This is a genomic window from Amycolatopsis sp. NPDC051373, from assembly GCF_040689465.1.
Taxonomy (GTDB): Bacteria; Actinomycetota; Actinomycetes; order Mycobacteriales; family Pseudonocardiaceae; genus Amycolatopsis.
The window spans coordinates 273,616-331,097 of record NZ_JBFBAE010000005.1; the positions used below are offsets into that span (position 1 = coordinate 273,616).

Annotated in this window: 50 protein-coding genes and 2 pseudogenes (1 of these 52 running past the window's edge); 30 read left to right on the forward strand and 22 right to left on the reverse strand. The window is 70.4% G+C overall.

The genetic code is table 11. The annotated features are described in order from the left end of the window. Positions 1-78 precede the first annotated feature (78 nt). Positions 79-753: a Crp/Fnr family transcriptional regulator gene (locus AB0383_RS11720; protein WP_204092840.1), complete on the reverse strand. Its 675-nt coding sequence runs from the start codon at positions 751-753 to the stop codon at positions 79-81. 159 nt (positions 754-912) lie between these two features. Next, the gene (locus AB0383_RS11725; protein WP_204092841.1) at positions 913-1,164 is read right to left on the reverse strand and encodes a hypothetical protein; all 252 of its coding nucleotides are present in this window, start codon (positions 1,162-1,164) and stop codon (positions 913-915) included. 226 nt (positions 1,165-1,390) lie between these two features. Between AB0383_RS11725 and nth the strand changes: the two genes are divergently transcribed. From nth to AB0383_RS11745, 4 genes are read left to right on the forward strand one after another with little or no spacing between them, the layout of a single operon-like run. Further along, a complete protein-coding gene (gene nth / locus AB0383_RS11730) occupies positions 1,391-2,074 on the forward strand; it encodes an endonuclease III (protein ID WP_285971857.1) in 684 nt (227 codons plus the stop codon). After that, a complete protein-coding gene (locus tag AB0383_RS11735) occupies positions 2,071-2,673 on the forward strand; it encodes a TlpA disulfide reductase family protein (RefSeq protein WP_366186809.1) in 603 nt (200 codons plus the stop codon). The genes nth and AB0383_RS11735 overlap by 4 nt, the downstream gene beginning before the upstream one ends. After that, positions 2,670-3,374, forward strand: a complete 705-nt coding sequence (locus AB0383_RS11740; protein ID WP_364170423.1) for a CoA pyrophosphatase — start codon at positions 2,670-2,672, stop codon at positions 3,372-3,374. The genes AB0383_RS11735 and AB0383_RS11740 overlap by 4 nt, the downstream gene beginning before the upstream one ends. Positions 3,375-3,378: 4 nt before the next feature. After that, a complete protein-coding gene (locus AB0383_RS11745) occupies positions 3,379-4,563 on the forward strand; it encodes a MarP family serine protease (RefSeq protein ID WP_364170426.1) in 1,185 nt (394 codons plus the stop codon). A 1-nt stretch (position 4,564) separates the two neighbouring features. On the opposite strand, the gene AB0383_RS11750 is transcribed toward AB0383_RS11745, so the two are convergent. The 3 genes from AB0383_RS11750 to nhaA form a co-directional block, all read right to left on the reverse strand. Continuing rightward, positions 4,565-5,485, reverse strand: a complete 921-nt coding sequence (locus AB0383_RS11750) for an alpha/beta hydrolase (protein ID WP_364170429.1) — start codon at positions 5,483-5,485, stop codon at positions 4,565-4,567. A 137-nt stretch (positions 5,486-5,622) separates the two neighbouring features. Then, complete coding sequence (locus AB0383_RS11755) at positions 5,623-6,120, reverse strand: phage holin family protein (RefSeq protein WP_364170432.1); 498 nt, start codon at positions 6,118-6,120, stop codon at positions 5,623-5,625. A gap of 60 nt (positions 6,121-6,180) precedes the next feature. Further along, positions 6,181-7,374, reverse strand: coding sequence for a Na+/H+ antiporter NhaA (gene nhaA, locus AB0383_RS11760; RefSeq protein WP_366186813.1), 1,194 nt, complete (start codon positions 7,372-7,374; stop codon positions 6,181-6,183). 208 nt (positions 7,375-7,582) lie between these two features. Between nhaA and AB0383_RS11765 the strand changes: the two genes are divergently transcribed. Beyond that, positions 7,583-9,040 carry a peptide MFS transporter gene (locus tag AB0383_RS11765; protein ID WP_366186815.1) on the forward strand — a complete coding sequence of 486 codons (1,458 nt, stop codon included), beginning with the start codon at positions 7,583-7,585 and terminating at the stop codon, positions 9,038-9,040. A 3-nt stretch (positions 9,041-9,043) separates the two neighbouring features. Here the strand turns inward: AB0383_RS11765 and AB0383_RS11770 are convergent, their stop codons facing one another. The 3 genes and pseudogenes from AB0383_RS11770 to AB0383_RS11780 form a co-directional block, all read right to left on the reverse strand. Further along, a complete protein-coding gene (locus AB0383_RS11770) occupies positions 9,044-9,769 on the reverse strand; it encodes a VIT family protein (protein ID WP_364170441.1) in 726 nt (241 codons plus the stop codon). A 96-nt stretch (positions 9,770-9,865) separates the two neighbouring features. Further along, positions 9,866-9,985, reverse strand: a complete 120-nt coding sequence (locus AB0383_RS11775; RefSeq protein WP_366186933.1) for a hypothetical protein — start codon at positions 9,983-9,985, stop codon at positions 9,866-9,868. A gap of 70 nt (positions 9,986-10,055) precedes the next feature. Then, positions 10,056-10,526 (reverse strand): annotated as a pseudogene (locus tag AB0383_RS11780) (DUF2848 family protein); the annotation flags it as partial. 92 nt (positions 10,527-10,618) lie between these two features. On the opposite strand from AB0383_RS11780, the gene AB0383_RS11785 reads away from it, so the two are divergent. Next, positions 10,619-10,954: a cupin domain-containing protein gene (locus tag AB0383_RS11785; RefSeq protein WP_364170444.1), complete on the forward strand. Its 336-nt coding sequence runs from the start codon at positions 10,619-10,621 to the stop codon at positions 10,952-10,954. A 45-nt stretch (positions 10,955-10,999) separates the two neighbouring features. Here the strand turns inward: AB0383_RS11785 and AB0383_RS11790 are convergent, their stop codons facing one another. The 3 genes from AB0383_RS11790 to AB0383_RS11800 all read right to left on the reverse strand — a co-directional run bounded on the left by AB0383_RS11790 (position 11,000) and on the right by AB0383_RS11800 (position 14,308). Beyond that, positions 11,000-11,503, reverse strand: a complete 504-nt coding sequence (locus AB0383_RS11790; protein ID WP_354885695.1) for a DUF6319 family protein — start codon at positions 11,501-11,503, stop codon at positions 11,000-11,002. Between the two features lie 149 nt (positions 11,504-11,652). After that, the gene (acs, locus tag AB0383_RS11795) at positions 11,653-13,632 is read right to left on the reverse strand and encodes an acetate--CoA ligase (RefSeq protein ID WP_364170450.1); all 1,980 of its coding nucleotides are present in this window, start codon (positions 13,630-13,632) and stop codon (positions 11,653-11,655) included. A 94-nt stretch (positions 13,633-13,726) separates the two neighbouring features. Next, the gene (locus AB0383_RS11800; RefSeq protein ID WP_364170453.1) at positions 13,727-14,308 is read right to left on the reverse strand and encodes a GNAT family protein; all 582 of its coding nucleotides are present in this window, start codon (positions 14,306-14,308) and stop codon (positions 13,727-13,729) included. 114 nt (positions 14,309-14,422) lie between these two features. Between AB0383_RS11800 and AB0383_RS11805 the strand changes: the two genes are divergently transcribed. From AB0383_RS11805 to AB0383_RS11825, 5 genes are all read left to right on the forward strand, one after another. Beyond that, entirely contained in the window at positions 14,423-14,929 is a 507-nt protein-coding gene (locus tag AB0383_RS11805) for a phosphoribosyltransferase (protein WP_364170456.1), read from the forward strand. Then, entirely contained in the window at positions 14,926-15,648 is a 723-nt protein-coding gene (locus AB0383_RS11810) for an oxidoreductase (protein ID WP_364170459.1), read from the forward strand. Before AB0383_RS11805 ends, AB0383_RS11810 begins: the two co-directional genes overlap by 4 nt. Positions 15,649-15,736: 88 nt before the next feature. Continuing rightward, positions 15,737-16,510 carry a 3-hydroxybutyrate dehydrogenase gene (locus tag AB0383_RS11815; RefSeq protein WP_364170461.1) on the forward strand — a complete coding sequence of 258 codons (774 nt, stop codon included), beginning with the start codon at positions 15,737-15,739 and terminating at the stop codon, positions 16,508-16,510. 32 nt (positions 16,511-16,542) lie between these two features. Then, entirely contained in the window at positions 16,543-17,859 is a 1,317-nt protein-coding gene (locus AB0383_RS11820) for an MFS transporter (protein ID WP_364170464.1), read from the forward strand. Next, on the forward strand, positions 17,856-19,643 hold the full coding sequence (locus tag AB0383_RS11825) for a GAF domain-containing protein (protein ID WP_366186820.1): 1,788 nt from the start codon (positions 17,856-17,858) through the stop codon (positions 19,641-19,643). Before AB0383_RS11820 ends, AB0383_RS11825 begins: the two co-directional genes overlap by 4 nt. Here the strand turns inward: AB0383_RS11825 and AB0383_RS11830 are convergent. The 7 genes from AB0383_RS11830 to AB0383_RS11860 form a co-directional block, all read right to left on the reverse strand. Continuing rightward, the gene (locus tag AB0383_RS11830) at positions 19,630-20,724 is read right to left on the reverse strand and encodes a HoxN/HupN/NixA family nickel/cobalt transporter (RefSeq protein ID WP_364170470.1); all 1,095 of its coding nucleotides are present in this window, start codon (positions 20,722-20,724) and stop codon (positions 19,630-19,632) included. The two genes, AB0383_RS11825 and AB0383_RS11830, sit on opposite strands and share 14 nt — an antisense overlap. Before the next feature lie 192 nt (positions 20,725-20,916). Further along, positions 20,917-21,846, reverse strand: coding sequence for an N-acetylmuramic acid 6-phosphate etherase (gene murQ / locus AB0383_RS11835; protein ID WP_364170473.1), 930 nt, complete (start codon positions 21,844-21,846; stop codon positions 20,917-20,919). A 17-nt stretch (positions 21,847-21,863) separates the two neighbouring features. Then, the gene (locus tag AB0383_RS11840; RefSeq protein ID WP_364170476.1) at positions 21,864-22,865 is read right to left on the reverse strand and encodes a MurR/RpiR family transcriptional regulator; all 1,002 of its coding nucleotides are present in this window, start codon (positions 22,863-22,865) and stop codon (positions 21,864-21,866) included. Between the two features lie 211 nt (positions 22,866-23,076). Further along, entirely contained in the window at positions 23,077-24,852 is a 1,776-nt protein-coding gene (locus tag AB0383_RS11845; RefSeq protein ID WP_366186823.1) for a serine hydrolase, read from the reverse strand. A gap of 11 nt (positions 24,853-24,863) precedes the next feature. Further along, positions 24,864-26,132: a DUF1343 domain-containing protein gene (locus AB0383_RS11850; protein ID WP_366186825.1), complete on the reverse strand. Its 1,269-nt coding sequence runs from the start codon at positions 26,130-26,132 to the stop codon at positions 24,864-24,866. Next, positions 26,129-27,952 carry a glycoside hydrolase family 3 N-terminal domain-containing protein gene (locus AB0383_RS11855; RefSeq protein ID WP_364170484.1) on the reverse strand — a complete coding sequence of 608 codons (1,824 nt, stop codon included), beginning with the start codon at positions 27,950-27,952 and terminating at the stop codon, positions 26,129-26,131. Before AB0383_RS11855 ends, AB0383_RS11850 begins: the two co-directional genes overlap by 4 nt. A 578-nt stretch (positions 27,953-28,530) precedes the next feature. Further along, positions 28,531-29,376: an HAD family hydrolase gene (locus AB0383_RS11860; protein ID WP_366186827.1), complete on the reverse strand. Its 846-nt coding sequence runs from the start codon at positions 29,374-29,376 to the stop codon at positions 28,531-28,533. Positions 29,377-29,930: 554 nt separating this feature from the next. On the opposite strand from AB0383_RS11860, the gene ssd reads away from it, so the two are divergent. From ssd to AB0383_RS11900, 8 genes are all read left to right on the forward strand, one after another. Beyond that, positions 29,931-30,992: a septum site-determining protein Ssd gene (gene ssd / locus AB0383_RS11865; protein ID WP_366186829.1), complete on the forward strand. Its 1,062-nt coding sequence runs from the start codon at positions 29,931-29,933 to the stop codon at positions 30,990-30,992. Positions 30,993-31,333: 341 nt separating this feature from the next. Next, a complete protein-coding gene (locus AB0383_RS11870) occupies positions 31,334-32,470 on the forward strand; it encodes a TadA family conjugal transfer-associated ATPase (protein ID WP_354867560.1) in 1,137 nt (378 codons plus the stop codon). A gap of 354 nt (positions 32,471-32,824) precedes the next feature. Beyond that, positions 32,825-33,577, forward strand: coding sequence for a type II secretion system F family protein (locus AB0383_RS11875; protein WP_364170493.1), 753 nt, complete (start codon positions 32,825-32,827; stop codon positions 33,575-33,577). 131 nt (positions 33,578-33,708) lie between these two features. Beyond that, positions 33,709-34,266, forward strand: coding sequence for a type II secretion system F family protein (locus tag AB0383_RS11880; protein ID WP_364170496.1), 558 nt, complete (start codon positions 33,709-33,711; stop codon positions 34,264-34,266). 31 nt (positions 34,267-34,297) lie between these two features. Next, complete coding sequence (locus tag AB0383_RS11885) at positions 34,298-34,462, forward strand: DUF4244 domain-containing protein (protein ID WP_220244842.1); 165 nt, start codon at positions 34,298-34,300, stop codon at positions 34,460-34,462. After that, positions 34,462-34,800 (forward strand): TadE family type IV pilus minor pilin, encoded by a 339-nt coding sequence (locus AB0383_RS11890; RefSeq protein ID WP_364170499.1) that lies wholly within the window; start codon positions 34,462-34,464, stop codon positions 34,798-34,800. The genes AB0383_RS11885 and AB0383_RS11890 overlap by 1 nt, the downstream gene beginning before the upstream one ends. Beyond that, positions 34,797-35,150, forward strand: a complete 354-nt coding sequence (locus AB0383_RS11895) for an Rv3654c family TadE-like protein (protein ID WP_364170502.1) — start codon at positions 34,797-34,799, stop codon at positions 35,148-35,150. The genes AB0383_RS11890 and AB0383_RS11895 overlap by 4 nt, the downstream gene beginning before the upstream one ends. Positions 35,151-35,571: 421 nt before the next feature. Further along, complete coding sequence (locus AB0383_RS11900) at positions 35,572-36,192, forward strand: bifunctional DNA primase/polymerase (RefSeq protein ID WP_364170504.1); 621 nt, start codon at positions 35,572-35,574, stop codon at positions 36,190-36,192. A gap of 42 nt (positions 36,193-36,234) precedes the next feature. Here the strand turns inward: AB0383_RS11900 and AB0383_RS11905 are convergent, their stop codons facing one another. Then, positions 36,235-39,039 (reverse strand): DEAD/DEAH box helicase, encoded by a 2,805-nt coding sequence (locus AB0383_RS11905; RefSeq protein WP_366186935.1) that lies wholly within the window; start codon positions 39,037-39,039, stop codon positions 36,235-36,237. Positions 39,040-39,365: 326 nt separating this feature from the next. On the opposite strand from AB0383_RS11905, the gene AB0383_RS11910 reads away from it, so the two are divergent. Both AB0383_RS11910 and AB0383_RS11915 read left to right on the forward strand, forming a co-directional pair. Beyond that, on the forward strand, positions 39,366-41,627 hold the full coding sequence (locus AB0383_RS11910; RefSeq protein WP_364170507.1) for a sodium-translocating pyrophosphatase: 2,262 nt from the start codon (positions 39,366-39,368) through the stop codon (positions 41,625-41,627). A 158-nt stretch (positions 41,628-41,785) separates the two neighbouring features. Next, positions 41,786-42,370 (forward strand): hypothetical protein, encoded by a 585-nt coding sequence (locus tag AB0383_RS11915; RefSeq protein WP_364170510.1) that lies wholly within the window; start codon positions 41,786-41,788, stop codon positions 42,368-42,370. A gap of 389 nt (positions 42,371-42,759) precedes the next feature. On the opposite strand, the gene AB0383_RS11920 is transcribed toward AB0383_RS11915, so the two are convergent. Further along, positions 42,760-43,215 carry a MarR family winged helix-turn-helix transcriptional regulator gene (locus tag AB0383_RS11920; RefSeq protein ID WP_364170516.1) on the reverse strand — a complete coding sequence of 152 codons (456 nt, stop codon included), beginning with the start codon at positions 43,213-43,215 and terminating at the stop codon, positions 42,760-42,762. A gap of 52 nt (positions 43,216-43,267) precedes the next feature. On the opposite strand from AB0383_RS11920, the gene AB0383_RS11925 reads away from it, so the two are divergent. After that, positions 43,268-44,587 carry an MFS transporter gene (locus tag AB0383_RS11925; protein WP_364170519.1) on the forward strand — a complete coding sequence of 440 codons (1,320 nt, stop codon included), beginning with the start codon at positions 43,268-43,270 and terminating at the stop codon, positions 44,585-44,587. A gap of 70 nt (positions 44,588-44,657) precedes the next feature. Next, positions 44,658-45,377, forward strand: coding sequence for a hypothetical protein (locus tag AB0383_RS11930; protein WP_364170522.1), 720 nt, complete (start codon positions 44,658-44,660; stop codon positions 45,375-45,377). On the opposite strand, the gene AB0383_RS11935 is transcribed toward AB0383_RS11930, so the two are convergent. Further along, positions 45,374-46,189, reverse strand: a complete 816-nt coding sequence (locus tag AB0383_RS11935; protein ID WP_364170525.1) for a serine protease — start codon at positions 46,187-46,189, stop codon at positions 45,374-45,376. The two genes, AB0383_RS11930 and AB0383_RS11935, sit on opposite strands and share 4 nt — an antisense overlap. Positions 46,190-46,505: 316 nt before the next feature. Here AB0383_RS11935 and topA point away from each other — a divergent pair, with 316 nt between their 5' ends. The 7 genes and pseudogenes from topA to AB0383_RS11970 all read left to right on the forward strand — a co-directional run bounded on the left by topA (position 46,506) and on the right by AB0383_RS11970 (position 56,949). Beyond that, positions 46,506-49,418: a type I DNA topoisomerase gene (topA, locus tag AB0383_RS11940; RefSeq protein WP_364170528.1), complete on the forward strand. Its 2,913-nt coding sequence runs from the start codon at positions 46,506-46,508 to the stop codon at positions 49,416-49,418. Positions 49,419-49,490: 72 nt separating this feature from the next. After that, a complete protein-coding gene (locus AB0383_RS11945) occupies positions 49,491-50,630 on the forward strand; it encodes an MFS transporter (protein ID WP_366186835.1) in 1,140 nt (379 codons plus the stop codon). A 78-nt stretch (positions 50,631-50,708) separates the two neighbouring features. After that, positions 50,709-50,834, forward strand: a pseudogene (locus tag AB0383_RS11950) (ESX secretion-associated protein EspG); the annotation flags it as partial. A 552-nt stretch (positions 50,835-51,386) separates the two neighbouring features. Further along, positions 51,387-52,040 (forward strand): ESX secretion-associated protein EspG, encoded by a 654-nt coding sequence (locus AB0383_RS11955; RefSeq protein WP_364170745.1) that lies wholly within the window; start codon positions 51,387-51,389, stop codon positions 52,038-52,040. 791 nt (positions 52,041-52,831) lie between these two features. After that, entirely contained in the window at positions 52,832-53,446 is a 615-nt protein-coding gene (locus tag AB0383_RS11960) for a hypothetical protein (RefSeq protein ID WP_366186837.1), read from the forward strand. Between the two features lie 141 nt (positions 53,447-53,587). Then, the gene (locus AB0383_RS11965) at positions 53,588-55,753 is read left to right on the forward strand and encodes a dTMP kinase (RefSeq protein WP_364170536.1); all 2,166 of its coding nucleotides are present in this window, start codon (positions 53,588-53,590) and stop codon (positions 55,751-55,753) included. After that, on the forward strand, positions 55,750-56,949 hold the full coding sequence (locus AB0383_RS11970; protein WP_364170539.1) for a DNA polymerase III subunit delta': 1,200 nt from the start codon (positions 55,750-55,752) through the stop codon (positions 56,947-56,949). The genes AB0383_RS11965 and AB0383_RS11970 overlap by 4 nt, the downstream gene beginning before the upstream one ends. Before the next feature lie 226 nt (positions 56,950-57,175). Here the strand turns inward: AB0383_RS11970 and AB0383_RS11975 are convergent, their stop codons facing one another. After that, positions 57,176-57,482 carry the final stretch of a hypothetical protein gene (locus AB0383_RS11975; protein WP_366186840.1) on the reverse strand. Its footprint extends 1,373 nt past the window's final position, so the window shows 307 of its 1,680 coding nt (coding positions 1,374-1,680); the start codon falls outside the window, past its right edge — the gene reads right to left on this strand; its stop codon occupies positions 57,176-57,178.

Genomic DNA, 57,482 nt, shown 5'->3' on the forward strand with positions numbered 1-57,482 from the left:
CCTGGGCCGCGCGAAAACCGGGAGGGAAGAAGTCGGCTTGAAGCGATCCCGCACGCCTCGGCGGAGCCGAGGCCGAAGTTACCGCGCGCGGCGGGCGAGGCGCTCCGGGTCCAGGATGAGGACGCTCTTGCCTTCCAGTCGCAGCCAGCCGCGGTGGGCGAAGTCGGCGAGGGCCTTGTTGACGGTCTCGCGGGAGGCGCCGACGTACTGGGCGATCTCCTCCTGCGTGAGGTCGTGGGTCACGCGCAGGAGACCGGCCTCCTGGCTGCCGAAGCGCTGCGCGAGCTGAAGGAGCGCGCGGGCCACGCGGCCGGGCACGTCGGTGAAGATCAGCTCGGCGACCATGTTGTTGGTCCGGCGCAGCCTGCGGGCCACGACGCGCAGCAGCTGCTCCGCGATCTCCGGCCGCGTCGAGATCCACTGGCGCAGGGCCGGGCGGTCCATGGTGACGGCGCGGACCTCGGTGACCGTGGTCGCACTCGACGTGCGCGGGCCCGGGTCGAAGATGGACAGCTCGCCGAACATGTCCGACGGGCCGAAGATGCCCAGCAGGTTCTCGCGGCCGTCCGGCGACTTGCGGCCGATCTTCACCTTGCCGGACTGGATGATGTACAGCTTGTCGCCCGGCTCACCCTCGCTGAAGATGACGTGGCCGCGGGGGAACTCCACGGATTCCAAGGTCTGGGCCAGAGCCTCAGCGGCTGCAGGCTCAACACCCTGGAAAATGCCCGCACGGGCCAGGGTTTCGTCCACCTCGGGTGCCTCCTCGTCGAGAAACGATCACTTCCTTCGCAGGTCGAAGGCCGTGTCGCCGATCACTTTCGCGTCAGTCTAGGGCGTGTCGGCGAGATCGCCCGTCGGCTCGCCGCGCGGGGCGCGGCAGCCGGAGACGATCTCGCACGAACAGGGAGCCTAACTCCGCACGCGTCGCGCGCGAAGCCTGGCTGCCCGTCCGCCCAGCCTGCGGAGCCGAAACAGCTCCAGAGCACGGCCGATCCCGTGGCCGTAAAGGGCCCTGACCTCGTTGGGTTGAGCCTGCTCCAGGAACTCCTCGACCTCGTTCTCCTGCACCGCGACGTGCTTGAGACGGCTTTCCACCCGCTCCATGAAGAGAGCGAAGAACATGATCACCAGTGGGACCAGAATCACGAACCACGCGGTCATGACACACATCCACTACGGAAAGTAAGCATCGACTCCAGATCCTCGCTCCTCGCGGCACACGGTGCGCCGAGGTGGTGCTCTGGCGTGTCGGCCGTCCACCGGCGGGTGCTCCCGCCCGGCTCGTCCGACGCGCCCGTAGGCTATCGGGGTGCCACCTGCCGTCACGAACGCCCCCCGCGAGGGCGCCGGTGAAAGCCGGCTCGCCTTGGTGAGACGCGCCCGGCGTATGAAGCGTTGCCTCGACGAGGTGTATCCCGACGCGAAAGCCGAGCTGGACTTCACGAATCCGCTTGAACTCCTGGTCGCGGTGGTGCTTTCCGCGCAGACCACCGACGTGCGGGTGAACCTGGTCACGCCCGCGTTGTTCAAGCGCTATCCCACGGCGGCCGCGTATGCGGGTGCCGATCGCACCGAACTCGAGGAGTTCCTGAGGCCCACTGGGTTTTTCAGGGCCAAGGCCAACTCGGTGATGGGGCTGGGCGCGGCGCTCGTGGAGCGCTTCGACGGCGAGGTGCCCAAGAAGCTCGACGACCTCGTGACGCTGCCCGGGGTCGGGCGCAAAACGGCCAACGTCGTTCTCGGCAACGCGTTCGACGTGCCGGGAATCACGGTCGACACCCACTTCGGCCGCCTCGTGCGCCGCTGGGGCTGGACGGCCGAGGAAGACCCGGTGAAGGTCGAGCACGCCGTGGGAGAGCTGATCCCGCGCAAGGAGTGGACGATGCTGTCCCACCTCGTGATCTTCCACGGCCGCCGCGTGTGCCACTCGCGCAAGCCCGCGTGCGGCGCGTGCCCGCTGAAGAAGGACTGCCCGTCCTACGGACTGGGACCCACGGAGTTCGAGGTCGCCGCGAAGCTCGTCAAGGGCGAGGAGCGTGAGCACATCCTCGAGCTGGCGGCGCGCGGGTGACCACGGTCACCAAATGGGCTCTCGGCGTCGCGGTCCTGGTGGTCGCGGTGCTGGTCGCCGTGCTCACGACGCGCGGCGGCTCGAAGGACGCGCCCGCGGCGACCGGTGACCTCGCCGGCATACGCGCGAAGGCCGCGTTGCAGGCCTGCCCACCGCCGTCGCCCGGACCCGCTGTCGGCGAGCTGTCCGGTATCCAGGCCGACTGCCTCGGCGACGGCTCGCGCGTCGATGTCGGCAAGGTCCTCGCCGGCGGCCCGACGCTGGTGAACGTTTGGGCCTCGTGGTGCGTGCCGTGCCGCACCGAGCTGCCCGTGCTGCAGACCTACGCCGCAGAGCCCGGCGCCGTGCGCGTGCTCGGTGTGCAGGTCGCCAGCCCGGCTGCCGACGGGCTCGGCTTGCTGCAGAGCATCGGCGTCCACCTGCCCTCGGTCTACGACGGCGATGGTCAGACCGGTCCGATCCGCACCGCGCTCAAAGTGCCTTCGAGGTTGCCCGCGTCCTACCTCGTGACCCCCGACGGGCAGGTCCGGTTCATCTCCAGCCCCCCCACGTTCGACAGCACCGACCAGGTGCGCGCAGCCGTGAAGGACTTCTCATGACCGGTCCCCTCGTCGACCCCGAAGCCGTGCCCGAATGGCTGCGGCCGCTGGTGAAGGTGTCCGCTGAGGTCGAGAGCCGCACCTTCACCCGCTTCACCGTCGACGAGTCGCTCACGCGCTCGGCCGCCGTGCTGATCCTCTTCGGCGAACGCGCCGATGGTCCCGACGTGCTGCTGCAGCGCCGCGCCGACACGCTCGGCTCGCACGCGGGCCAGGTCGCGTTCCCGGGCGGCGGCGCGGAGGACGGCGACGGCGGACCCGTCGGCACCGCCCTGCGCGAGGCCGAGGAGGAGACGGGCGTGGACCCGGCGGGCATCCTGCCGGTCGCGATCCTGCCCGAGCTGCCCGTGCCGGTGTCGCGCTTCGCCGTGACGCCTGTGCTCGCCTACTGGCACACTCCGTCGCCCGTGCACGCCGTCGACCTCGGCGAGACGGCCGCCGTCGCGCGCGTTGCACTCTCGGACCTCGCCGATCCGGCGAACCGGTTCATGGTCCAGAAGCGCGGTGCGTCGTGGAAGGGGCCGGGCTTCGACGTAGACGGCCTGTTCATCTGGGGCTTCACCGCCGGCCTGCTGTCGGTGCTGCTTTCGCTCGGCGGCTGGGAGCGCGAGTGGGACACCGGCGACGTGCGCGACCTTGACGTAGCGTTGGCCGAACACCGGGCCCGCAACGTGGCGCGGGGAGAGGCGAGCGGGGAGTGACGGCGTGAACTGGGTCGATGTCCTCGTGCTGGTGCTGGCGGTGCTGGCGGCTGTTTCGGGGGCGTTCCAGGGCGTGATCGTCGCGCTGCCCGCGCTGATCGGGGTCGCCATCGGGGCGGTGCTCGGCGTGAAGCTGGCGCCGTTCGTGATCGAGCTGTTCGACAACCCCGTGGCGAAGGTGGCCTTCGCGCTCGCCGTGGTGGTGTTCCTCGTGGTGCTCGGCGAGACGCTCGGGGTGTGGATCGGGCGCAAGCTGCGCCAGAAGATCAACCCCGACAAGCTGTCCGGAGTGGACAAGACACTGGGTGCGATCGTCCAGGCCGCGGCGGTTTTCGTGGTGGCGTGGCTCGTCGCGAACCCGCTCACCACCGTGTCGGCCATCCCGGGGCTCGCCAAGTCGATCAACTCGTCGGTCGTGCTGGGCGAGGTCAACGACCTGATGCCGGCCGAGGCCCAGGGCCTGCCGAGCGACCTGCGCAAGCTGCTCGACGCGTCGGGCTTCCCGTCGGCGCTCTCGCCGTTCGAGAAGGCGCCGGCCGCCGACGCCGCGCCGCCGGACACGTCGATGAACATCAGCGCGGTCGCGCGCCGGGTGCACCCGAGCGTGGTGAAGATCCGCGGCAACGCGCCGTCGTGCTCGAAATCGCTGGAGGGCAGCGGTTTCGTGATCGCGCCGCAGCGCGTGATGACCAACGCGCACGTGGTCGCGGGCACGGACGAGGTCGGCATCGAGTCCACCCGCGGCGACTACCGGGCGCGCGTCGTGTACTTCAACCCCGAGGTCGACATCGCGGTGCTGGCCGTGCCGGGCCTGTCCGCGCCCACGTTGCCGTTCGCTCAGGAAACCGCGCGCGCCGGCGACAACGCCATTGTGCTCGGCTACCCGCTCGACGGCCCGTACACCTCCACCGCCGCCCGCGTGCGCGGCCGCATCAACCTGCGCGGCCCCGACATCTACGACGCCAACACCGTGCAGCGCGACGTGTTCACCATCCGCGCGGGCATCCGCAGCGGCAACTCCGGCGGCCCCATGATCACCCCTGACGGCGACGTGATCGGCGTCGTCTTCGGCGCGGCGGTGGAAGATCCGGACACGGGCTTCACCCTGACCGCGGAACAGGTGCGCGCGGAGGTCGCGGCGGCACCGTCGCAGACGACGAACGTGAGCACGGGCGCCTGCGCGAGCTGAGTCAGCTCACGAAGTCCACAACGGACTTCGTCACGCGGTCCGGCTCCTCCAGGTGCGGGAAGTGCCCGACGCCGGGCCAGACGCGGGGCTCGCCGTGCGGCCCGGCCCAGTGCACGGACGCGCGTGCGGTCTCCGGGACGATGCAGGTGTCCACGGCGCCGTGCAGTTGCAGCACGGGCGCGGCGACGCGTTTGCCCACGGCGTCGGTGAAGCGGCGGCCCTCGCCGCGGAACTGGGCGCGGAAGGCCCAGCGGTAGTACTCCAGCGCGGAATGCGCGACGCCCGGGATCAGCATCGCCTGGCGGAACCGGGCGACCGTGTCGGTGAAGTCCGAAGAGGACCGCCAGGCCGGGCCGGACCAGCTGTGGAACAACGACTCCACGTTGGCGGCGTCGTCGCGCACCAGCCACTTCTCCGGCGCCATCGGCACCTGGAACCGGAACAGGTGCCCGGCCGCGCGTCCCTGGCGGCGGGGCGAACGCAGCACGGCGGACTTCAGGGCGAGCGGGTGCGCGGCGCCGACGGCCGTCACGGAGGACACAAGGCGGGGGTGCAGCGAGGCGACCGTCCAGGCGAGCATGCCGCCCCAAGCGTGGCCGACGAGGTGCGCGCGGCGGGCGCCGAGGGCCTTGATCAGGCCGCCGACGTCGCCGGCCAGCGTCCACGCGTCGTAGCCGCGCGGGGGTTTGTCGGAGTCGCCGTAGCCGCGCAGGTCCACGGCGACGGCGCGGAAACCGGCGTCCGCGAGGCCGCGCAGCTGGTGGTGCCAGGTCCACCAGAACTCGCCGAAACCGTGCAGCAGCAGTACCAGTGGTCCGTCGCCGAGCTCCGCTACGTGCAGGCGGATGCCGTTCGCCGAGACGTCGCGGTGCGTCCACGGACCGTCGATCCGGACGATCGACGGGTCGGGCGTGAGCTGCACTGCGGGCTCCGCTTCAGCCGGACTGTGCCTGTCGTTACCAATCCGACCACAGTCACGGCCGAATGGCTTCGTCGCAACGGTCACGTGACGGGGGCGGCCTACTTTTGGCCGGGTTGGTAACCCAGCCTGGTGCCGGGTCAGGGACGCGTCGCGGGCAGGTCGTCTTCGGCGGCGCGACGCGGCTTGAGCGCTGCGGCCGTCTCCTTGACGCTGTCGATCGTGCGCTCCGGCGCCTTCAGCTTCTTCACCTTGCGCCAGCCGAGGAACGCGGTGACGGCAGTGGTGATCAGCATCAGGCCGAACACGGTGAGGAACGCCGGCCAGCGGATGCCCCACCAGTCCGACAGGATCTCGGCGATGAACAGGAACAGGAAGTACGAGCTGTAGAGCCCCACGGCGAGCGCGATGAGGAAGAAAACGGCTCCCTTGAGCCCCTTCTTCATCTCGCCGACCAGCTCCGACTTCGCCAGCTCGACCTCGGCCCTGACCAGCGTCGACAGGTGCTGGGTGGCATCGCCGACGAGTTTGCCGATGGACTGTTCCGCCGCCGCGGCCTCCTCGTCGCTCGACAGGGGCAGGTAGGGCACGGCCCCCACGCCGTCGGGGCCGGTGCGTTCGTGTTTGGGGCTGGTCACCGGGTCATCGTGCCACGTACCCGTTCCCCAGGCGCGGCGGACCGGCGGGAGTGTCGGGGATCAACCTTCGCGAGCGTGCGCCCGGCTGCGCCGCAGCAGCAGCGCAGCCGACGCCAGCGAAGCGATCGCCGACGCGATCAGCACCGCCGCCTTGGCCAGTTCGGTCTCCGGTTCGTCGAGCGCGAGGTCGGCGATCAGCAGGCTCACGGTGAAGCCGACGCCGCCGAGCGTCGCCAGCGCCGCCAGGTCACGCCAGCCCGTGCCGGTGGGTTTTTCCGCCACACCCAGCTTCACCGCCAGCACGCTCGCCCCGAGGATGCCGACGAACTTGCCCACCACCAGTCCCAACAGGACGGCCAGCGGCAACGTGGTGGTGAAGACCTGTCCCAACGCGTGCCCGTTGATCGAGATCCCCGCGGCGAACAACGCGAACACGGGCACCGCGACCGCCGCCGACCACGGTTGCAGCCGGTGTTCCAGCCGCAGCGCCGGCGCCTCGGCCTCGCCTTGGTCGGGCTTCACCCGCGTGAGCAGCCCGAGCGCGACGCCGGCGATGGTCGCGTGGATGCCCGCCGAGTGCACCGCGACCCACGTGACCACCGCGAGCGGCACGTACAGCCAGGCCGCGCGCACGCGTTTGTGCTGCAGGAACCAGTACACCGCCAGCGCCACCACGGCGACGGCCGCGGCCACGAGGTTGAACCCGGTGGTGAAGACGATCGCGATCACGAGGATCGCGCCGAGGTCGTCGACCACCGCCAGCGAAAGCAGGAAGATCCGTGCGCTGCTCGGCAGGTTCGACGCCGTCAGCGCGAGCACGCCGAGCGCGAACGCGATGTCCGTGGCCACCGGGATCGCCCACGCGCGATCGATCCCCGGCGTGCCCCAGGCGACCGCCAGCGCGATGAGCGCCGGTACGACCATCCCGCCGACGGCTGCGATCACCGGCAGCACCGCCTGCTTGAAGCGCGAGAGCTCGCCCACCACGAGCTCACGCTTGAGCTCCAGCCCGGCGACGAAGAAGAACAAGGCGAGCAGCCCGTCCTTCGCCCAGTCGCCGATCGACAGGTTCAGGTGCAGGAACTCAGGGCCGACGTGGAAGTCTCGCACGGCCCGGTAGACGTCACCGGCCGGCGAGTTGGCCCAGATCAGCGCGACCGCCGTGGCGGCGAGCAGGATGATCCCGCCGGTGGTCTCAGTGCGCAGGTAACGGGCGAACTCGGCGGCGGCGCGGGCCGGGCGGGAAGCGGTCATGGGCGGTGTCCTCCAGGTGCGGCAATCGTCACAAACATCGCCGACCAGACTTCCCGGCGCACCTTTGCTGCCATTTTAGCGCCCGTCCGAGCCGGCCCAGACGTTCGATGACCCTCCCCACACCCGGTCCGGTGTTCTGTTCACCGACTCGCCTTCTAGCATGCGAATCGGAAACGACAACGTTGTCTAGGACAAGGACGAGACAGTTGTGAGTACCTCTACCGAGGCCCAGCACGACACGAGGTTCTTCGGGCACCCACGAGGGCTGGCGAACCTCTTCGGCGTCGAGATGTGGGAGCGGTTCTCCTACTACGGGATGCTCGGCATCCTCGCCATCTACCTCTACTACAAGGCCGACCAGGGTGGGCTCGGCATCGACCAGGGCGACGCGCTCGGCGTCGTCGGCGCGTACGGCGGCACGGTCTACCTCGCCACCGTGATCGGCGCGTGGGTGGCCGACCGCCTGCTCGGCTCCGAGCGCACGCTGTTCTACAGCGCCGTGCTCGTGATGATCGGCCACATCGCGCTCGCGCTGCTGCCGGGCCTGACCGGCATCGGCGTGGGCCTCGCGTGCGTCGCGATCGGTTCGGGCGGCCTCAAGGCCAACGCGACCGCCGTGGTCGGCACGCTCTACGCCGAGGGCGACGAGCGCCGCGACGCCGGCTTCACGATCTTCTACATGGGCATCAACCTGGGCGGCTTCATCGGCCCGCTGCTCACCGGGCTCGCGCAGTCGGAGGTCGGCTTCCACCTGGGCTTCGGGCTCGCCGCGATCGGCATGGCGCTCGGCCTGATCCAGTACACGCTCGGCCGCAAGAACCTGGGCGCGAAGGCGTCGGAGATCCCGAACCCGCTGCAGCCTTCGCAGCGCTGGACGGCGATCGGTGTCGCCGTGGTGATCGTGGTCGCGGTCGTCGCGCTGATCATGTCCGGGGTGGTCGGGCCGTCGAACCTGGCCGATGTGGTCGTGTACGTGGTCGTCGCGATCTCGGTGGTGTACTTCGTGGTGATCCTGACCAGCAAGAAGATCACGTCCGATGAGCGCAGCCGCGTGTTCTCGTTCATCCCGATGTACATCGCGAGCGCCGCGTTCTTCTCGCTGTACCAGCAGCAGTCCACGGTCGTCTCGGTCTACAGCGACCAGCGCCTCGACCGGAACCTGTTCGGCTGGGACATGCCGGTGTCGTGGGTCAACTCGATCAACCCGGTGTTCATCATCATCTTCGCGCCGATCGTCGCCGCGATCTGGACGAAGCTCGGGCCGAAGCAGCCGTCGACGCCGATGAAGTTCGTGCTGGGCACGGTGCTGATGGGTCTCGCGTTCCTGCTGTTCCTGCCGATGACCGGCACCGGTGTGAACGGCAGCCCGCTGATCGCGCTCGCCGGGATCCTGCTGGTGTTCACGATCGCGGAGCTGATGTTGTCGCCGGTCGGGCTGTCGCTGTCGACGAAGCTCGCGCCCCAGGCGTTCCGGACGCAGATGGTGGCGCTGAACTTCCTGTCGGTCTCGCTTGGCACCGCGATGTCGGGCAAGCTCGCCGAGTCCTACGACGTGCACGACGAGACGCCGTACTTCCTGATCATCGGCGGTGTGGCCATCGTGATCGGCCTGGTCCTGCTGGCGCTGATCCCGTTCATCAAAAAGCTGATGAAGGGCGTGCACTAGCTGCTAGCCGATCGTGGTGCCGAACAGCACTCCCACGAAGTAGGTGACGAGCATGGTGAGGGCGCCGACGCCCACGTTGCGCGCGATCGCGCGCCCCACCTGCGCGTTGCCCAGCCGCGCGCTCACGAAGCCGGTGAGCGTGAGGCCCACGACCACGGCCAGCGCGCACGCCCACACGCGCTCCGGCACGGCCGTCCAGGCGATGGACAGCAGCGGTAGCAGCGCGCCGACGGAGAACGCGATCAGCGAAGCCCAGGCCGCCTGCCACGGGTTGGTGAGGTTGTCCGGGTCGATGCCCAGCTCGGCCTCGGCGTGGGCGTGGAACGCGTCCTTGCGGGTCAGCTCGCGCGCGACCTCCGCGGCGAGTTCCTGGGACAGGCCCTTGCCCTCGTAGATCTCGGCGAGCTCGCGTTCCTCGGCCTCGGGCATCGCTTTCAGCTCTTGCTTCTCGAGCTGCAGCAACGCGCGTTCGGTGTCGCGCTGCGTGCTCACGCTCACGTATTCCCCGCCGGCCATCGAAAACGCACCGGCTACCAGTCCGGCAATTCCGGCGGTGAGGATCGCGGTGCGGCTCGTGGTCGCCCCCGCGACGCCCACCACGATGCCCGCGACGGACACGATCCCGTCGTTTGCCCCGAGAACCCCGGCGCGCAGCCAGTTCAGCTTGCCGCCAAGGTCGTCGTGGGGCTCGTGCGAGTGGGAATCAGTCGCGTCCACCGTTTCGGTCACGGGAATAGTGAAACACGAAATTCGGGTGAGCGCCTCTGTCCGGTGAATTACATCAACGAAGGGTTTCCTTATTTAATTGTGCCTATCCTTTGAATGTCAGCCGATCGGCGTCGGCAGCTGCTCGACGGTGTAGGCCAGCTCGAGCACGTCGCCGGTGGCCGGGTCGGTGAGGGTCACGCGCCAGCTCTTCCCGAACTGGTCCACGGCCGGGTCCATCGGCAGCGTGCCCGACAGCAGCACGGTGCCCGGGCGTCGCCAGGCCGCGTTCTTCGAGCACCGGCAGCCAGTACGACGGCGGCAGGAGCTCGGCGAGCGTGCCGTCCTGCAGCAGGGTGTCGTCGACCCAGGACCGCAGGTGAACGGCGTCGGGGTCCGCGAGGTCGTCGAGGCGCCAGGCCTTCCGGGCCAGCACGTCCGGCGCCGCGTTCTTGCTCCACGCGACGCCGTGCACCTCCAGTTCGCGGTCGGTGTGATCGCAGGCCGCAGTGAGCAGCACGCCTTCGTCGGTGATCACCAGCGCCCACTCGGCCTCGCCGGAGGTACGGCCGTGCTGCGCGGGCACGGTGTCGGCCTGCTGCGCGAGGTACGGCGCCACCGGGTACAGCGCCGGCGTCACCGACGGCGCCGGCACGCCGAGCTCCGCCAGCTCCTTCACGTGCGCCGCCACGTCGTCCTGGCTGCGGCCGGCGTACCCGGCGTTGAGCAGGGTGTGGACGGAGGTGGTGATCTGGGAGCCGTCTCGAAGGGCGAAGTGCACCGGGATCTCCAGGAGTCTTGCGTCGGGCTATGTATACATGGAGTATATCTTGATGGTGGCGGGAGTGCCCGATAAGTGGGGAAGGCGGCGGAATGAGCGAGTGGCAGGAAGTGTCCACTGTGGAAGGACGGCAGCTGACGGGCGGCACTGCCTTCGTCCGCGAGAGAGAACGCGCCGCGCACGGGCTCGTGTACGAGATCCGATACCCGGCCGGCGTCGGGTCGCCTGTGCACAGTCACGACCACGACAGCGTCGTCTACGTGCTCGAAGGTCGGCTGACCGGTGTGGTCGGGGGCGTGCCGGGAGAGTTCGGCCCCGGCGACACCGTGGTCCACCCGTGCGGAGTCGACCATCGAGTCCGCGCCATTGTGGACAGTCGCTGGCTCGAGTTCAAAGCGCCGCTGCCGAAAAACCCGCCCCTGGCATGAAAAAGGCCCGGCAAGGAGTGCCGGGCCTTTTCACGGGACAAGAACTCAGACGTCGAGCTCCGCCAGAGCCGCCTTGGCGGCTTCCAGCTCGGCCTCGAGCTGCGCGACCTTCGCGGCCTGCGCCTCGCGGGCCTGGTTGATGACCTCGTCGATCGGGCCCGACAGGTCCTGGTGCAGCTCCTTCGCCGCGCGCGAGACGGCGGCGGCCGGGATCTCCAGGCCCTTCGCGACCCACTTGCTGCCGTTCTTGAGCTCGGCCTGCCACTCGCCGTCGGCCGTGCCGGTGACAGTGAGCGTGAGCTCCACCGTGCGGGTCTTCTTCGCGGTGGACGCGGGCGCGGCCTTCGGGCGGCCGCGCTTCGGCTTCGGCGCCTCTTCAGCGGCCGGGGCGGCCTCGTCTGAATCGGAAGACGACGCAGGTGAGGCAGTGGTCTCAGTGGGCTCGGTGACCTCCGGGGCGTCGGCGGCCTGCGCCGAGGCAGCGGCTGCCTCGGTCGTCGCCGCTTCGGCCGCGGTGTCCTCGTCGTGCGTCAAGGCTTCCACGGTCATTCGTGTCGTCTCCTTGCCCGGATCTGGGGTGGGTACAGCGGCACATCTTAGAACATGCGTTCGATGTCCGCCATTCGGGGTAGTCAGCAGGAAGGGGCCCTCCCGGCAGGAGAGCCCCTTCCTCTGGGACAGAATCTACCCCGCGGTGCCTACTCCTCCTTGCCCGACTGCAGGCCAGAGGAGATCAGGTCCATCACCGACGAGTCCGCGAGCGTCGTCACGTCGCCGATCGCCCGGTTCTCCGCGACGTCGCGCAGCAGGCGGCGCATGATCTTGCCCGAGCGCGTCTTCGGCAGCTCCGGCACGACCATGATCTGGCGCGGCTTCGCGATCGGGCCGATCTCCTTCGCGACGTGGTTTCGCAGCTCCTGCACGGCCTCGTCACCACCATCGACGGCGTTGCCGCGCAGGATCACGAACGCCACGATGCCCTGCCCGGTCGTCGGGTCGGTCGCGCCGACCACGGCCGCCTCGGCCACCGTCGGGTGCGAGACCAGCGCCGACTCGACCTCGGTGGTCGAGATGCGGTGGCCCGACACGTTCATCACGTCGTCGACCCGGCCCAGCAGCCAGATGTCACCGTCCGCGTCGTACTTGGCGCCGTCGCCGGCGAAGTAGAAGCCCTGGGCGGCGAAGCGCGACCAGTACGTCTCGCGGAAGCGCTCCTCGTCGCCCCACACGCCGCGCAGCATGCCCGGCCACGGCTTGTCGAGCACCAGGTACCCGCCGCCGCCCTTGCCGACCTCGTTGCCCTGGTCGTCCACGACCTTCGCCGAGATGCCCGGCAGCGCGCGCTGGGCCGAACCCGGCTTGGTGGACGTGACGCCCGGCAGCGGCGAGATCATGATCCCGCCGGTCTCGGTCTGCCACCACGTGTCGACGATCGGTGCCTTGTTCGCGCCGATGGTCTCGCGGTACCAGATCCACGCCTCGGGGTTGATCGGCTCGCCGACGCTGCCGAGCACGCGCAGCGACGTGAGGTCGTACTTCGCCGGGATCTCCGCGCCCCACTTCATGAACGTGCGGATCAGCGTCGGCGCGGTGTAGTAGATGGAGACCTTGTACTTCTGCACGATCTCCCAGTGCCGGCCCTCGTGCGGGGTGTTCGGCGTGCCTTCGTACACGACCTGCGTGACGCGGTTGGCCAGCGGCCCGTAGACGATGTAGCTGTGGCCGGTGATCCAGCCGATGTCGGCCGTGCACCAGTACACGTCCTCGCCCGGCTTGTGGTCGAACACGTTGTGATGCGTGTACGCGGCTTGCGTGAGGTAGCCGCCGGAGGTGTGCAGGATGCCCTTCGGGCGCCCGGTCGTGCCGGAGGTGTAGAGGATGAACAGCGGGTGCTCGCTGTCGAACGCCTCGGGCGTGTGCTCGGCCGACTGCCCGTCGACGAGCTCGTGCCACCACAGGTCGCGCCCGTCGGTCCACGGCACCTCGCCCGCGAGGTCGCTGCCGGTGCGGCGGACCACGATGACCTTCTCCACGGTCTCGGCGCCCTCGAGCGCCTCGTCCACATTGGCCTTCATCGCGGCGGCCTTGCCGCGGCGGTACTGGCCGTCGGAGGTGATCACGATCTTCGCCGCCGCGTCGTCCACGCGGGCGCGCAGCGCGGTCGGGGAGAAGCCGCCGAACACCACGTTGTGCAGCGCGCCGAGGCGGGCGCACGCGAGCATCGCGAAGATCGCCTCGGGGATCATCTGCAGCTGGATCGCCACGACGTCGCCGGCGGTCACCCCGAGCGAGGTCAGCGCGTTGGCGGCCTTGGAGACCTCGTCCTTCAGCTGCGCGTAGGTGATGTCACGGGTGTCGCCGGGCTCGCCGACCCAGTGGATGGCGACCTGGTCGCCGTGGCCGGACTCGACGTGCCGGTCGACGCAGTTGTAGGCGACGTTGAGCTTGCCGCCGACGAACCACTTCGCGAAGGGCGCATTGGTCCAGTCCAGTACCTGGGTCCACTTCGTGTCCCAGCTCAGGCGCTCGGCCTGCTCGGCCCAGAACCGCTCCCGGTCCGCGTCCGCCTTCTCGTACGAGTCGGCCTTGGCGTTGGCCTGAGCGGCGAACTCGTCGCTCGGTGGGAAGGTGCGGCTCTCGGTGAGCAGGTTGTCCAGTGCTGGGGACTGCTCGGTCATGGTGCAAGGCCTCCTGTAGTGCGAACCCGCGGCTCACGGCACGCTAGCGACGTTAGTCCGCTCACGACAAGGATGCAGCCGTGTGGGCGAGCCCTCAAGCGAGGCGGGCCAGCAGCCGGGCGCGTGCGCCGGGCCATTCAGCTTCTGTCATCGAGTACACCACCGTGTCGCGGGAAGTGCCGTCCGGACGGATCCGGTGGGCCCGCAGCACGCCCTCGCGCAGCGCGCCGAGCCGCTCGATGGCGCGTTGGGAGCGCAGGTTGCGGCTGTCGGTCTCCCACGCCACGCGCTGGGCGCCGAGCGCCTCGAAAGCGTTGCGCAGCAACAGGAACTTGGCCTCGGTGTTGAGTGCCGTGCGCTGCCGGCGCGGGCTGATCCAGGTGTGCCCGATCGAGAGGATCCGGTGCTTCGCCGCGACCTGGTAGTACGACGTGGTGCCGGCAACGAGGCCGGTGGCGACGTCGATCTGCGCCCACGCGCGGCGGTCGGGATCGGCCGTGGCGGCCTCGACGAACCGCTCGGCGTCGGCCGGGGTCTCGAACTGCCGGGTGCTCAACCAGGCCCAGATCGCGGGATCCTGACCGGCCTCGAACAGGCCCTTCGCGTGGTCCGCGCCGAGGGGCTCGAGGCGCACGCGGGTGCCGGACAGGGTCGGGTGGTCGTTCCAGTCGCTCACGAAACCCAAGCTACGGCGTCAAGTGGTCGTGCTGGATAGCCATTTCTCGATCATTTATCCAGGCCACTTCCCGGTTGCTTATGCTCGCGGGAACGACCGAGGAGAGGCATGGGCATGGCTGAAGACGGCGCGGCACGGGAAGAACTCACCTGGGAGTTGTTCGGCACCGCCAGCAGGGAGCTTGCCGAGCAGGTCGCCGCCGACGGCTTCGAGCCCGACCTCATCCTCTCCATCGCCCGCGGCGGGCTGTTCGTCGCCGGCGCGCTGGGCTACGCGCTGGACGTGAAGAACCTGCACGTGATGAATGTGGAGTTCTACACCGGCGTCGACCAGCGCCTCGACCTGCCGGTGATGCTGCCGCCGGTGCCGAACGTCGTGGACCTGAGCAACAAGAGGGTGCTCGTCGCCGACGACGTGGCTGACACCGGCGCAACGCTCAAGCTCGTGCGCGACTTCTGCGCCGATCACGTGGCCGACGTGCGCTGCGCCGTGATCTACGAGAAGCCGCATTCGACGGTCTCCAGCGAGTACGTGTGGCGCCGCACCGACCGCTGGATCAACTTCCCGTGGTCGGTCCTGCCGCCGGTCGTCAAGCGCGCCGGGCAGGTGCTCGACGCATGAGCGATCCGCTCAAGCCGCTCCTGGAGCTCGACGGCGTCGCCGCCGCGGCCAAGGCGGCGCAGGACGCGGTGTTCGCCGTGCACCGCCTGCCTGCCAACCTGCGCGGCGGCGCGGAAACGGCCGCCGAGGCGTCGGTGCGCGCCGCGCGAGCGTCGGCCGGCATCGACGGCGCGAACCCTGAGCTGCCCGCCGACGGCGCGGTCGCCGACCCCCTGCTCGCCGGCGCCCTGCGCGTGGCCGAGTCGCTGGAACCACTCCTGCCGACCTGGCGGCGCGCGCCGTTGCAGGCGTTGGCCCGCCTGCACGTCCTGGCCGCCGCCGACGTCGTCGACGATCCCGACGCACTCGGCCGGCCCCTTGCCGGAGGTGAGCGCCTGGAGCTGCTGGCCCAGCTCGTCACGGGGGCGACCTCCGTGCCCGGGCCGGTGCTCACGGCCGTGGTGCACGGCGAGCTGCTGGCCCTGCGCCCCTTCGGCTCGGCCGACGGCGTGGTCGCCCGCGCGGCGGCGCGCCTGTCGATGATCGCGACGGGCCTGGACCCGAAGGCGCTGACCGTGCCGGAGGTGGCGTTCTTCCGGCGCGTGCCGAAGTACGTCGAGCTCGCTTCCGGCTTCGCCGCCGGGACGACGGACGGGGTGCGGGAGTGGCTGCTGTTCTGCTGTGAGGCGTTCGAAGCGGGTGCGCGGGAGGCTCGCAGCATTTCGTCCGCCGCCGGTTAGGGGTGTGGTCCGGCCACACTGGGTCTCGCCGGGCTGTGGTGGCCGGACACATGGTCGGCGAGGTGGGCGAGACCTAACCTCGTAGCCCATGACCAGTGGGGTACGTCACAGCTCACAAGGCGACCTTGATGGCCGCGTCGCCCTCGTGACCGGCGGTGCGAGCGGAATCGGGCTCGCCTGCGTTCGCGCGTTGGCCGCGGCCGGGGCGAAGGTGCACGTCGTCGACCTCGACGCGCGCGGTGCCGAAGCGGCCGCGGCCGAGATCGGCGGCTGGGCGCACGTCGGTGACCTCACCGACCCCGCGGTGATCGACGCGTTGCCCGCCGAGCTGGACGTGCTGGTGAACAACGCCGGATTCCAGCACGTGGCCGCGCTGCCCGACTTCCCGCCCGAGCAGTTCGCGCGGATCCAGGCGCTGATGGTGACGGCGCCGTTCCTGCTGATCCGCCGGTCGCTGCCGGCGATGTACGCGCGCGGCTGGGGCCGGATCGTCAACGTCTCCAGCGTGCACGGCCTGCGCGCCAGCCCGTTCAAAGCCGCGTACGTCACGGCGAAACACGCGCTCGAGGGATTGTCCAAAGTGGCCGCTCTCGAAGGTGCGGAGCACGGCGTGACGTCCAACTGCGTCAACCCCGGCTACGTGCGCACGCCGCTGGTCACCGGCCAGATCGACGCGCAGGCCGCCGAACACGGCCTCGACGCCGATGAAGTCGTGGAGCAGGTGCTGCTGCGGCGCGCCGCGATCAAACGGCTCATCGAACCGGCGGACGTCGCCGACCTCGTGGTGTGGCTGTGCGGCGAGCACGCCGGGCACGTCACGGGCGCGTCGCTGCCCCTGGACGGCGGCTGGTCGGCCGCCTGAAACCCCGTCCCCACAACGAAGTGGAGTCTGCAGTGACAACACCAACCCGGGCCGGCCTGCTGCGCGTGGTCGGCGCGAGCCTGATCGGCACCACCGTGGAGTGGTACGACTTCTTCCTCTACACCTCGGCCGCCGCGCTCGTGTTCAACAAGCTGTTCTTCCCGAACGCCGACCCGCTCACCGGCACGCTGCTCGCACTGCTGACCTACGCGGTCGGCTTCCTTGCGCGACCCGTCGGCGGGCTGGTGTTCGGCCACTTCGGCGACCGCATCGGGCGCAAGCGCCTGCTCGTGGTGAGCCTGGTGATGATGGGCGGCTCGACGTTCCTCATGGGCGTGCTGCCCACGTACGGCGCCGTCGGCGTCCTCGCCCCGATCCTGTTGACGCTGCTGCGGCTCGTACAGGGCTTCGCGCTCGGCGGCGAATGGGGCGGCGCGGTGCTGCTCGTGTCCGAGCACGGCGACGACCGCCGGCGAGGTTTCTGGGCGTCATGGCCGCAGACCGGCGTGCCGGCCGGGAACCTGCTGGCCACGGCGGTGCTGGCGATCCTCGCCTCCGTGCAGTCCGACGCGACGTTCAACGCGTGGGGCTGGCGCATCCCGTTCCTGCTGTCGGGCGTGCTCGTGGCGATCGGGCTGTGGGTGCGGCTGGCCGTCGCGGAGTCGCCGGTGTTCCTCGCCGCGAAGGCCGCTGCAGGAGACGAGGAAGCCACGCCGATCGTCGACGTGTTCCGCGGGCACCTGCGCGGGCTGGTCGTGACGTTCGGGGCGCGGCTGGCGGAGAACGTGTCGTACTACGTGATCACGGCGTTCATCCTCGTCTACGTCACCACCGGGCTCGGCCTGCCGAAGGCGACGGGGCTGACGGCCGTGCTGGTCGCTTCGGCCGTGCACTTCGTGACGATTCCCTTGTGGGGCTTGCTCTCCGACAAGATCGGCCGCAAGCCGGTGTACTTGTTCGGCGTGGTCGGGATGGCCGCGTGGGCGTTCGGGTTCTTCTGGCTGCTGGACCTGCGCACGACGGGCGCGGTGATCGGCGCGGCGACCATCGGGCTCGTGGTTCACGGCGCGATGTACGGACCGCAGGCCGCGTTCTTCGCCGAGCAGTTCCCCACGCGCGTGCGCTACACGGGCCTTTCGGTGGGCGGCCAGCTGTCGTCCATCGCGGCGGGCGCGATCGCGCCGCTCATCGCCGTCGCGCTGTTCCAGGCGTACCACTCGACGCTGCCGGTTTCGGTCTACGTCGCCGCGATGTGCGTGCTGTCGGTGCTGGCCCTGCTCGGCGCGCGGGAGACGCGCGGTGAATCGCTGGAGGAGGCTCCCGCCGAACGGCGCTCAGTGACAGCATGACCTGTGTGGATCCCTACCGCCGGTTGGTCGAGCTGCTCGCCGCCGGGGCGAGCAGCGAGCAGCTGGCGCACGCCGCGCGCGAGTCCGGCGCCGACGCGACCGAGCTCGCGCTGCGCGTCCGCGAGACGCTTACCGAGCACCAGCGGCGGGAGGCCGAACTCACGGCGTTGTTCGACACCGCGAGCGACCTCGCGCGGCTGCGTGACCCGGACGCGGTGCTGCGCTCGATCGTGCGGCGGGCGCGGACTCTGCTCGGTGTCGACGTGTCGTACCTGAGCCTGAACGACGAGGCCGCCGGCAAGACCTACATCCGGGTCACGGACGGCTCGGTTTCCGCGTTGTTCCAGCAGATCGTGCTCGGCATGGGCGAGGGGCTCGGCGGGCTCGTGGCCCAGACCGCGCGGCCGTATGCGACGGCGGACTACTTCGCCGACGCGCGCTTCCGCCATACCTCACCCATCGACACCGGCGTGCTGGAGGAGGGCCTCACGGCGATCCTCGGCGTGCCGCTGGCCATCGGCGGCAAAGTGCTGGGTGTGCTCTACGCGTCGGACCGTGCGCCGCGCGAGTTCTCGACGGCGGAGGTCGCGCTGCTGTCGTCGCTGGCCAACCACGCGGCGATCGCCCTGGACAGCGCGCACCTGCTCGACGCGACGCGCCGCTCGGCCGCCGAGCTCAACGCAGTGAACGCGACCATGCGCCGCGCCGACGAAGCTCACGACCGCCTGATGGACCTCGTGCTCCGGGGCGGTGACCTGCCGGAAGTCGCCGCGGAGGTGGCGGGCGTGCTGCGTGGCGAGATTGCCGTCCACGACGCTTCGGGGGATTTGCTGGCGGGCTCCTTGCTGTCGTTCGACGCGCCGGCGGTGGCTTCTTCGCGCGGCAGCGGGCGCGCGGAGTCCACATCGGACACCTGGGTGTGCGCGGTGCGGGCCGGTCAGGAACTGCTGGGCAGCCTCACGCTGGCGGGACGGCCGGAGCTGGCGGGTGCGGACCGGCGGTTGTTCGAGCGCGCGGCCGTGGTCACGGCGTTGCTGCTGATGCTGCGCCGGTCCGTGGCGCAGGCCGAGGACGAGGTGCGCGGCGAGCTGCTCACGGATCTGCTGACGGCACCCGCGCGCAACCCGGCGTCGTTGACAGCCCGTGCGCGACGGCTGGGTGTCGACTTGTCGGCGCCGCACGTGGTGCTCGTCGCCCACGCGCCGGGGATTTCCCGCCGTGGCCTCGCGTCGGCGTGCGCGCGGTACGGCGACCTGGTGGGTGTGCACGCGGAGCAGGTGGTCGCTCTCGCGCCGGACGGCGTCGGGGCGGCCAAGGTGGCGCGTGAGCTTCAGTCCGTTGTGGACTGTCCGGTGACGGTCGGTGCGGCCGGCCCCGCGAAGGGTCCCGCCGCGCTCGCCCACGCGTACGCCGAGGCTGTTCGTTGCGTCAGCACGCTGCTCGCCGTGGGCCGCGAAGGCGACGGCGCGGCGATGGCCGAGCTGGGTTTCCTCGGCGTGTTACTGGGCCGCCATGCCGACCTGCCCGCCTACGTCACGGCCACGCTCGGCCCGGTCCTGGACTACGACTCCCGCCGCGGCACCGACCTCATCGGCACGCTGCGCGCGTACTTCGCGGCCGGTGGAAATCTCGCACGCGCCAAGGACGAGCTGCACGTCCACGTGAACACCGTGGTGCAGCGCCTCGACCGCGTCTCCGCGCTGCTGGGCGACGACTGGCGCGAGCCCGAACGCGCGCTGGAGATCCAGCTCGCGCTGCGCGTCGAGCGGCTCAGTGGTCAGTGAGCCGCGCCGACCACTTCTCCTCGATCCGCCCGAACCGCCACACGGCGAGCGCGACCAGCCAGGTCAGGATGAACAGCCCGACGATCGCGAACCCGACGTAGTCGAGGTCCACGTCGGCGATGATGGCGAGCGGCCCGTGCGTGATGTCGAGCTGGTCGGCGAGGATCGACACGAGCTCGATCGTGCCGATGACCAGCGCCACGGCCACGGAAAGCGCCGTGACCGTGATGTTGTAGTAGATCTTGCGGATGGGCCGCGAAAACGCCCAGCCGTAGGCGAAGTTCATGAACACGCCGTCGGCGGCGTCGAACAGGCTCATGCCGGCGGCGAAGAGCACGGGCAGCACGAGGATCGCGTACCAGGGCAGTGCGAACGCCGCCGCGCCGGCCGCGAGGACCAGCAGCCCGATCTCCGTCGCGGTGTCGAACCCGAGTCCGAAGAGGACGCCCACGGGGTAGATGTGCCACGGCTTGCGCACGGCCTTCGTCGCACCGCGCAGCAGGCGGTTCATGAACCCGCGCTTGTCGAGTTGGCGTTCCAGCGCGGCTTCGTCGAGCTCACCGCGGCGCATCCGCGCGAAAACCCGGACGATCCCGACGAGCGCCACGAGGTTGATGATCGCGATGAGGTAGAGGAAAACGCCCGAAACCGACGTGCCGATGAGCCCGGTCGTCTCGTGCAGCGTCGACCCGTCGTCTTCGAGTTGCCCGGCGACCGCCCGAACGCCGAACGAGAGCAAGAGGCACAACCCGAACACGATCGTCGAGTGCCCCAGCGAGAACCAGAACCCGACCGACAGCGGCCGCTGGCCCTCGGACATCAGCTTGCGCGTGGTGTTGTCGATCGCCGCGATGTGGTCGGCGTCGAACGCGTGGCGCATGCCGAGCGTGAACGCCGTGACCCCCAGCCCGATGCCGAAGACCCCCGACGCCCCGAGGTCGTAGTGGTGCGGCGCGATGAACAGCACCAGCACACCCCAGCCCACGAGGTTCAGCAGCAGGATCACCGCCGCCATTCCGGACAGCGACACCCACTCCCGCCTCGACAGCGGCTGCCTGGTCCGAGGTTGTAGGTCGACCATGGCGATTCTGCCTTCCCCTCGCTGACAACACCTGAGAGATTAGGCAGGTGAACAGATGAACCGCAATAAGCTCAGGTTCACAAAAGAGCCCCTCATCAGGAGATGAGGGGCTCTTGACCGAATTGCGTCGTTGCCGTTTTTGGCCGACCACCACGCGAGCTCGCACGCCTCGGCGGAGCCGAGGCCAAAGACTCAGCTTGCGCGAAGGTGCAGCGAGTCCAAGGCCTTGCGCACGTGCCCGCTGTTGGCTTCCAACGCCGCCGCGGAGTGCTCGACGTCGGAGCCCGACAGCAGGTGCACGAGGGCCGTCTTGAGGTCGCCGCCGGCCTCGGTGAGGGCGTCGGAGCAGTCGGCCATGGTCAGGCCCGTGGCTTCCTGCAGGATGCGGATCGTGCGGCCGCGCAGCTTCGCGTTCGTGGCCCGCATGCTGACCATCAGGTTCGAGTAGGTCTTCCCCAGCTTGATCATCGTGGCCGTGGAGAACGCCGTGAGGATCAGCTTCTGCGCCGTGCCCGCCTTCATCCGGGTCGAGCCGGCGATCACCTCCGGGCCGGTGGCCACGGCGATGAGCGCGTCGACGCCGGCCGGCTTCGACGCGCGCGGGTTGGCCGAGACCAGCCCCGTGTGCGCGCCGAGGCGGCTCGACGCCTCGAGCGCGCCGAGCACGAACGGCGTGCGCCCGGAGGCGGCGAGGCCGAGCACGAAGTCGCCCGGCTGCACCACAGCAGCGAGCTCGGCCGCGCCGGCCTCGTCGTCGTCCTCGGCGTTCTCCACCGCCTGCCGCAGGGCCTTCTCGCCGCCCGCGTGGTGCGCGACGAAGAGGTCCGGCGGCACGTTGAACGTCGGCACGAGCTCGGCCGCGTCCAGCGTCGCCAGGCGGCCCGACGTGCCCGCCCCGACGTAGTGCACGCGGCCGCCGCCCCGCAGGGCTTCCACGGCGTAGTCGACCGCGCGCGCCAGCTGGGGCAGCACCGCGGCCACCGCGTCGGGCACCCGGCGGTCCTCGGCGTTGATGGCGCTGAGGATCCCCATGGTGGACATCAGGTCGATGTCCACCGTGCGGGGGTTGCGCTGCTCGGTCGGCGAATCGACGTGTACCGCCTGCGTGGGGACGGACATCATGCGCCTCGTTTCTCGGTTCACTTACCGGTTTCCCGCGGACGGCGGCGACCGTCGGGCCTGACCCCGAGCCGGTGCGAGCCGACCGCGTCCCTCGTCGCGTCCAGCGCGCTGACGGAGGCGTCCATGTGCCGCTGCGCGACCCCGATGAACAGGCAGTCGATCACGGTGAGCTGCGCGATGCGGCTCGCCGTGGCCCCGGAACGGAAGGTGGTTTCCCGTGCGGCCGTGGTGAGCACGTGGTCGGCGACCTCCGTGATCGGCGAACGCGGGAAGTTCGTGACGGCGACGGTGACCGCGCCGTGCTCGCGGGCGACGCGCAGCGCCTCCACGGTGTCGGTGGTCGCGCCCGTGTGGGAGACGCCGATGGCGACGTCGCCGGGGCTGAGCACCGCGGCCGAGGTGAGCATGATGTGCGTGTCGGACCACGAGAAGCTCACGCGGCCGATGCGGTGCAGCTTCTGCTGCAGGTCGGCGGCCACGAACGCGCTCGCGCCCACGCCGTAGACGTCCACGCGGCCGGCCTCGGCCACGAGGTCGATCACGCGCTGCATGGTCGCGACGTCGAGCTGGTCGGCCGTCTCCTCGACGGCGCGTGCGTCGGCGAAGCTGACCTTGCCGATCACGGCCGCGAGGTCGTCGTCCGGAGCGATCTCGCCACCGAGGTTGCGCGTGGTTCTGGCTTCGGTGCGCGCGGTGTCCGCGGCCAGCGCGATGCGCAGCTGCGGGTACCCGCCGACGCCGACGGCCTTGCAGAACCGCGTCACCGTGGTCTCACTGGTGCTGGCGGCGAGGGCGACCTCGGTGATGCTCCGGCGCGCCACCGACGCGGGGTCTTCCAGCACGACCTTCGCCACGCGCTGCTCGGCGCGGGCGAGCCCGGGCAGCAGCGAGCGGATGCGGACCAGCGGGCTCGCATCGGCGTCACGCACAGTGGCCTGAGCTGGGGTTTGCTCGGACGGTGCCGGGATGGTTACGGAATCGGCATCGTCGACCGTCGGAAAGTTACTAACCGTTGGCATTTGCGACAAGGCTACCCACATCCTTCGGCAGGATCGCAACCCGTCCGTGTCTGCGGACTTCGTTTTGCGATTAATCGTTGACCAGAAAGTCGCTAACCAGGTCGACCTTGTTAACGAGCTCAAGCTAACGACTTGGCAACTTAGTGTCGCCCCGCAAAAGGCTTCGGATCGCTGAGTGGGAGGGCCAGTTCGGCGCTGCGCGACACCCCGGTCACCGAGCGCTCAAAATCCACCCGGTCGCGGTGAGTGCCGACGGATTCCGCTCACCATCGAGAACTGTCCGGCCGCGTTCGGTGACTTTCACACCGTCGACGGAAACTCCGCGTCCGGTGTAACTCGCGTCGGTGTTGTAACGCCAGCGCAGTGTCGTAACGCTCGAGGCCGGTAGTTCTGCCGTCACGCGCCACCAGGCACGGTGTCCGTGACCTGAGAGCGACGTCACCTGTCCGGGGGGTGCGCCTGCTCCGTTTGCATGAACGGCGACTGGTTGCCAATAAACGCCGTCCGAGGACGATTCCAGCTGAAGTGGATCAGTCGGACCTTCCGTATCCACAAAGGCGTAGAAGGAGACCTGTAGCGGGCCGCCGGATCGCGATGTCAAGGGCTGCGTACTCAGCGTAGCCGTCGACTTGTCGCCGAGGCCCGCGAACCACGCGTCCCGGCCCTGAACGGGCTTCACAGCCATGGCTTGGGCCAGCGAACTGGCCCAGACCTGGCGGGCCGTGTTGATGGAGCCCCAGTTACGACTCGGGTGCACTCGGTTGGTCAGCAACAACGCGAACGACCGCGATTCCGGGTCGATGACCAGCGTCGTCCCGGTGAATCCGGTGTGGCCCGCCGTCACCGGTGAGGAAAGGGCACCCATGTACCAGGGCTGGTCGAGCTCGAACCCGAGGCCGTGGGCGTCGTCGGGGAAGCGCTGGTTGTAGTTGGTCAGCATCGTCTCGACGGTGTCCGGACGCAGGATGCGCTTGCCCCGGTAGGTGCCGCCGTTGAGGATCGTCTGGCAGAGGATCGCCAGGTCGCTCGCGGTGGAGAACACGCCGGCGTGCCCGGCGACGCCGCCGAGGGACCACGCGTTCTCGTCGTGCACCTGGCCGCGCACGAGCCCGCGCGGCGGGTCGGCCTCGTACTCGGTCGCGGCGACGCGGTTCAGCTTCGACGCGGGCGGGTTGTAGCCGGTGTCGACCATGCCCAGCGGCGCGGTGATGCGGTCGTGCACCACCTTGTCGAGCGTCTGCCCGGTGAGCTTCTCGATGACGAAGCCGAGGGTGAGCATGTTGAGGTCGGAGTAGAGGTACGTCGTGCCCGGCGCGTTCTTCAGCGGGCTGTCGAGCACGGCCTTGCGGCGCGACGGGATGTCGGGGTAGCCCTGCCACAGCGAGGGCACGGGGTCGGCGTCGAAGCCGGACGTGTGCGTGAGCAGCTGCTCGATCGTCACGGCCTGCTTGCCGTTCACGCCGAACTCGGGCAGGTAGCGCACGACGGGTGCGTTGACGTCGAGCTTGCCCTGCTCCACCAGCTGCAGCGCAGCGATCGAGGTGAACAGCTTCGAGATCGACGCCATGTCGAAGATCGTGTCGTTCCGCATCGGGACCTGCTGGTCATTCGGCAGCTCGGTGCCCGCGGCGTCGGCATACCTCAGTGCCCCGCCGACGGCGTAGCGGTCGACGACCACGCCGTCGTGGGCGAGCAGGCCGACGGCGCCGGAGAAGTGCGGGTGGCCGGACGCGTCGGGCTGCGTCCAGCTCGCCAGGAACTGCTCGGCGGACTTGATGGGCCCGCCGTCGAGCCCGACGTCGGACGGCTTGCCTTCACGCAACGTCGTCGACGGCGCCGCGAAGCCGTGTCGCACCACGTCGAAGCGCCCGGCGAGCGGGTCGTGCTGCGTCGTGGTGGCGATGGCGGCGGCTCCTGCGATGGACGTGGTTGCGACCAGCACGGCCATCGCCATGCTCGTCGCGGCGAGCACCTTCCTAGCACGCATGACCGCTCTCCTCAGCGATAGATCAGGTAGGGCCGGCGCTTGCGGTCGAAGGCGGCGAGCTCGGCGCGCCAGGCGCCGGTGACCTCGTCGACCCCGGCGCCGGCGTCGATCATGGTGCGCAGCCGGTCGGAACCCGACAGCAAGTCGATGGCGTGGTCGGGCCGCCAGTCGAACGTTTGCGGCGCGACCTGCTTCGCGGTCACGAGCATCGCGACGGCGGTGGTGATCGCGTCGAAGGCCTTCGGATCAGTGACGGTGAGCTGCACGCCGCCGCAAGTCTCGTTCACGAACTTGCTGAACGTCGGCACGAAGTACGTCTCGCGGAAGCGCGCGCCGGGCAGGTCGAGCGCTTCGAGCTTGTCGCGCCAGGGCCAGTCGACACCCGGCGCGCCGATGATCTCGAACGGGCGCGTGGTGCCGCGGCCCTCCGCGAAGAGCGTGCCTTCGAACAGACAGGTGCCGGGGTAGACGATCGCGGTGTGCGGCGTCGGCATGTTCGGGCTCGGCATGACCCAGTCGAGACCGGTTTCGGCGAAGAGCATGTCTCGCCGCCAGCCGCGGACCTCGACGACGTCCAGCTTCGCCGGCTTCACGCCTTCGCCGGGCAGGAACTCGGTGTTGAACAGCCGCGCCAGCTCGCCGACGGTCATGCCGTGCTGCTGCGCGATCGGCTTGCGGCCGACGCCGGAGGCGAACTTAGGGTCGAGCACCGGGCCGGCGAGGCGGCCGCCGATCGGGTTCGGCCGATCGAGCACCACGAACGCCGCGCCGACCTTCGCCGCCGCGACCATCGCCGTGTAGAGCGACCAGATGTAGGTGTAGAAGCGGGCGCCGACGTCGGCGATGTCGAACACGACGGTGTCGAGGCCGGCCTTGGTGAACAGTGTCGCGAGCTTCACCGCGTCGGCGCCGTACGCGTCGTACACGGGGATGCCGGTGCGTGGATCCGTGTAGTCGCCTTCGGAACCGCCGGCCTGCGCGCTGCCGCGGAAGCCGTGTTCGGGGCCGAAGGCGGCGACGGGGCGGACCCCGGCGGCGACCATGTCGTCGACGATGTGGTCGCCGCTCGCGAGCACGCCGGTCGGGTTGGACAGCACGCCGAGCTTGCGGCCGGCGAGCGGGCGCCAGTGTTGGGCGGCGAGTTGTTCGGCGCCGGTGAGCACTTTTTGGTGGTGGCTCGGTTGCGCTGCCGGTGCTGCTTGCGCGACGGCCGAGCCGCCCGCGAGCACCGGGACGGCGAGCGCGGGGACGGCGAGGAACTTCCTGCGGTTGACGTTCACCAGCTCAGCCCATGTCCGAAGGGGTACTTGACGGTGTTCACGTCGGCGCCCGCCGGGACGTCGACGGGCAGCTTGCCGCTCGGCTTCGTCTCGCCGAGCACGACCTTCGCGAGCGCCTCGAGCGACGGTGTGATGTAGCCGTAGGTCGCGAGCCACGTGGGAACGGGGTTGGCGTACCCGGCGTCGTACGGGATCTGCGCGGCGACGGCGACCACGGGCTTGCCGGTGTCCATCAACGCCTGCAAAAGCTTGTTCTGCAAGGGAAATCCGCCGAGGTTGTTCGTGAGCACTACCACGAGGTCGGTCTTCGCGGCGGCCGCGGCGGCCTGGGCGATGAGGTCGTCCGACGGGGTTTGCCCGGTCTGCAGCGCGGTCGCCTGGGTGCCGTGGGCGGTGAGGCGGTTGGCGAGCGTCTGCGTGCTGGCTACGCCCCAGCCGGTGACGAGCGCGGTGGCGGGCTTCTGCTTGAGCGGCAGCACGCCCGCGTCGTTGGCGATCGCGGTGATCGAGCGGTCGGCGATGCCCTGCGCGGTGGCGAGGTGCGCCGGCGTGCCGACCTTCTTCCCGACGAGCGCCGGGTTGTCGAACGGCGCGGTGAGGATGCCGCGCTTGAGCTTCAGCTTGAGCACCCGCAGCACGCTCTGGTCGATCCGCTGCATCGGCAGGTCGCCGGACTTCACGGCGGAGATCACGGAGTTGATCGCGAGGTCGAGGTGCACCGGCATGAGCAGCTGGTCGATGCCGGCCTTCAGTGCCAGCACAGGGATTTCGGCGTCGCTGTGGATCTCGCGCACGCCCTGCATCTCCAGCGCGTCGGTGATCACCACACCGTTGTAACCCAGCTCGTTGCGCAGCTTGCCGGTGATGATCGGCTTCGACAGCGTGGCCGGCTCACCCGACGGGTCGAGGCTCGGGAACTGGATGTGGGCGCTCATGATCGAGTCGATGCCCGCGGCGATGGCGGCCTTGAACGGCGGCACGTCGATCTTGCGCCACTCGTCCTCGGTGCGGTCGATGCGTGGCAGGCCGGTGTGGCTGTCGGTGGCGGCGTCGCCGTGGCCGGGGAAGTGTTTTGCCGTGGAGGAAACGGTTTCGAAGGACGGGCCGGAGTTCTGGTAGCCCTTGACCTCGGCCGTCACGAACTGGCTCGCGAGCCCCGGCCGGCCGGCGAACGAGCGCACGCCGATCACCGGGTTGGCCGGGTTGGAGTTCACATCCGAGTCGGGCGCGAAGTCCTGGTTGATGCCGACGGCGCGCAGTTCGTGGCCGATGATCGTGGCCGCCTGCGTCGCGCTGTCGGTGCTGCGGCCGGCGGCGATGGCCATGGAGTTGGGGAACTCCGTGGCCGGAGCGCCCATCCGGGTGACGGTGCCGCCCTCCTGGTCGGTGCCGATCTGCAACGGGATGTGGGCGCCACTGGAGATCGCGGCCTGCTGCAGGCCGTTGGAGAGCTTCGCGACCTGGGTCGGGGTGTCGAAGTTGTCGCGGGTGTCGTTGTTGAAGTAGATGACGCCGCCGAGATGGTACTTGCGAACGACCTCGGCGGGCGTGTCGACGCCGAAGTCCGTCTGGTTCTTGGGGTTTACCTCATCGGCGGACTTGCCGTTCACCCAGGTGACGAACAGCTGCCCGACTTTTTCCTCGAGGCTGAGGCCGTGGAGCGCCTGCTGGGCGGCGGCGTCGAGGGAGGTCATCCCTTTCGCGTCCGGTGTGCCGCCTGAAGCGGTCGCGCCGATTCCGGCGACGGCGAGGAGCCCCGCGAGGGGGACGGCGAGTGCATGGATCCTCCGCGGGCGCGTGCGCGCGAGTCGGGTCGTCACGAAAGGGCCTCCCAGTGTCGTGCGCCGCGGGTGGTGAGAAGTCCACCTGGCGGCGCCGGTATCGGGAAGCTACTCACCGGCTTGGGCGTTGTCCATCGGCCGAGCGCAGGAACGTGGGGTTTCACCTGGGCATGCTGTGCGAAAGACACAGTGGTGGAAACACAGACACAGTGGCGGAAACGCTGGCGGCGCCCGTCGGCCGAAGCCGGCGGGCGCCGCCTGCAAGCGCGGAACATCTCGGGCGACCAAGCGTGCAACTCTGGTCGTACCTTCATGGACTCGGCGTCCGGCGTCCCGGTACGCAGTCCCTAGACGACGAGCCTCCCGCGGCGCGCTGCGCGTGGGTACCCGGAGTCCGCGCACGGAGGTTGCCCGGGGTGACAGAGGCTTCTCTTCTACCTCTGCCCTGGCCGGCTCAACGTCCGCACCTACTTTCTACGCCGTGAGCCCGGTCACTTCAAGAGTGTGGACGGGTGCACCGGTAAAAGAGGCTCGATCCGGTGATGCACATACCCTGAGCAACGGCCGATTCCGCTCTACGCTTGAGAAAATGGGTCGCGGTACCGCCGTGTGGGTGCCTAGCGCGGGGGCGTTCGGAACCGTCGGCGACGAACCAGGCTGTACCAGGTGGCGCCCGCCGCGAAGGCGCCCACACCGAGCGCGACCATGCCCGCGGACCGGGCGGGGATCCGGCTGCGCAGGGACATCGGGCGTTCGAACGCGAGGATCGGCCAGCCGCGTTCGCCGGCTTCGCGCCGCAGGAGCTTGTCGGGGTTCACCGCGTGCGGGTGGCCGACGGTCTCCAGGAGCGGGATGTCGGTGCTCGAATCGGTGTAGGCGAAGCACTCGGCGAGGTCGTACCCGTACGTCGCGGAGAGCTGCTTCGCGGCGACGGCTTTGTTGTCGCCGTAGCAGTAGAAGGCGACTTCGCCGGTGTAGCGCCCGTCGGCGATCTCCATGCGCGTGGCGACGCAACGCGTGGCGCCGAGCATCGCGGCGACGGGTGCGGCGACCTCTTCGCCGGTGGCGGAGAGGACGACGACGTCGTGGCCGTCGGCGAGGTGGCGGTTGATGAGATCGGTGGCCTCGACGTACACGAGGGGGTCCACCACGTCGTGAAGCGTTTCCTGCACGATCGCGGAAACCTGGGCGACATCCCAGCCGGCGCAGAGCTTCGAGACCTCCGCGCGCATGCGTTCGGTCTTGTCGGCGTCGGCGCCCGCGAGGGAGAAGACGAGTTGTGCGTACGCGCTACGTAAAGCGGCTCGGCGGTTGATCAGCCCTTCTCTGAGTAATGGTTTGCTGAACGCCAGCGCGCTGGAAGAAGCGATGATGGTCTTGTCGAGATCGAAGAACGCGGCGACGGCTCGCCCGGGTTCTTCGGGGTGGGATTCGCGCGGCGGCGCGGTGCTGGGTTCGGCCACGTGATCAGGATAGGAGAAGCGGCGCCCGCGTCCTCGCGTTGATCGAACACCGGCGCGCCCGCTCGGCGGAAAATCCATGACAGCACAGTGCATCCGGCTTTGGATGCCGTTACCGAATCGTAGGTGTCGCTTGCGGCGCCAACCGGTGTCCGGGGGAGTTACAGTGTGGGAACCCGGTGTCCAACCGGGCCGGTTCAGTCCGACCCCCCGGGGCTGAACCCACGGCGGCCCTCGTCCCTCCCCCCTGGCGAGGGCCGCCCTCTTTTCCCGGGTAGTGCATTTTTTCCTCCGTGTTCGCGGATCGCCAGGATGTTTTTCGTGGCAATTACGAGATTGCCTGGAATTCCCCGGTTCCGGGGTCGCGGCTGGTCGTGCATTGTGCCTCATCGATCCGACCGGAACTTCGCGCCGAGCCGTTTCGGGCGGGAGTTGTCCACAAGCCACGGGTTGTCCACAGGTTGCGCGGTTGGCCATTGCCGTCGCGTCCGGGCCGGGTGATCTTGGTGGGACCCGGTCCACGTGGCCCGGGTTCGCTCCGCAAGGGGGAGGGCTTCATGAGAACCGCACGTCCACTTGTCGTCGCCGCCGACGGCGCGGTGCTCGACGAGATCCTGCGCGTCGCCGCGGTGGCCGGCTGCGAGCTCGACCGCGCACCGGATCTCGTGGCCGCGCGTCCACGCTGGACGCGGGCACCGCTGGTCGTGATCGACGAGGACTCCGCCGACGACCTGCACTTACCCCGTCGCGACGGCGTCTTGGTGGTGTCGAAAGGAGCGGTGGGCGTCGAGTCCTGGCGCCGCGCGGCCCTCGTCGGCGCCCGCCGCGTCCTGTGCCTGCCCGACGACGAATCAGACCTGACAGTGGCTTTGGCCGACGTCGCCGACGCCCCCGCCGAACACCCCGGCCCGGTTCTCGCCTTCCTCGGCGGCCGCGGCGGCGCGAGCGCTTCCGTGCTCGCCGCCGCCACGGCCGTCCAAGCCGACCGCGCCGGCCCTGCGCTGCTCGTCGATTGCGATCCCTTGGGCGGCGGCCTGGATCTCCCACTGGGCTTGGAAAACACGCCCGGCCACCGCTGGCCCGACGTCCGGTTGTCGGGCCGCGTCTCGCTGCCGTCTCTGGTCGACGCCCTACCTCGCCGCGGCACCCTGCCCGTGCTGGCCTGCGGCCGCACCGGCCCCGGCCCCGACCCGCGCGCCCTTTCCGCCGTGGTCACCGCCGGCCGCCGCTCGGGCCGCACCGTCGTCTGCGACCTGCCCCGCCACCTCGACGAGGGCGCTTTGGCCGTCGCCTCTCTCGCCGACTTGGTGGTCTTGGTCGTCCCGGTCGAATTCCGCGCCTGCATGGCCGCGCGGCAGGTCCTCGACCTCCTCCGGCCCCACGCCGACCGCCTCGCCATCGTCGCAAGTGGACACCCCCACGCCGGCGCACCCCCTTCCCGCACCACGGCGCTCCTCGGCCCACCCCTGCTCGCCACCTTGCCACCCGAACGCCGCGTCGCCGCCACCCTCGAAACGGGCGAGTTCGACCTCCCACCCAAGGGCGCCCTGGTCACCGCGGCGCGCGCGGTCCTGGCCGAACTCCACCCATCGTCGGCCGCCCTCCCCACGGCGGCTTGAGATGGGGCCGACGTTGCCGGGATCCGTCGAATACTCCGTAGGCGGCGGCGTGGTCGGCCGACGCCATTTCCGAAGTCCGCCCTCGGTTCGCCTCCGCCTTGGCGCTCGTGCCGTGACCGTGCCGTCCGATTGAGGCGCCCGCTGTGGTGCGGGCCGTAGCCCGAGCTGCCGAGAGAAGTACGTCGTCGTTCGTTTCGGTCGGCCCCCGCCCACTGCGCCAGACATCGCTCACCTGCACTCGGCAGATTCGCGTGGTCCTTGTCCTTTCCCTTTACCGCCAAACCATCCATCGTGCGTCGCCTCTGGAGCCCAGCCATGCCCACTCATCCGAAGCCACCGACATGACCACCGAATTCGTCGAGCGTGTCCGCAACCGGCTTGCCGGTGAGAGCCGCCTCGCGGACCCCGTCGCCGTCGCGGAGGCCGTGCGCGCGGAAGCCGGCGGCACCCTCAGCCACGACGCGGTCCTCGACGCCGTCCGCCAGGCCCACGATGAGTTCGTCGGCGCGGGTCCGCTCGCGCCGCTCCTGGAGGACCCCACCGTCACCGACGTTCTCGTCACGGCGCCCGACCAGACCTGGACCGACGGCGACTCCGGCCTGACCCGCACCGACGTCCGCTTCGCCGACGAAGAAGCCGTCCGCCGGCTGGCGCAGCGCCTCGCCCTCGCGGCGGGCCGGCGCCTCGACGACGCGCAGCCCTATGTGGACGGTTGGCTCCCCGTCCCGGGCGGGCACGTCCGCGTCCACGCCGTCCTGCCGCCGATCGCGCCCCACGGCACCTGCCTGTCCCTGCGCGTCCTCCGCCCCGCGACGCACACGCTCGACACCCTGACCGCACTCGGCGTCGTCAACGAAGAAGGCGCCGACATCCTCCGCTCGATCATCACGCGCCGCCTCGCGTTCCTGGTCACCGGCGGTACCGGCGCCGGCAAGACGACCCTCCTCAGTGCACTCCTCGCCGAGGTCAGCCCGCGCGAACGCATCATCTGTGTCGAGGACGCCGGCGAGCTCCGCCCTGCGCACCCGCAGTTCGTCAGCCTCGTCGCGCGCCCGGCCAATGTCGAAGGCGCCGGCGCCGTCGAGCTGCCCGAGCTCGTCCGCCAGGCGCTGCGCATGCGCCCCGACCGCCTGGTGGTCGGCGAAGTCCGCGGCGCCGAAGTCTGCTCCCTGCTCAACGCCCTCAACACCGGCCACGACGGCGGCGCCTGCACCCTCCACGCCAACTCACCCTCCGAGGTCCCCGCGCGCCTCGAAGCGCTCGCCTCCCTGGGCGGCCTCACCGGCGACGCCCTCCACAGCCAGCTGGCCGCCGCCATCCGCGTCGTCCTCCACCTCCGTCGCGACCCCACCGGCGCCCGCCGCCTCACCGAAATCGCGACCCTCCACCGCACCACCGCGACTACCCACACCACCCCCATCTGGCGCGACGGCCACTGGACTCCCTACCGCCCCCTCTTCGAGGAGACGACCGCGTGATTGCCTACCGCACCATTCACACGCGGTCCGCTCTTTGTCGCGCGGCCCGAAATCGCCTTGCCGTACTGCCTCAGGACTTCCCTTCCGCCGCTTCTCGTGCCGAGGCTGGAACCGACTGTTGCCCTGCTGAGGCGTCCCGGCGGCGCGAGGCCAACCGGGCGCGAACCGGCAGTCCATGCCGCTGTCGGCGCCGCAGCGGCATCGTCGAGGGGCCGACCCTCTCAGTCGCGATTCGTTCCTTCATCGCCGAGGAGGAGACGCCATGAGGACTCACTGCCCTTTTCACACCCACCCGGCGTTCCTGGTGCGTCCCTCGCGCGTGACCCGATCCTCCCTTTCCGAGGAGGTCGGCCCGTGATCACCGCCTGGCCGTTCCTCTGCTTCGGCACGGCCCTCCTCGCCTGGCCGACCCTGCCGACCCGGCTGCTGACACCACCGCGGCGACGGCTCACCATCCCCACGCCGCCGCGCCAAGCCATCTGGGTGCTGCCGACGCTCCTCGCCTTTCCACTCGCCGGAGTCGGAGCCGCAGTGGCGACCGCGTTGATCACCGTCGCGGCAAGGCAGGAATGGCGCAGCAGAAGGGAAACCTCCGCGGGGCTCGCCCGAGCCGAGCAGTCTTCGGCCGCCCTCCGCACGATGGTCGGCGAGCTGCGGGCCGGTGCTCATCCGGTACTCGCGGCGGAAGCGGCCGCCGAAGCCGTCCCCGCTCTGGCCGGCGAACTCACGAACCTGGCCACCGCCGCAAGACTCGACGGCGCACTCGAATCCCCGGAACTCCCGGAACTCGCCGCGGCCTGGACCCTCGCCCGCAGGCACGGTCTCCCCATCGCCGACACCCTCGACGCCACTCGCCGCGACGTCGACGTCGCGACGATGTTCGCCCGGCGGTTACACGCCAAGATGGCCGGCCCGCGGATGAGCGCGACCGTGCTGACTGGGCTGCCCGTCCTCTGCCTCGCCATGGGACAGGCCATCGGCGCCGAGCCGCTGACCGTGCTCACCCAGACCGTCCTCGGGCAGCTGTTCCTGGTGGCGGGCGCCGCACTGCTCTGGGCGGGCACCGCGTGGTCCCGCGCGCTCACCGGCCGCCGGGAGGTCCGATGACGCCGTACGCGCTCGCCGCCGTCGCGCTCCTCGTCTGGCCCAGCGCGCCGAAGCCGCGGAGCCTCGCGCCACCAACCACGTGGCGACCGACACTCCCGAGCCTCCGCACGAGACACGCTCTCGCCGCCGCAATGGCCGGAGCATCGGTAGCCGTAGTCGCCGGAATTACGAGTGGCGCACTGGCGGGAGCAACAGCCTGGTGGCTCCTCCGCCGCTCCCGCCGGCCCAAACCCCGCGACGACGTCACCGAACGCCTGAACTCCGCCGCCACCCTCGACCTCCTCGGCGCCTGCCTCCGCACGGGCCTGCCGGTGCCGACGGCCCTGGAAGCCGTCAGCGCCACCGCGCCCGAGCACACGTCGATCGCCATGAAAGCCACCGCCAACCTCCTCGCCCTCGGCGCGGCACCGGCCGAAGCCTGGGCCCAGCTCAAAACCCGGCCCGGATTCGAGGAGTTGTCAGTCGCCGCGACCCGTACGGCCCGGTCCGGCGCCGCGCTCGCCGCGACGGCCGACGAAGTCTCCCGGCGCCTTCGCGACGGGATCGGCGTCGAGGCCGAGGAACGCGCGGAACGGGCCGGGGTCGCGCTGGCATTGCCGGTGGGGCTCTGTTTCCTCCCCGCGTTCTTCGTGCTCGGCGTGCTGCCGGTGGTGCTCGGCCTGGCCGAGCGGATCGGGAGCGTGTTGTAGATGAATCCACAATGGACAGAAAGGACCGACCATGCACTTCCTCCCCGGCGACGAGGGCACCACTACGGCGGAGTACGCCATCGGCACAGTAGCCGCCGCGGCGTTCGCGCTCGCGCTGTTCGTGCTGCTCAGCGGCGACTCGATCAGCACGGCGCTGTCGGGTCTCGTGCAGCGGGCCCTCACGGTGGCGACCTGATGGCCGGCCGTCGCCGGGACGGCGGCATGGTCACGGTCGAAGCCGCCCTTTCGCTGGGCGCGCTCACGGCCGTGGTGGCTCTGCTGCTCGCCGGCCTCGCCGCGGTGCTCGGGCACATCCGGTGCCTCGACGCCGCCCGCGAAGCCGCGCGCCTGGCCGCCGCCGGACAGCCCGGTGCGGCCGAGGCCGTCGTGCAGACGATCGCGCCCCGCGGCGCGCGCCTCACCATCCGCCGGTCCGGCGACGGCATCACCGCCGAGGTCACCACCGACACGCTCACCGGCTTCCACCTGGACGCCAGCGCCTACGCCGTCGCCGAACCCGGAGTGCAGCAATGAAGGGCAACGACGACGGCGTCGCCACTGTGTGGACGGCCATCGTGATCGCCGCGCTCGTCGGCCTCGCCGCGGCGGGCTGCTGGCTCGGCGCGGCCGTGGCAGCCCGGCACCGAGTGGAAGCCGCCGCTGATCTCGGCGCGCTGGCCGCGGCCGCCCACGCCGCCGACGGGCCCGCCCGGGCCTGCGACCGTGCTCGCGAGGTGGCCGACCACGAGGGCGCGGTCGTCATCGCCTGCGGTTGGCACGAGCGCGACGCTCTCGTCGAAGTGCGAGCGGCGAGCCCGCCTGTCCCCGGGTGGCCGCCGCCCTCGGCGCGGGCCCGGGCCGGCCCCGTCGACCTTCCGGAGTGACGCCCGCCACCGCTCGTCCACCCGCCGTTACGACGAGTGGCGCCCGGTGTTGATCATCGCCGGAGCAATCAGACGCACTGTCTCGACGAGCGGTGAACAGCCACGAGCAGCGGTAGCTGACGCACGGCGAGCGGTTAAAACAGCTGGTCAGCGGCCTAAACGACGTGATGCGCCACAGCGGCCGCGAAGGGCGGTGAAAGTGTCAACCCGCGTGCTCAGGGGCCTCAGCGGGGGCTCAACGGCCGATCATCGGCTGTCCGTTATCGGCCGAGCGGTGGACCACCGGGCGTTCATCGCCCAGTAACCACCGGTTGTCGCGCGGCTCTTCCGCGCAACGTGCAAATTGCCGTTTAGTGAGACGTGCGCCACCAACGGCCCCGACCCGGGTGGCGCGAAACCGGACCTTGAAGGCAGGAAAGCAATGTTGGACGCGAATTGGCCGGACAGCTGGCGGAGCGCCTTCCGCATCGAACTTCGTGCGGAGGCGATCGGCCTCGCCTGGCGCGGCTGGCCGGTGCTCCCGGGGGCGACCCCGGCGCCGATCACCGGTGAGGGCGACGACCTCACGTGGCGCCGGCCGGTGCCGGAGCGGGACGACTGGCGCGAGCTGGTCGGCACCCACGCCCACGAGGTCGCCACCTGGTTCTCCGGCCGCACCCACAGCCTGCTCGTGGCCACGGGCACGGTCGTCGACGCCATCGAGGTCGACGACGAGCTCGGCAAGCGCGCCGCCCGCCTGCTGCGTGCCCTCGGCCACCCCGCGCCGATCGTCGCGATGCCCAATCGTCGCTGGCTGTTCCTCACCACGCCCGCCGACCACATCCCGGCCGAGCTCGCCGAGCAGGCGTCCGTGCAGTGGCACGGTGCCGGCAGCTACATCCCGCTGCCGCCGTCGCCGTTCCAGCACGGTGTCGTGCACTGGCGCGTGAAGCCCGAGGTGTGCGGCTGGCAGCTGCCCGACCCGGCCGAGGTGCACGACGTGCTCATGCGCGCCCTCGCCGACGAGCACGCCCCGCTGCTCGCGGAGACCACCGCTGCCTGACCGGTTCGACCCCGGCAAGCAGCGTCGACAACTGAAGAGATTTCACGCACCACCGTGGCCGCACTGCTCCCCGTGCTGACGCAAAGCCCCAAACACGGTATCCAGTACGGCCACCGCCCCTGCCTTGTCCAGCGGTTCGTTGCCGTTCCCGCACTTCGGCGACTGAACGCAGGACGGGCAGCCCGTCGGGCACTCGCAGGAGACGATCGCCTCCCGCGTTGCGGCCAACCACGGGACAATCGCGGCATAACCGCGGTCGGCAAATCCCGCACCCCCGGGATGCCCATCGTGCACGAACACCGTCGCCTCCCCGGTGTCCTCGTGCCACGCGGTAGACACCCCGCCGATGTCCCAGCGGTCGCACGTAGCGAACAGCGGTAGCAGGCCGATCGCCGCGTGCTCGGCGGCATGCAGGGCACCGGGGACGCGCGCCGGAACCAATCCGGCGCCCCCCGGTGCTCTGCCAGCACCCCCGGTCCCCACCGGCGCCCCACCCTCGGCCCCGACCCGAGCACCCCCGGTCCCCACCGGCGCGACGGCCCCGGCCCGAGCTTCAGCACCAGCCCCGCCCTCAGCACCCCCGGTCCCCACCGACACGACAGCTGCTGGCGCGGCTTCGCCCAGAGCACCCCCGGTCCCCACCGACTCCACGCTCTCGGCCCCGACCCGAGTGCCCCCGGTCCCCGCCGGCGCGACGGTCGCTGTCGCGGCGTCGCCAGGAGCACTTTCGGTCCCCGATGGCTCGACGCCGCCGGTCCCCGCCTGCGCGACGGCCCCGGCCCGAGCCGCGCCAAGAGTGCCCCCGGTCCCCGCCGGCGCGACGGTCGCTGTCGCGGCGTCGCCAGGAGTGCCTTCGGTCCCCGCCGGCTCCACGGCCCCGGTCTCGACCCGAGTGCCTTCGGTCCCCGCCGGCGCGACGGCCCTCGCCCGAGCCGCGCCAAGAACACCCCCGGTCCCCACCCGATGCGCAGGGCCGAGCAAGTCGCTCGTCACCGTGTACCAGACGGCGCGTGTGTGCAGGCTTTGTTCCGGCAGGTCCAGCGGGGTGTGGTCCAGGACCTCACCCGACGGCCGGCGGCGCAGGTAGCCGACGACCTGCGACGTCACCGCCACCTCGCCCAGGCACACCGTGACACCGCCGTGGGAGCACTGTTCCTGCGTGGACAGCACCGAGATGTCCACGACCTCCCGCGGCGACGTGTGCCAGTCCGGGTCCTCGGCGTGCACGAGGGCGAGGCCGGTCTCGAGGTCGAGTTCGTCGACGACGTACGACGAACCCTGGTGCAGGTACACCGCACCCGGGTGCACGGCGTAGCAAGCCGACCCTGGGTCGACCGTGCCGAGCATGCGGCCGGAATCCGCCTCCACCACCGCGATCTGGTCGCCGCCCGAGCCGCGGATGCCGACTTCCGCGTGGGGGCGTTCGCGAGCGGTCCAGTACCAGCCGCTGGAACGGCGGCGCAGCAGCTTCTCCTCCGCCAGGTCCGCGAGCACCGCGCGCGCGGCCGGACCGCCGAACGTTTCCAGCTCCGGTTCGGTCAACGGCAGCTCCGCCACAGCGCACGCGAGCTGCGGCCCGAGCACATAGGGGTTCGTCGGGTCCAGCACGGCCGTCTCCACTGGACGCTCCAGCAGGGCCGCCGGGTGGTGCACGAGGTAGGTGTCGAGTGGATCGTCGCGCGCCACGAACACGACCAGGGCCTCGTCTCCCGCGCGGCCCGCGCGTCCAGCCTGCTGCCAGAACGACGCCAGCGTGCCCGGGTAGCCGGCGAGCACCACGGCGTCGAGGCCCGCGATGTCGACGCCGAGCTCCAGCGCGTTGGTGGTCGCCACTCCCAACAACCGGCCGGACAGCAAAGCGGCCTCCAGCGCCCGACGCTCCTCGGGTAAGAAGCCAGATCGGTACGCGGCAACGGTTTCCGCCAACGCCGGGTCCACTTCGGACAACAGTCGCCGCGCGCCCAATGCCGTGAGCTCCGCCCCACGGCGCGAGCGCACGAAAGCCAGCGAACGCGCGCCCTCCACCACCAGGTCCGTGAGGATTCGCGCCGTCTCGACACCCGCCGAACGTCGCACCGGCGCGCCGTTCTCGCCCGTCAGCTCGTCGAGCAGCGGGGGCTCCCACAACGCGACCGTCCGCGCGCCCCGCGGCGAAGCGTCCTCGGTGACGGCCGCGCACGGAAGCCCCGTCAGCCGCGAAGCGAACTCCGCCGGCGAAGCCGTGGTCGCCGACGCCAGCACGAACACCGGCGACGCCCCGTAGTGCGCGGCCACCCGCCGCAGCCGGCGCAGCAGCAGCGCGACGTGCGAACCGAACACGCCGCGGTAGCTGTGGCACTCGTCGACCACCACATAGGCCAGGTTCTTGAAAAACCGGGTCCACCGCGAATGCGAAGACAGGATCCCGCGGTGGAGCATGTCCGGGTTCGTGAACACCCAGTTCGCGTGCGCGCGCACCCAGTCGCGCTCGGTCATCGGGGTGTCGCCGTCGTACGACGCCGCCCGCACCGCCGGGACGTCCAAAGAGGACACCGAACGCAGCTGGTCAGCGCCCAGTGCCTTGGTGGGCGAGAGGTACAACGCGGTGGCCGCGGAGCCCGTGGCCAGTGAGGACAGCACCGGCAGCTGGTACGCCAACGACTTCCCCGACGCGGTGCCCGTCGACACCACCACATGGGACCCCTCGTGAGCCAGCGAAGCCGCCTCGACCTGGTGTTTCCAGGGAGTCTCCACTCCGGAGCCCGCGAACGCCGACACGACCGACGGCGCGGCCCACTCCGGCCACGCCGCGAAACCCGCCGCACGCGCGGGAAGCTCGGCCACGTGCGTGACCGGGTTCTCGTTCATCGGGACCCCGGCCGTGACCCGGCCCAGCAGCCTCCGTCCTCGCTCAACCACGTGCCGAAGCGTCGCACAGGGCACCGACAGAACCGGTGCGAGATCGATCAAGTGAGCAATCACACAAGGTCACGGAACGTGCCGTCACCGGGACGCGTTGCAGGCCCGCTGAGCACTACCAATACACTCCCGCAATCCACACCCTCTGTGGCGATCGTCATGTGAGACGTGCATTGCCCGCACGGCTAGCGTGTCGCTCGAAACAGATCCATGCCAGTGCAGGCACGCCGGGTACGACGAGTCCGCATTGGCCAACGGCGTTCCCAGGAGGACGAATGTCCCGGCAGTTCCTCGCGGAGGGCGGTCTCACGCTCACCGGGGGTGGCTACACCATCGTCGGTGTGGTCGCCGTGGTCGCCCTTGCCGCACTTGTCATCGGTTACGTGCTGCTCAGGGAGGTGCTGGCCGCGGGCCAGGGCACCGCCAAGATGCAGGACATCGCCAAGGCGGTGCAGGAAGGTGCGGCCGCATACCTGAAGCGGCAGCGCAACACCCTCGCCATCTTCGGCGTAATCGTGTTCCTGCTGCTGTTCGCGCTACCCGCCGACGACTGGAACGAGCGCATCGGTCGCTCGATCTTCTTCCTCGTCGGCGCGGTGTTCTCGTTCACCATCGGCTACCTCGGCATGTGGCTCGCGACGCAGGCGAACCTGCGTGTGGCGGCTGCCGCGCGTGAAGAGGGTGGCCGCGAGATCGCGATGCGCGTGGCGTTCCGCACCGGTGGCGTGGTCGGCATGATCACCGTCGGCCTCGGTCTGTTCGGTGCCGCGATCGTCGTGCTCGTCTACACGGGCCAGGCCCCGAAGGTGTTGGAGGGCTTCGGGTTCGGCGCCGCGTTGATCGCGATGTTCATGCGTGTCGGCGGCGGCATCTTCACGAAGGCCGCCGACGTCGGCGCGGACCTGGTCGGCAAGGTCGAGCAGGGAATTCCCGAGGACGACCCGCGCAACGCCGCGACGATCGCCGACAACGTCGGTGACAACGTGGGCGACTGCGCCGGCATGGCGGCGGACCTCTTCGAGTCCTACGCGGTCATGCTGGTCGCCGCGCTGATCCTGGGCAGCTCCGCCTTCGGTTCCAGCGGCCTGATCTTCCCGCTCATCGTGCCGGCCATCGGTGTCATCACCGCCGTCATCGGCGTGTACATCACGAAGGCGCGTGCGGGCGAGGGTGGTCTCGTCACGATCAACCGCTCGTTCTACATCTCCGCGGTGATTTCCGCGGTGCTCTCGGCCGTCGCGGCGTTCGTCTACCTGCCGAGCAGCTTCTCCGAGTTCGGCACGGCGTTCGCGGGCAACACCGGCAACCCGGCGGTCATCGCGACCGTCGCCGTGATCATCGGCATCGTGCTCGCCGCGGTCATCCTGAAGCTCACGGGTTACTACACCGGCACCGAGCACAAGCCGGTGCAGGACGTCGCCAAGACGTCGGAAACCGGTGCCGCCACGGTGATCCTCTCCGGCATTTCGGTCGGTTTCGAGTCCGCCGTGTACACCGCACTCGTGATCGGTGCCGCCGTGTTCGGTGCGTACCTGCTGGGCGGCGGCGTCGCGCTGTTCGCCGTCGCGCTCGCCGGCACCGGCCTGCTGACCACCGTCGGCGTCATCGTCGCGATGGACACCTTCGGCCCGGTCTCCGACAACGCGCAGGGCATCGCCGAGATGTCGGGCGACGTCGACGAGAAGGCCGCGCAGATCCTGACCGAGCTGGACGCGGTGGGCAACACCACCAAGGCCATCACCAAGGGCATCGCGATCGCCACGGCGGTCCTCGCGGCCACGGCGCTGTTCGGGTCCTATTCGGACGCGATCACGAAGGCGGTCGGTGGCACCGGCGACTTCATCGCCAACATCGTGAACCCGTCCACACTGGTCGGCGTGATCGTCGGCGCGGCCGTCGTGTTCCTGTTCTCGGGTCTCGCCGTCAACGCGGTTTCGCGTGCGGCCGGCGCGGTGGTGCAGGAAGTGCGCCGCCAGTTCCGCGAGATCGCCGGGATCATGGAGGGCACCACGCGGCCCGAGTACGGCAAGGTCGTGGACATCGTCACGCGCGACTCGCTGCGTGAACTCGCCACGCCGGGTCTGCTCGCGGTGTTCGCCCCGATCGCCGTGGGCTTCGGCCTCGGCACGGGCGCTCTCGCCGGCTACCTGGCCGGTGCGATCGCCACCGGCACCCTGATGGCGATCTTCCTCGCCAACTCCGGTGGTGCCTGGGACAACGCCAAGAAGCTCGTCGAAGACGGCAACCACGGCGGCAAGGGCTCGGCCGGGCACGAGGCCACCATCATCGGTGACACCGTCGGTGACCCGTTCAAGGACACCGCGGGCCCGGCCATCAACCCGCTGATCAAGGTGATGAACCTGGTCTCCGTGCTGATCGCGCCGGCGGTCGTCAGCCTCACGCTCGGCGGCGGCGCCAACACCACGTGGCGCATCGTGATCGCGGTCGTCGCGGTCGCGGTCATCGTCGCGGCGATCGTCGTGTCCAAGCGGCGCGGCACGGTCATCGAAAACGCTCCGGCGGAGGCGAAGGCCTGATCCGCCGTTCGAACACCGTCCGGGGCCCGGCGCGCTGCTCGCGTGCCGGGCCCCGGCGTGTCGGGAATTCTTCCCGCACTCCGGTGGGTGACTTGCGAATGATTCTCGGATCGGTACGGTCGGGGGCACCTGGACGTCGACGGGCAGGAGGTGTCGCGGTGCGGCCGCGGTCGACCGTTCTAGCCGCGCTGGTCACGGCACTCGGGGTCGGCCTTGCCGCCTGCGGGCAGCAGCCGCCGGTGTCGCAGACCCACAGCGGTGGGCAGGCGGACACCTCCAGCGAGGCCGATCCGGCCGCGAGATGGGCGGACGGCTATTGCTCGGCGGTCACCCACCTCGTGCGCACGCTCGCGAACCTGCCCGAGATCGACCCGAGCTCGCCCGAACAGGCGTCCCGCACGTCGAGCCGCCTCCTGTCGTCCGTCGTCGACGGCATCGACCAGACCGTCGACGGCCTCGACCGCGTCGGCCCGCCGCCCCTCCCCGGCGACGACCAGGCACGCGGCGACCTGCTCAAGCAGTTCACCTCCGTCCGCTCGCGCGCCGACACCGTTCGCGAACGCCTCGACACGGCCACCGACGCCTCCGCCACCAAAACCGCCCTCGGCGACGCCCGGGCCACCCTCGACGACGTCGCCGCCCTCAACGTCCTCCAAGGCCTCAACGCGACGCCGGAGCTCTCGGCCGCGGGGAAGCGGGCGCCGGACTGCCAGCAGCTCGTGGTACCGCCGGCACCGCGCTGACGGGGTGCTTCGGCGAGACAGACGGGTAGTTGGCGGTCAGCTGCTGCCTAGGTGGCCGTGAGCTCGTCGATCTTCCGCCGCTGCCACCGGCGCGACACGTCGAGCAGCTCCGGTCGGCTGTTGGTCAGCTCCGGCGACGCGCGCCGCCGACCCGGGCCAGAGGTGTCGTGAGGCGTCACCGGCTGCGTTCGCGGCGGACCATGCGCCTGGCGACGAGTGCGTGGCGCTGACGGAATTTTCGGTCAGGCGAACGAGGGAGCGCGGCGAACCACCGCTGCCGAGGTGGCGGTGAGGGCGTTGAACGTCATGCGGAGCCACCGAGCGGCGTGGCGAGGACCTCGTGCCAGCTGTGGGTGAGCTCCGGCGAAGCCCGGCGGTGACGGGGTTCGCTAGCTCTCCGCGTCGAGCTCGCTCGTGAGCCGGATCAGGTAGCCGGCGAAGCGTTGCCGGTCGGTGGCCGACCAGGTGGCGGTGAGGTCGTTGAACGTTCTGCGCTGCCATTGGTGCGAGGCCTTGAGCAGTTCGCGCCCGGTGCCGGTGAGCTGCAGCGACGCGCGACGCCGGTCCTGGCCCGAGGTGCCGCGGGTGAGGTAGCCGGCGGCGGTCGCGTCGCGGACCATGCGGCTGGCGCCGGAGTGGTCGAGCCCGAGGTGGTGCGCGACGGTCGCGACGGTCACCTCATCGGTGTGCTCGCTGCCCGTGTCGACGGCCTCGACCGCGAGGATGTGCTGCACGTGGCGCATCTCGCCTGTGAGCTCGGTCGACGTGCGCAGGGTCCAGCGCCGGGACCAGTGCCTGACCAGGCGGAACAACGCGGGGCCGGCTTCGGTGAGGGGTGGCGTCACGGCCTCCACCCTACCTTGACTGTGTGCGATCCGCATGCATAACGTGTGCGATATGCATGTACTTCTCCGCGGTCGTGACGCCGCCTTCGCCGCGCTCGTGCTGGGGCTGCTGATGGCTTCGCTCGATACCAGCGTGGTGGTCGCGGCGCTGCCGTCCATCGGCGTTGACCTGGGCGATCCGGGTGCGGTGGGCGGGGTGACGGCGGCGTACCTGCTGGCGGTCGCGGTCGCCACGCCGGTGCACGGCAGCCTCGGTGACCGTTGGGGGCGGCGGCGCATGTTCGTCGGCTCGGTAACAGCGTTCGCCGTCGGGTCGGTGGCGTGCGCCTTGGCGCCGAATCTGGCCGCGTTGATCGTGTTTCGCGCGGTGCAGGGGCTGGGTGGGAGCGGGCTGATCGTGGCCGCGGTGGCCGCGATGGCGGAGCTGTTCGACCGAGACGAGCTGGTGCGGCGGCAAGGCTGGCTGACAGCCGTGTTCGCGTTGTCGTCGATCGGTGGTGCTCCGCTGGGCGGCCTGTTGGTGGCTGTCGCGGGCTGGTGGTCGATCTTTCTGATCAACCTGCCGATCTGCGTCGTGGCTCTGTTTCTCGGGGTGCGTTCGGTGCCGGGCACGTGGCGCGCGGGCCGAATCCGGTTCGACTGGACGGGCGCGGTTCTGGTCGCGGTCGTCGGTGGCTGTGTCGTCGTGCTCGGCAGCAGTGCGGCGCCGGGGTGGGCGCCCGTGCTGGTGGTCGTCGCACTAGCCGCGACGGTCGCCTTCGTGCAGGTCGAACGGCGTGCGGCCGCGCCATTGGTCCCGCCGCGGCTGTTCGCCGACGCCCGCCTCGCGAGGGTTGTCGCCGTCACCTTCCTGACCGGCGTGGCGCTGTTCGGCAGCTTCACCTACGTCCCACTGGCCATTGGCGTCGCGCGTCCGGCGGCCACGGGGCTGCTGCTCATGCCGATGAGCATCGGGCAGGTGCTGGTGACCACCGGGTTCGCGCTGCTCGCCCGCCGATGGCCACGTGTCACGGTGTGGGGTCGGTTCGGGCTGGTCCTCGGCGTGGCCGGACTCCTTGCCACTGCGGCACTCCCGCTCCTCCAGTCCGGCCCGACGAGGTTGGTCGCCGTCGTCGTGGGGCTCGCGTGCAGCGGTGCCGCGCTCGGGCTGTCCATGCAGACCTACACGTTGCTGGCGCAGTCGTGGGCACCAACGGACATCCTCGGCGCCGGGATGGCCACACTCACCTTCGCGCGCCAGATCGGCGGCTCGCTCGGGATCGCGATCTTCGGCCTGCTCACGCTGCCTGCGGTGTTCCTCGTGGCCGCTGCCGCTCTGCTGGTCGCCGTGGTCGCCGCTCCCCGCGCCGGCGACGACCGCGCGGCGGCATGATCGCTCGATCGGCGAAAATCCGCCGCGTAACCCTCGCGTCCGATCGAACTTGTGTTCTATCATGATCCGCGTGGATCGGACGATCTCGCTGTTCTCGGCGGAGGCGAGCGGCCCGGGGCTTGCGGACCTGGCCGGCCTGCTGTGCTGCCAAGGACAGATCACCGGCTTCGGGCGCACGGCAGCGCGGCTGTCCGTGAACGTCGACGAGCAGTGGCGCGCCCGGGTGCTGGCGCGTGAGTGCCGTCGGCGTGGGGCCGACGCGCAGGTGGCGGTGAGGGAGTGCGGGCGGCCGCAGGTGCGCACGTCGTTCCGGGTCGACCTCCTTCCGCTGTCCGTGCAGTGGCTGCGCCAGGGGTGCTCGGGTCCGTCCGAAGACGATTCGGGCAAAGCGCTGCCCGAAGGCTTCCGGTTGAGCGGCGCGATGCTGCGCATGTGGGCCCTGGCGGCGGGGCGGCAGGGGCCGTCGGGCTACCTGCTCGGCATGGATCCGCTGGCGCCGCACCTGCACGACGATCTGCTGGCCGCGCTGGCGCCACTGGGCGTCCACGCGCGGTTGCTGGGGCCGAAGGCCGAGGAGCCCGCCGCGCGGTTGACCGGGCGGCGCAAGCTCGACGGGCTGCTGGAGCTCATCGGCGAGGCGCCCGCGGGCGCGGAGGACGCGTGGCCCGAGCTGCCCGAGCTCCGCGAGGAAACGCGGCCCGAACGCACTGAAGGGGACTCACGCCGCGGCGGAGGCGGCGGGAGTCCCCTTCAGTATTTGCTGGGTGACGTCCTGGAAGCAGTCGGTTAGGGCTTCGGCAGTGTGCAACCAGCCCGGTTGAGGTCGATTTCGCTCGCCGTCGTCAGACACGCGGGAATACCGAACGTCTCCTCGCCGTACTTGGTACCGGGATGCACGGTCACGTTCCCGGACCCGTCGACCTCGCACGGGTTGTCGAGCGTGCAGCGCTGGCCGTCGTCGTTCGACGTGTTGTTCACGCCGATGACCTTGCCGGTCGCGGTCTCGACGATCGGGGAGCCGGACGTGCCGCCGACGGTCTTGCACTCGGGCGTGTAGCGGATCGAGTCCTTCCACACCCAGCCGTTCTCGTGCAGCTCGTTCACGAACCCGTCGATCGAGCAGGAGGAGATGGTCTTCCAGTAGCCCGAGACCACGTCGATGTGCGTGCCCGCGGTCGGGTGCGCCGAGACGAGCTCGAGCGGCGAGACCCGGTACTTCTGCTTGATCTGGGCGTAGGTGGTGTCGAGTTGGTAGAGCGACACGTCGGTGTCGGTCATGGTCGCGTACACGACCTTCTTGGCCTTCAGCGTCCCGAGTGAACTTTTGCCGTCCGACGACAGAAGGCTGAAGGTCCGAGTGGATCGCTGACCGATGATGACCTCGCCGGGAGCGGGAAAACCCGACTCCAGGCAGTGACCGTTGGAAAGTACGAGTGCGGGTGCCGTGTCCGGCGTGCCGGCCGGTTTGACGACCGAGCCGGAGCAGTTGGACAGCGCCACCGTGCCGGAGAACGTGGTGGTCGCGGCGCTCGCCTCAGGGGCGGTGACCAGGGCGAACGCGGCCACCGCCGCGAGCACGCCACCGAGCAGGCGTCGGGTCATGGTGGTTCCTTTCGGCTCGACGAGGTAGTAAGTGAAGCGGTGCCGACGTCGGGACCACCACCGTCGAACGGAGGGTATCGGCGTGATCACGAGATACCCTGCACGGCACGTGTCCGGAATCACGTGCTAGGTGTGGAGAGGAAACATCGCCGAGGTCAAAGGCGATCCGACGGGCAGGGGCCCGGCGGCGTGTCAGGCCACCTAGCCGCTGCGCGGCCGGTGCGGGCGTGCACACTGGCAGGTCGAAGACGCGGGCGCAGCACCCCTCGTCGAGGGGTAAAGGAGTGCCGCCGCCATCGAGGGCGATGGCGCGGGGATGAGTGGAGAGCAGGGCAGCGTGGCAGGAGCACGGACCAAGAAGGACGGCACCGGGACGAACGGCGCCGGGACTCGGCGGCTGGTGATCGTCGAGTCGCCTACGAAGGCCCGCAAGATCGCCCCGTACCTCGGCGGCAACTACGTCGTCGAGTCCTCCGTCGGGCACATCCGCGACCTTCCGCGCGGCGCGGCCGACGTGCCGGCCCAGTACAAGGGCGAGTCGTGGGCGCGCCTCGGCGTGGACATCGACAACGACTTCAAGCCGCTCTACATCGTCACGCCGGACAAGAAGTCGAAGGTCACCGAGCTCAAGGGCCTGCTGAAGGACGTCGACGAGCTTTACCTCGCCACGGACCCCGACCGCGAGGGCGAGGCCATCGCGTGGCACCTGCTCGAGACGCTCAAGCCCAAGGTGCCCGTGCGCCGCATGGTGTTCCACGAGGTCACCGAGCAGGCGATCCGCGCGGCCGCCGACGCGACCCGCGAGCTCGACGTCGACCTCGTCGACGCGCAGGAGACCCGCCGCATCCTCGACCGCCTCTACGGCTACGAGGTTTCGCCGGTGCTGTGGAAGAAGGTCATGCCGAAGCTCTCGGCGGGCCGCGTGCAGTCCGTGGCGACGCGGATCGTGGTCGAGCGTGAGCGGGAGCGCATGCGTTTCACCTCGGCTTCGTACTGGGACATCTCCGCGACGATGCAGGTGAACACAGCCGCGGGCGCTTCTTCTGACGACACAGTTTCGCCGCAGACGTTCCCGGCGCGCCTGGTCGGCGTCGACGGCGCCCGCCTGGCCACGGGCCGCGACTTCGACTCCGACGGCCGGCTCAAGGGCACGGCCAAGGAGATCCGCGTGCTCGGCGAGGCCGAGGCGCAGGCCCTGACGCAGGCGCTGGCCGATCGCGACTTCACCGTGTCCAGCGTCGAGGAGAAGCCGTACACGCGGAAGCCGTACGCGCCCTTCATGACCTCGACGCTGCAGCAGGAAGCGGGCCGCAAGCTGCGCTTCACGTCCGAGCGCACGATGCGGATCGCGCAGAAGCTGTACGAAAACGGCTACATCACCTACATGCGTACCGACTCGACCACGCTGTCGGAGTCGGCGATCTCGGCCGCCCGCAGCCAGGCGACGCAGTTGTACGGCAAGGAATACGTGTCGCCTTCGCCGCGGCAGTACACGCGCAAGGTGAAGAACGCGCAGGAAGCCCACGAGGCGATCCGCCCGTCGGGTGAGGTGTTCCGCACGCCGGGCCAGGTCGCGGGCGAGCTGGACTCCGACGAGTTCCGCATGTACGAGATGATCTGGCAGCGCACGATCGCGTCGCAGATGGCCGACGCGAAGGGCACCACGATGTCGGTGCGCATCGTCGGCACCGCGACCTCGGGCGAGGAGTGCACCTTCGCCGCTTCGGGCCGCACGATCACCTTCGCCGGCTTCCTGAAGGCCTACGTCGAGGCCGTCGACACCGAGGCCGGCGGCGAGGCGGACGACAAGCAGAGCCGCCTGCCGGTGCTGGTGAAGGACCAGGGGCTGACCGCGTCCGACCTGTCGGCCGACGGCCACACCACCTCACCGCCCGCGCGCTACTCCGAGCCGAGCCTCGTGAGCAAGCTGGAAGAGCTGGGCATCGGCCGCCCGTCGACGTACGCGTCGATCATCAAGACCATCCAGGACCGCGGCTACGTGTGGAAGAAGGGCTCCGCCCTGGTGCCCTCGTGGGTCGCGTTCGCCGTGATCGGCCTGATGGAGCGGCACTTCGAGCGCCTGGTGGACTACAACTTCACCGCCGGTCTCGAAGACGAGCTCGACCGCATCGCCAACGGCGATGAGCAGCGCGTGGAGTGGCTCCAGAAGTTCTACTTCGGTGGCGACTTCGGCGTGGAAGGCTCGGTCGGACGGCTCGGTGGCCTGAAGAAGCTGGTCGACGGCAGTGTCGAGGGCATCGACGCGCGCGAGATCAACTCGATCCCGCTGTTCAACGACGCCGACGGGCACAAGGTCGTCGTGCGCGTGGGCCGCTACGGGCCGTACCTCGAGCGTGAGGTCGACGGCCAGTCGCAGCGCGCGAACCTGCCCGAGGACTTGCCGCCGGACGAGCTGACGTCGGAGATCGCGGAGAAGCTCTTCGCGACGCCGCAGGAAGGCCGTCAGCTGGGCGTCGACCCGGTGAGCGGGCACGAGATCGTGGCGAAGGAAGGCCGCTTCGGCCCGTACGTCACCGAGGTGCTGCCCGAGGGCGAGCCGCTGCCCGAGGGCGCGACGGCCGCGCAGAAGAAGGCCGCGAAGGCGAAGGCGCCGAAGCCGCGTACGGGCTCGTTGTTCAAGTCGATGACCATCGAGACGATGACGCTCGAGGACGCGCTGAAGCTGCTGTCGCTGCCGCGCGTGGTGGGCAAGGACCCGGAGTCGGGTGACGAGATCACCGCGCAGAACGGGCGCTACGGGCCCTACCTGAAGAAGGGCACGGACTCGCGCTCGATCCAGACCGAGGACCAGCTGTTCTCGATCACGCTGGAAGAAGCGCTGAAGATCTACTCGGAGCCGAAGCAGCGCGGCCGGTCGGCCACGGCGAAGCCGCCGCTCAAGGAGCTCGGTGACGACCCCGTGTCGGGCAAGCCGATGGTGGTCAAGGACGGGCGCTTCGGCCCGTATGTCACCGACGGCGAATACAACGCGACGCTGCGGAAGTCCGACAGCATCGAGGAGCTGACGGCCGAGCGCGGCGCGGAGCTGCTGGCGGAGAAGCGGGCGAAGGGCCCGGCCCCGAAGCGCCGCACCACGACGACGCGCAAGGCGCCGGCGAAGTCCACCGCGGCCAAGTCGGCTTCGGCCACGAAGTCGGCCGCTGCGGCGAAGTCGACGACGGCCAAGAAGGCGCCCGCGAAGAAGGCGAGCACCGCGAAGGCCAAGTAGCAGGCGGAGTTTCCGTCGGGGCCACCCGAGACGTTCGGGTGGCCCCTTCTTCGCGTCTGGGGGACGTTTTCGATGCAGGAGACGCGGCGTGCGAGGGCGGCCGTTTCGGTGGTGTTCGCGGTGTGCGGGGCGGCGTTCGCCACGTGGGCCGCGCGGATCCCGGCGGCCCAGGCCCACGCGGGACTGAGCGCGGGGCAGCTGGCGATCGGCCTGTTCGGCCTCGCGGCGGGGTCCGTGGTGGCGCTGGTGGCGGCCGGGCCGTTGCTCACGAAGATCGGCAGCCGCCGGGGGGTCGTGGTCGGCGCCACGGTGCTGTGCGCGGGCCTGCCATTGGCCGCGCTCGCGTCGAACCTGGTCGCTTTCGTGGGGGCGCTCGTGGTGCTCGGGATGGGCAACAGCCTGCTCGACGTGTCGATGAACGCCCACGCCGCGCGCGTCGAGGAGGCGTACGGGCGGCCGATCTTCGCCGGCTTCCACGCGTTCTGGAACATCGGCGGGCTGCTGGGTTCCGGGGCCGGGGCGCTGTTGGAGCGCGTGCCGATCGGGGTGCACTTCACCGTGACGGGCGTGGTGCTGCTGGTGGTCGCGCTGGCGGCGTCGACGCGCTTCCTGCCGGGCGCCGACCGCGGCCAGGGCGAAGCGGCGTTCGCGCTGCCGGGCAAGGCGCTGATCCCGCTCGGGGTGATCGCGTTCTGCGGGTTCGTGGCCGAGGGGACGGTGAACGACTGGAGCGCGGTTTACCTGCGGGAGGTCACGGTCGCGTCGGCTGCGTTGGCGTCGCTGGGGTACTTCGCGTTCTCGATCACGATGATCGCGGTTCGTGTGGTGGCCGATCGGCTGGTGGCGCGGGTCGGCGTGGTGCCGTTCATGCGGGTGGCGACCTTGGTGACCGTGGTCGGGTTCTTGCTGGTGGTGGCGGTGCCGGTGCCGGGGTTCGCGGTGGCCGGCTTCGCCGTGGTGGGGCTCGGGGTGTCGGGCATGGTGCCGCTGGCGTGGAGCGCGGCCGGCCGCAAGCAGCCTGACGCTCCGGGCCGCGCGATCGCGGCCGTGGCGGCGTGCGGCTACTTCGGCTTCCTCGTCGGCCCGGTCCTCGTCGGCGCCCTGGCCGGCGGCATCGGGCTGCACTGGACTTTGGGCGTGGTCGGGGCGCTGGTGGTGTCGGTGTACTTCCTGGCTCCGACCATGCGGACGGTCCCGGTTCCGGCCCGCTGACCGACCGTTCGGCGCAACGTGGCGGCGAGTCGAACAAAAGTTCGAAAAATTGTCGGTACCAGGGTGTTCAATGCAAGGGTGAGTTCAGCGACCGCAGTCTTCGACGTCATCGACGAAGTCATCGCGCCGCTCCGGGCCGAGGTACCGGAGCGGCCATCGGTGATGGAGTTCTACGACCCGCAGTTCACGGTGCCGCCGGTGCTGGAGGGGGTGGGTGGTTCTGGTTCAGGTGGTTCCGGGCCTCCTGGGGGCCGTGGCCCTCGTGGCTCGGGGTCTCGTGATGGTTCGGGTTCTCGGGGCTCGGGGTCTTGGGGCTCGGGTTCTTCGGGGTCCGGTGGTCCCTTCGGTGGCTCGGGTCCTTCGCGCAGTTCGGGTTCTGGGGGAGGTGAGGAGGCCTCGAGGGGTTCGGGCTCCGGTGGATCGGGCGATCGAGGAGGCTCGAGTGCCGCTGGAGGCGCGGGGTCCTCTGGCGGCTCGGGCTTCTTTGGCGGCTCGGAATCTCGGGACGGCTCGGGTTCGTCCGGTAGTTCGGATGGTCGGGGTTCGGAGGGTTCGGGGCAGTCTGGCGCCTGGGACTCGCGGGGCACCTCGGGACCTGGGCACAGCGGGGGTTCTCGCGACGGCTCGGGTCGTTCGGGCGAGTCGGGGTCGTGGGGTGACTCGGGAGCTTCCGGGGCCGGCGGCGCTGAGGGGTCTTCGGGCTCGTCGGGGTCTTCGGGGTCTTCGGAGTCGGAGGAGCTGAGCCTGGCCGACCAGGTGCGGCAGTCGTTCGGGCCCGCGCTGGTGCCGGCGTTGATCGAGGAGATCGAGCAGTACACGCGTTTTGTGGCGGGCATGTCGGAGCTGGGCCTGGTGCCCGAGGGTGAGGTGACGCCGGAGGCCGTCGGGCTCTACCGCGTTCTGCGGGGCGGCTTCATCCGCGGCGTGGTCACCGGCGTCTTCCCGGCACGCCCGGAGCCGTGGGAGGTCCGCTTCTTCGGCGACGAGGACTACACCACGGTGATGAGCAAGCTGGGCCGTCGGGCGCGGCTGCGTTCCGGCCTGCTCAGCGCCCTGCCGGGCTGGGTGTTCGACGGGCTGCCGGACCGTCCGCCCGGACCGGGGCCGGCCGTCCGCATCGAAACCGACCGCAGCGGCCTCGTCCCGCGCGCCGCGTGGGGCTCGCTCGACGTCATCCGCGCCGCGGTCGCCCGCCCGCGCCTCGGCACGGTCCTCGTCGACCTGGCCGTCCGCGACGCCGTCCTCGCCGAGTACCCGCACGGCGCCTTCGGCCTCGTCGACAACGACCAGGGCCGCTACCAGTTCTGCGCCGCCCCCCGCCCCGACGGCGGCTGGCTCATGACCTGGCAACCCGCCACCCGCAGCACGGCAGAGGCGTGGATCGTCGAAGCGGTCCGCAACCATGCCTGACCGACACGACGCCCGACCTGGGCATCCGGCCACCGCGAACGGAGGTGAAGGACGCCGGCTTCGAAAGGCGCGTCGCGGCTGAGCCGCTGGAGCCAAGCGCGCTCCGCCGCAGCGCTTGGCTTGTGCTTCGCGGTCGGCTCGCCGGTGCTGGCCCGGCGGTGCTGGCCCGGCGGAGTTGGCCCGGCGGAGTTGACCGCGCCAGCGCGCGGACGGGCAAGGCATCCAGCTGAACCGGCGCCGCAGAGCCTCGCGGAGGCGAGTTCGCCGAGCGGGTGAGCCCGGCGCTGTCGCCGGCTGAGCCGGAGGCGCCGATTGCCGTTGCGCCGAAGTGCTTCGGCGGGCGGGTGGGCCTGGTCCCGTCGTCGGCTGAGCCGGAGGCGTCGATTGCCGTTGTGTCGAGATGCTTCGGCGGGCGGGTGGGCCTGGTCCCATGGTCGGCTGAGCCGGAGGCGCCGATTGCCGTTGCGCCGAGATGCTTCGCTGGACCGGTGAGCACGGCCCCATCGTCGGCCGAACTCGCGCCGCAGACCGCCGTCGCGCCTGAAATGGCCCGCCGAGCCCCAGGGCGCCGGCCACGATCGATTACGAAGAGTGCCCGATCTCGTGACCGGTATCACCCCCGGACGTCGCTTTCGGCGGTCGACCGGGGTGGCCGTGGCCTGCAAACTGCTGCGGGACCCGTCAGGTCGGCGGCGTGGGCGCGAGCGTTTCTGCGGCCATTGGGCGGATGCGGGAGCCGGTAGTGTCGCCGACACTGGAAGGCGAGGACATTCCGTAGTGAGGTGGTCACCATGAGCACGAGCGGTGGGGCTCCTTTCTTCAATGCCCCCCAAGGCACCAACGCCCGCAGTGCACCGCAGCCGGAGCGCGATGGGACGTTGGACGGCAGCGTCGGCGGGGAGCGGTTCGCCGATCCGCTCGCCGGGCTGGTCACGGCGGCCGAGGCGGCGCCCGCGGCGGACGAGGCGCGGCCGTTGCCGACCGCGCGGCCCGTGCAGCACGACCCCGAGGCCGTGAAGCGGATGGTCGAGGCCGCGCTGCGGGAGGAGGCCGCGCGCACGCCGCAGCCGATCCAGCCGGCCGAAGAGAAGCCCGACGGTGTGCCGCTCGGGTTGCTGCCGCGGCAGCGGACGTGGCCCACGCGCGCGCCGCAGCTGCTCAAGCGGGTGCCGAGGCCGCGACCGAAGGCGAAAGCTGAGGTCGCCGACGATGACATCGAGGCCGAACTGGCCGAACGGCAGGCGAAAAAGCGCAGTCTGCCGAACATCGGCATGCCGAACCTGGGCCGGCCGTCGACGAGCGCGGCGGGTGTGATCCTCGCGGTCGTGCTGCTCATCGTGTTCGTCGTGATCGCGCTGTACATGGTGTCGAGCCTGGTCAGCAGTGTGACGGGCCTGTTCAGCTGACGTCGCTCCACCACCGCCACACCCGGGCCGGTGCCGTGTCCGGATCGGCGATCGGGCTACCCTGGCGACACGGTCGGGGGATCCTAAACAGGGTTTACCCGACGCCGCCGTGACGAGTGGGGTGGGCGTATCAGCGAAGGCGTGCGGTCGGTACCCGGCGCCGGATCGGGTGGTTCGGCGAGTGCCGAGACATCCACGATCCACCGCGTCCGGCGGGTGCTGGCCATCAGACCGTTCCGTCGGCTGTGGGGCGTCACGTACCTGTGCAGTGTCGCCGACTGGCTGAACCTGCTCGCTCTCACAGCCCTGAGCACGAAGCTGCTCACCAACTACACCGCGCAGAACTTCGCGTTCGTCGGCGTGGTGCTCACGAACCTGCTGCCCGGCCTGCTGTTCGCGCCCATCGGTGGCCTGCTGGCCGACCGCTTCGACCGCCGCAAAGTGATGATCGTCTGCGACTTCCTGCGCTGCGGTTTCCTGCTGTCGATCGCGATCGTCGGCGCGCCCTGGTGGCTGTTCGTCGCGAACTTCCTCGTCGGCTGCTGCTCGATCATGTGGATCCCGTCGAAGGACGCGGCGGTACCCAACCTGCTGCGCCGCCCGGACCAGGTCGAGACGGCCAACCAGCTCGGCCTCGTGATGACCTACGGCCTCGCCGTGATCACCGCCGCCGGCGCCAACGCGCTCATCCTCGGCGCGAACACCACGTTCCACCTCTTCCAAGGCGCCACGGCCGACCTATACATCGCGAAGATCGTGGTGGTCATCAACGGCCTGCTGTACTTGACCAGCGGCATCCTCATCGCCACGCGGATTCCCGAGCTGTCGCTGCGCGACGTACACAAGCTGCCCGACCAGAAGGTCAAGAACGCCGACGAGGAGAAGTTCGGCCTCGGCGAAATGGTGCGCGACGGCCTGCGCTTCATCAAGAGCACGCCCTTGGTGCGAGGGCTGCTGATCGGCGCGTTCGGAGCGTTCGCCGCGGGCGGGGCCGTGGTCGCCTCGGCCAAGCCGTACTCGTCGTCGCTGCTTGCCGGTGACGCCGCGTTCAACCTGCTGGTCCTCGCCGTGTTCCTCGGCCTCGCCACCGGCATGGCCCTCGCGCCCAAGCTCGCCCGGCGGCTGCCGCACGACCGGCTGTTCGGCATCTCGATCGTGGTGGCCGGCCTCTCGCTGGTGATCATCGCGCTGTCGCCACACCTCGCGATCTCGGTGATCGCCGTGGCGCTCACCGGCTTCTGCGCCGGCATCGCGTTCCTCACCGGCGTCACGATCATCGGCTCGCGCGTGGAAGATGCGATCCGCGGCCGCGTGAACGCGATCTACCAGTCGATGCTCAAGATCGTGCTGTTCGGCTCGACCATCGTCACGCCCGCGTTGATCGGTCTCGTCCGCCCGCACCAGATCAACGTGTGGGGCAGCCCCGTCACCATCGACGGCACGCGCCCGGTGATGATCGGCGGTGGCCTGCTCGCAGTGCTGCTCGGCGTGATCGCCTACCGGCAGATGGACGATCGCCGCAGCGAGAAGATCCTCACCGACCTGCGCAATGCCCTGCGCCGCGCGCCCCGGCGCGTCAACGGTTTCCTCATCGCACTCGAAGGCACCACGGCCATCAACACCGCCAGCCAGGCCGCGCGGCTCTCGCGCTGGCTCGGCACCGGCACCCGGCCCGTGGTGCTGGCGGCCGACCCCGCGCTCGACGAGCGGCGATTCCGTTCGCTGATCTCCGACGCGTCGCTCACGGGCGCGCGGGCCCAGGCGCTCGTCGCCGCGGCCGTGCGCGCCGAGCTGGTGGAACGCGAGATCCAGCCGGCGCTCGACGCCGGCTCCGTGGTGGTGATGGAGCGCTTCGTCGACTCGCCGCTGGCGCATCTATGCGCGGTTGCGGGCCTCGACGCCGACGAGCTCGAAGGTCTGGCCGACTGGGCCACGGGCAAGCTGCGCCCCGACCTCACGGTGCTGCTCGACGCCGAACCGGACCAGCACGACGAGAACCCGCCGGCGTCGGTCAACGACCAGTGGCGCATGCAGCACCTGCTCGCCGAGATGGCCGCGGCCGACCCCGACCGCTACGTGGTCGTCGACGCCGAAGGCACCGACGACGAGGTCGCCGCACGCGTCCGCACGGCTGTGCTCGCGGTGTTCGTCGGCCGCCTGTCCGGGCTGGCGCCTTCTGAGCCGGCCGAGCGTCCGGAGCTGGACCACAGCACGCACGCCGTGGCGACGGCCGACGTCGTCGAAGTCGCCGTCGCGGAAGCCGAGCTCGCGCCCGTGCAGGAAGTGTCCGAAGTGGACGCCAAGTGACCGGGCCGATCGGCGTCTGGGCCGAGCTCGTGGGCCAGGAGCCGGCGGTCGAAACGTTGTCGTCGGCTTCGTCGGCGGCCGCGAAGATCGTGGCGGGGGAGCCTGTCCCGCCGGGCGCGATGACGCACGCCTGGCTGATCACGGGCCCGCCGGGGTCCGGCCGTTCGGTCGCGGCGCGCACGTTCGCGGCCGCGCTGCAGTGCAGCACCGGCACGGGCTGCGGCGCGTGCCCCGGCTGCCGCACGACGATGGCGGGCACTCACGCCGACGTCCGGCTCGTGGTGCCCGAAGGCCTGTCGATCTCGGTCGCGGAGATGCGCGCGCTGGTGCAGGCCGCCGCACGGCGCCCGACCACGGGCGAGTGGCAGGTCGTGATCATCGAGGACGCCGACCGGCTCACGGAGGGCGCGTCGAACGCGCTGCTCAAGGCCGTCGAGGAGCCGCCGGAGCGCACGGTGTTCCTGCTGTGCGCGCCGTCGGACCACCCGGACGACGTGTCGGTGACCATCCGCTCGCGCTGCCGTCTGGTGACGCTGCGGACGCCGCCGCCCGAGGCCATCGCGCAGGTGCTGGTCGCCCGCGACGGCGTCGACCCTGAGCTCGCGCAGTGGGCCGCGTCGGTCTGCGGCGGCCACGTCGGCCGCGCGCGCCGGCTCGCCACGGACGACTCCGCGCGCCAGCGCCGGGCCACCGTGCTGCGGATCCCGACGGGCCTGCGCCGCCCCGCCGACGTCTTCACCAGCGCCGACCAGCTGATCAGCGCCGCGGAGGCCGACGCCGGCGAGGAGAGCAAGGCCCGCGACGAGAACGAACGCTCGGAGCTGCGCACCGCCATGGGCGGCGACGGCATCGGCAAGGGCGTCGCCGGAGCCAAGCGCGCCGCCGAGGCCGCCGTGAAGCAGCTCGAAAAACGCCAGAAGTCCCGCGCGACCCGCACCCAGCGCGACACGCTCGACCTCGCGCTCGTCGACCTCGCCGGCTTCTACCGCGACGTCCTCGTCACCACCACCCACTCCGGCGCGACCCTCAACCACCCCGACCACGCCGACGACATCCGCGCCGCCGCCGCGGCCTGGACGCCGGAATCCACGCTGCGCCGCCTGGAAGCCGTCCTCGAATGCCGCGAGGCGATCGAGCTGAACGTCAAACCGCGCATCGCCGTGGAAGCCATGGTGACGACGCTGCGCCAGGGCTGAGCTGACTGCGCAGCAATTGACAACGACCGCAGCAAACGACGACGGCGCGAGGCCGCCGCCTGCAGCGGCCGCGCTGAGACTTGGCCGCAGTGGCCATTCCTCGCCGCGGTGATGGTGACGACGCTGCGCCAGGGCTGTCTGTGCGGCAAACGACAACGACCGCAGCAAACGACAACGGCCCGACCACCAGGAAGGTGACCGGGCCGTTCTCACGAACCCCCGGGGATCAGTCGCGCGGATGTGGTGACGGTTTGCGCGGAGTGTCGTCGGAGTGGAGCTTCACCGGCGCGGCGATCCGGCGGCGGTTGGGGAACGCCGCGACCATCACGACGCCGAGCAGCAGCATCGCCGTACCTGCCCAGAAGAGCGGCACGGTGTCGTACGCCGTGCCCGTGTACGCGAGGTTCTTCACCGGCCCTTTGGGTGCCGGGCCGCCGGCCGCGGGCGGGGGTGTGGTGGCCGTGCCGCAGACGACGCCGCCGGTGGGGGCGTAGGCGCGGGCGACCTGTTCGCCCAAGGACAGCTGCGCCAGG

Bases quoted from the DNA above. Each gene is read 5' to 3' on its own strand.
- AB0383_RS11725 (WP_204092841.1), bottom strand. From the start codon at position 1,164: ATGACCGCGTGGTTCGTGATTCTGGTCCCACTGGTGATCATGTTCTTC.
- nth (WP_285971857.1), top strand. From the start codon at position 1,391: ATGAAGCGTTGCCTCGACGAGGTGTATCCCGACGCGAAAGCCGAGCTG.
- AB0383_RS11740 (WP_364170423.1), top strand. From the start codon at position 2,670: ATGACCGGTCCCCTCGTCGACCCCGAAGCCGTGCCCGAATGGCTGCGG.
- nhaA (WP_366186813.1), bottom strand. From the start codon at position 7,374: ATGACCGCTTCCCGCCCGGCCCGCGCCGCCGCCGAGTTCGCCCGTTAC.
- AB0383_RS11775 (WP_366186933.1), bottom strand. From the start codon at position 9,985: ATGGACCCGGCCGTGGACCAGTTCGGGAAGAGCTGGCGCGTGACCCTC.
- AB0383_RS11785 (WP_364170444.1), top strand. From the start codon at position 10,619: ATGAGCGAGTGGCAGGAAGTGTCCACTGTGGAAGGACGGCAGCTGACG.
- AB0383_RS11790 (WP_354885695.1), bottom strand. From the start codon at position 11,503: ATGACCGTGGAAGCCTTGACGCACGACGAGGACACCGCGGCCGAAGCG.
- acs (WP_364170450.1), bottom strand. From the start codon at position 13,632: ATGACCGAGCAGTCCCCAGCACTGGACAACCTGCTCACCGAGAGCCGC.
- AB0383_RS11805 (WP_364170456.1), top strand. From the start codon at position 14,423: ATGGCTGAAGACGGCGCGGCACGGGAAGAACTCACCTGGGAGTTGTTC.
- AB0383_RS11810 (WP_364170459.1), top strand. From the start codon at position 14,926: ATGAGCGATCCGCTCAAGCCGCTCCTGGAGCTCGACGGCGTCGCCGCC.
- AB0383_RS11815 (WP_364170461.1), top strand. From the start codon at position 15,737: ATGACCAGTGGGGTACGTCACAGCTCACAAGGCGACCTTGATGGCCGC.
- AB0383_RS11825 (WP_366186820.1), top strand. From the start codon at position 17,856: ATGACCTGTGTGGATCCCTACCGCCGGTTGGTCGAGCTGCTCGCCGCC.
- AB0383_RS11830 (WP_364170470.1), bottom strand. From the start codon at position 20,724: ATGGTCGACCTACAACCTCGGACCAGGCAGCCGCTGTCGAGGCGGGAG.
- murQ (WP_364170473.1), bottom strand. From the start codon at position 21,846: ATGATGTCCGTCCCCACGCAGGCGGTACACGTCGATTCGCCGACCGAG.
- AB0383_RS11840 (WP_364170476.1), bottom strand. From the start codon at position 22,865: ATGCCAACGGTTAGTAACTTTCCGACGGTCGACGATGCCGATTCCGTA.
- AB0383_RS11845 (WP_366186823.1), bottom strand. From the start codon at position 24,852: ATGCGTGCTAGGAAGGTGCTCGCCGCGACGAGCATGGCGATGGCCGTG.
- ssd (WP_366186829.1), top strand. From the start codon at position 29,931: ATGAGAACCGCACGTCCACTTGTCGTCGCCGCCGACGGCGCGGTGCTC.
- AB0383_RS11870 (WP_354867560.1), top strand. From the start codon at position 31,334: ATGACCACCGAATTCGTCGAGCGTGTCCGCAACCGGCTTGCCGGTGAG.
- AB0383_RS11880 (WP_364170496.1), top strand. From the start codon at position 33,709: ATGGCCGGAGCATCGGTAGCCGTAGTCGCCGGAATTACGAGTGGCGCA.
- AB0383_RS11885 (WP_220244842.1), top strand. From the start codon at position 34,298: ATGCACTTCCTCCCCGGCGACGAGGGCACCACTACGGCGGAGTACGCC.
- AB0383_RS11890 (WP_364170499.1), top strand. From the start codon at position 34,462: ATGGCCGGCCGTCGCCGGGACGGCGGCATGGTCACGGTCGAAGCCGCC.
- AB0383_RS11895 (WP_364170502.1), top strand. From the start codon at position 34,797: ATGAAGGGCAACGACGACGGCGTCGCCACTGTGTGGACGGCCATCGTG.
- AB0383_RS11900 (WP_364170504.1), top strand. From the start codon at position 35,572: ATGTTGGACGCGAATTGGCCGGACAGCTGGCGGAGCGCCTTCCGCATC.
- AB0383_RS11905 (WP_366186935.1), bottom strand. From the start codon at position 39,039: ATGAACGAGAACCCGGTCACGCACGTGGCCGAGCTTCCCGCGCGTGCG.
- AB0383_RS11910 (WP_364170507.1), top strand. From the start codon at position 39,366: ATGTCCCGGCAGTTCCTCGCGGAGGGCGGTCTCACGCTCACCGGGGGT.
- AB0383_RS11925 (WP_364170519.1), top strand. From the start codon at position 43,268: ATGCATGTACTTCTCCGCGGTCGTGACGCCGCCTTCGCCGCGCTCGTG.
- AB0383_RS11935 (WP_364170525.1), bottom strand. From the start codon at position 46,189: ATGACCCGACGCCTGCTCGGTGGCGTGCTCGCGGCGGTGGCCGCGTTC.
- topA (WP_364170528.1), top strand. From the start codon at position 46,506: ATGAGTGGAGAGCAGGGCAGCGTGGCAGGAGCACGGACCAAGAAGGAC.
- AB0383_RS11945 (WP_366186835.1), top strand. From the start codon at position 49,491: ATGCAGGAGACGCGGCGTGCGAGGGCGGCCGTTTCGGTGGTGTTCGCG.
- AB0383_RS11960 (WP_366186837.1), top strand. From the start codon at position 52,832: ATGAGCACGAGCGGTGGGGCTCCTTTCTTCAATGCCCCCCAAGGCACC.